Here is a 57,671-nt window from a genome sequence, read left to right on the forward strand (position 1 = left end):
GTACATAGTCGCCAATCGACCACTCTTCATCGACATGAGCTTCAATAAAACGCTCGTCAATGCCTTCATAGCGGCCGGCAATCAGGATCAATGCATCCGAATTCGCCAACTCGCGTACCGCCGACTGAGTCAGTTGACGGCCTTGGGGGGACAGGTAAATCACCTTCGCCGCCTCCCCGGCTGCTGCCTTGGCCTGAACCAGAGCATCTTCCAGGGGCTTGATCTTCATCACCATGCCCGGACCACCGCCAAATGGGCGATCATCCACAGTGTGATGTCGATCCGTCGTGTAGTCTCGCGGATTCCAACAGGTGAGCTGCAAGAGCCCCTGTTTCACCGCACGACTGGTGATGCCGTACTCGCTGATGGCGGAGAACATCTCGGGAAACAAACTGATCACTTCTACGCGCAAATTAGCCACGTTTAGAAGTCCGCATCCCATTCCACCTTCATCTCGCCTGCGGCAAGGTCGACGGCCAACACGCATTGCTCCGTATAGGGCAACAGGCGTTCGCGATCATCCAGGCTGCCAGCGCAAGGCTTGACCACCATGACATCATTGGCGCCGGTTTCCAGAAGATGATCGATTTTCCCGAGCAATTGCCCGAGTTGATCTATGACCTTCAGACCTTCCAGCTGGTACCAGTAGTACTCGCCGTCGGTCAATTCAGGGAACAGGTTGCGTGGCACGCAGATCTCATAACCGGCCAGAAGACGAGCTTCTTCACGATCATCGAGACCCTTGAGCTTCGCGACCAGGAACTTGTCGTTCCCGCGTCCGCTGACCAGCTCAACCTGCTTTACGCTGCCTTCGCGCTTGAGCGTCCAGGTTTTGTATTGCAAGAGGTTTTCAGTCGGATCCGTAAAGGAATACACCTTCACTTCGCCGCGAACGCCATGAACAGAATAAATTTTGCCGATAACGATCAAATCATCAGCAACAGCTGGCGTCGCGTTCATATTGCTCAGGCCGCAGCCTTAGCAGATTCCTTCAACAACTGAGCAACACGCTCAGAAGGTTGTGCACCAACGCTCAGCCAGTAGGCTACGCGCTCTTGGTTCACGGACAGACGAACTTCTTGACCACGAGCAACAGGGTTGAAGAAACCAACCTGTTCCTTGTGCGAACCGTCGCGCGGGTTGCGGCTGTCGGTTACGGTCAAGTGGTAAACGGGCGCTTTTTGGAGCCGCCAAGGGCAAGACGGATTGTTAGCATGTGAACATCGTTCCTGTAGTCGGTGCTGCAAATCTAAAGGCACAGCGGGCATAGGTGCCCGAAAGGCCGCATATTCTAAGGAATATCCGGACTTTTGCAAATGTCTTTTTCCGGCGGTCTTTCGGCCGCCATCAAGATTTGCTATAGAGCCGTCGTTGAAAACGGCCAGTCAGCTCCCGCCAAGTGCGGGTTTGCTGGAGATCCCACTTCCGTGTGGGGCTGCGTCGACATCGCTGCCGACGCGGATTCTTTACATTTTCGGCATGCCGCCGCCGGGCAACATACCGCCCATGCCGCGCATCATTTTGGCCATTCCGCCTTTTGCGGAGAATTTCTTCATCATCTTCTGCATCTGCTTGTGTTGCTTGATCAAGCGACCGATGTCCTGCACCTGAGTGCCCGAACCCATGGCGATCCGGCGTTTGCGCGAACCGCTGATCATCTCAGGGTCGCGGCGCTCGGCCGGGGTCATGGAATTGATGATGGCTTCCATCTGCTTGAATTGCTTCTCTGCCGCGTTCTGGGCATTGCCCATCTGCGCCAGGTTCACGCCGCCCATGTTGGGCAGTTTGTCCATGAGGCCGCCGAGGCCGCCCATGTTCTTCATTTGTTGCAGCTGATCGCGGAAGTCTTCGAGGTCGAAGCCCTTGCCTTTCTTCAGCTTCTTGGCCAGTTTGTCGGCCTTGTCCTTGTCGAGGGTCTGTTCGGCCTGCTCGATCAGGCTGAGCACGTCGCCCATGCCGAGGATGCGCGAAGCAATACGCTCAGGGTGGAACGGCTCGAGCGCTTCGCTCTTCTCGCCCATACCGATGAACTTGATGGGCTTGCCAGTGATGGCGCGCACCGACAGCGCGGCACCGCCACGGGCGTCACCGTCGACCTTGGTCAGGATCACACCGGTCAGCGGCAGCGCATCGCCAAAGGCCTTGGCCGTGTTGGCGGCGTCCTGGCCGGTCATGGCGTCGACCACGAACAGCGTTTCGACCGGGTTGATCGCGGCGTGCAGGGCCTTGATCTCGCCCATCATCTCTTCATCGATGTGCAGGCGACCGGCGGTATCGACGATCACCACGTCGATGAATTTGAGTTTTGCTTCTTTAATAGCCGCTTGCGCGATCTCGACCGGCTTCTGGCTCAGGTCGGACGGGAAGAAGGTCACGCCGACTTCGCCGGCGAGCATTTCCAGCTGCTTGATCGCCGCCGGACGGTAAACGTCCGCGGACACGACCATGACCGACTTCTTCTTGCGCTCTTTAAGGAAGCGCGCAAGTTTACCGGCGGTGGTGGTTTTACCAGCCCCCTGCAAACCGGCCATCAGCACGACGGCTGGCGGAACGGCGCTCAGGTTCAGGTCTTCGTTGGCCGCGCCCATCAGGCTTTCGAGTTCGGCCTGGACGATCTTCACGAAGGCCTGGCCCGGCGTCAGGCTGCGCGACACCTCGGTGCCGACGGCGCGTTCCTTGACCGAATTGACGAAGTCCTTGACCACCGGCAGGGCGACGTCGGCTTCGAGCAACGCCATGCGCACTTCACGCAGGGTGTCTTTGATGTTGTCCTCGGTCAGCTTGGCCTTGCCGGTGACATGGCGCAGCGTCTGCGAGAGACGGTCGGTTAAGTTTTCAAACATGCGCGATCCTTTCAGGCCCTATGTAGACCGAGGTAATGGCGGCCCAGACCGTAATAAACATGTGCTCGGCGAGCCTGCGGCGTGGGCAGGTCGCGGATTATAGCGAAGACTGCGCCCGGCGGACACCTCGCCGTCAGGTTGCATGGTCTTTCGTGCGATGTGGGTTCTATGCCAAACTCAGCGCCTTTCGGGCTTGCCTAACAGGATTTATGCTCCCCTTGTCACCCAGCTTGCTTACTACCCTCGCCGCCGCCTGCTTATATGCCGCTGCGACTCTCTATCAGGGCACTCGCCTGGCCACTTGCGCCAAGGCGAACAAACGCCTGCTGGTCACGCTCGGCGTACTGGCCGTGCTGGCTCACAGCGCCAGCCTGTTTACCCATCTGCTGACGCCAATTGGCCTGGGCCTGGATTTTTTCAGCGCAGCCAGCCTGATCGCCGCCGCGGTCATCGCCTTGACCTTGCTGGCCTGCTCGCGGATCCCGGTGGAAAACCTGCTGGTCTTGCTGTTCCCGCTGGGACTCGCGACCGTGTTGCTCGCACAGTTCGCCCCTGCCGGCACCGTGCAGGTCATCGACGAAGAACCGGGCATTCTCGCCCACATCCTGTTGTCGATCCTCGCCTATGGCATGTTCACCATTGCGGTGTTCCAGGCCTTGCTGCTGCTGGTGCAAGACCACCAACTCAAGCACAAACACCCGTCCGGGCTGATCAAGAACTTCCCGCCGCTGCAAACCATGGAAAGCCTGCTGTTCGGCTTTCTCTGGGCCGGCTGGACCCTGCTGTCGCTGTCGCTGATCTCCGGCTGGCTGTTCGTCGACAACCTGTTTGCCCAGCACCTGGTGCACAAGACCTTGCTGGCGTGCCTGGCCTGGATCGTCTTCAGCGTGCTGCTCTGGGGGCGTAACCGCCTCGGCTGGCGCGGACACAAGGCGATTCGTTGGACCCTTGCCGGTTTCTGCCTGCTGATGCTTGCGTATTTCGGCAGCAAACTGGTTCGCGAATACATCCTGCACATCTGACGGGCGGCATTAATGGACGACTTGCCCATAGGGCCGATGTTCGCAGTCATGGCCCTGCTGATTTTATGGTCGGGGCTGTTTACCGCGATCGAAGCGGCGCAGCAGCATTTGCTGGCCAAACGCACCGCTTCGCGTTCAAGCGACAAACCCGTGGCGAAGCTGAGCTTTGCGCTCAATAGCCTGATCCTCTGCAACACGCTGTGCCGCGCACTGGTGGTGGTCATCAGCACCTTGCTGGCGATTTTTACCTGGGCCGAAAACGGTCCCTGGATCGCTTGCATCGGGGCTGGCGCCATTCTGCTGGTGTTTGCCGACTACCTGCCGCGCACCCTGGCCGTGCGCTATCCGGATGCGATCCTGGCCCTGGGCAACACCTTGCTCCGCGTGCCGCTGAAAATCCTCTACCCCGCCGCCTGGCTGCTCAACGGCATCAGTCAGTTGCTGATGCGACCGTTCGCCCGTAAACCCAGAGTGGTGCAGCAGAGCGAAGACGAAGCACCGACAGATCGACACGACGATCACGAGCCAGCCATCCGCCGCCCTCACCCGTTGTCGGGCATCCACGCGCTGGACAACATCACGGTCAACGACATTCTGGTGCCGCGCAGTGACGTCGACGGGATCAACCTCGACGACTCCCTCCCGGAGATCATCGAACAACTGCGCCACAACAAACGCACGCGCCTGCCGGTGTTCCACAGCGACATCAACCAGGTTGAAGCGGTACTCAATACCCGGCAGATCCGCCACTTGCTGGCCGATGCGAGCCTGACCCTCGAAGCCCTGCTGGCCGCCAGTCACGAACCTTACTTCGTGCCGGAAAGCACGCCTCTGCAGCTGCAACTGCTGAACTTCCACAAACAGCAGCGGCGCCTGGGCATGGTGGTCGACGAGTACGGCGAAGTGCTCGGCATCGTGACCCTGGAAGACATTCTCGAAGAAATCGTCGGCGAATTCGAAAGCCAGCACAGCATGGATAATCCGCATATCCATCCGCAGGCCGACGGGCGATTGGTGATCGAGGGCGCCGCGTCCATCCGCGACCTGAACAAGAGCCTCGGCTGGCACCTGCCCAGCGACGGCCCGAAAACCCTCAACGGCCTGGTGACCGAGGCGCTGGAAACCATTCCGGAAAGCGCGGTGTGCCTGAAGATCGGGCGTTATCGACTGGAGATCCTGGAGACCGAAGACAATCGGGTCACCCGGGTGTTGATCTGGCATAACAGCACCGTCCCGGCCACCCGCTAATACACCGCTCTTGTAGCAGCTGGCGAAGCCTGCGTTCGGCTGCGTTCGGCTGCGAAGCAGTCGTAAATTCTGAATGCAAGGTTTACCTGAATGACCGCGTTGCCTGATTTCACGACGGCTTCGCCGCCGAACGCAGGCTTCGCCAGCTGCTACAGGTTCGGCGTAAAGACGAAAATATTGCCTCTTGTTCGATCGATAGCCGCCTTCCTATAATCGGGTCGCTTACCCAAGCCCCGCCGGACCACGTGCTTACCCCGCACGCAACAGGTTCCGGCCAGACCATCGGACGTATCCGCATCACACCGACGACTGTTCCTACCTTGAACAGCGACCGCGCCTCAACCCACATCCCTGGGTATTCGACCATAATAAATCGCTCAAACGGGCACATGACTGTCAGGGATAACTGCATGACGACCAGCACGATCTATACCGAAACCACGCCTGCGCAACCGACGAACTCCGCCACGCGCGTGGCCACCGCGAGTTTCATCGGCACCGCCATCGAGTTTTACGACTTCTACGTCTACGCCACTGCGGCAGCGCTGGTGATTGGTCCGGTGTTCTTTCCGCAGACCTCCGGCACGGCACAGATGCTGTCGGCGTTCCTCACCTTCGGCATCGCCTTCCTTGCCCGCCCGCTGGGTTCGGCGCTGTTCGGCCACTTCGGTGACCGGATTGGCCGCAAGTCGACCCTGGTCGCTTCTCTATTGCTGATGGGCGTGTGCACCACGCTGATCGGCGTGCTGCCGGGTTACGACAGCATCGGGGCCTGGGCGCCGATCCTGTTGTGTGTACTGCGCTTCGGCCAAGGCCTTGGATTGGGCGGTGAATGGGGCGGCGCGGCGCTACTGGCGACAGAGAACGCACCCAAGGGTAAACGCGCCTGGTTCGGCATGTTTCCACAGCTTGGCCCTTCGATCGGCTTTCTCGCGGCCAACGGCTTGTTCCTGACCCTGGCGATGACACTGGACGACGAGCAGTTCCGTTCGTGGGGCTGGCGGATTCCGTTCCTGCTCAGTGCCGCGCTGGTGATGGTGGGCTTGTACGTACGCCTCAAGCTCCATGAAACCCCGGTGTTCGCCAACGCCATGGCCCGTCAGGAACGGGTGAAAATCCCGCTGGTCGAGCTGTTCAGCCAATACTGGGCGCCGATGCTGCTGGGTGCGGGTTCGATGGTGGTGTGCTACGCGCTGTTCTACATCTCGACCGTGTTTTCGCTGAGCTATGGCGTTTCGACCCTCGGCTACACCCGCGAGACTTTCCTCGCACTGCTGTGCTTCGCCGTACTGTTCATGGCCGCCGCTACGCCGCTGTCGGCCTGGGCCAGTGACCGTTATGGGCGCAAACCGGTGCTGATTATCGGTGGCGTGCTGGCGATTCTGTCCGGGTTCCTGATGGAACCGCTGCTGACCCAAGGTTCGACCTGGGGCGTGGCGCTGTTCCTGTGCATCGAACTGTTTCTGATGGGCGTCACGTTTGCGCCAATGGGTGCGCTGCTGCCGGAGTTGTTTCCGACCCACGTTCGATATACCGGCGCCTCGGCGGCCTACAACCTGGGCGGTATTGTCGGGGCCTCGGCGGCGCCGTTCTTCGCGCAGAAACTGGTGGCGATGGGTGGTTTGAGTTATGTCGGCGGGTATGTGTCGGGGGCGGCGGTGCTGAGTTTGATCGCGGTGCTGTGTTTGAAGGAAACGCGTCATAACGATTTGAATCGGGTGGCCTGATAGATTGCCTTCGCGGGCAAGCCTCGCTCCTACAGGAGCGAGGCTTGCCCGCGAAGGCGTCCTTACAGACAAAAATCGCCCTGCAACCGAACACACATTTCGCGCACCCGTTGTCACCTCGCTCTACGCGCATCGGAACATCCCCGCTATACTTGCCGGCTTTTCCTGAATAAATGCCAATAGGGTCCCGCCGCGCATGGATAAGACCTACCAGCCGCACGCCATTGAAACTTCCTGGTACAACACCTGGGAGTCAGAGAATTACTTCGCCCCGCAAGGCGCGGGCGAGTCCTACACCATCATGATCCCGCCGCCGAACGTCACCGGCAGCCTGCACATGGGTCACGGCTTCAACAACGCGATCATGGACGCCCTGATCCGTTTCCGCCGCATGCAGGGTCGCAACACCCTGTGGCAGCCGGGCACCGACCACGCCGGTATCGCCACGCAAATGCTGGTGGAACGCCAACTCGAAGCCCAGGGCCAGAGTCGTCATGACCTGGGCCGTGAGAAATTCCTCGAGAAAGTCTGGGAATGGAAGGATCAGTCCGGCGGCAACATCAGCCGTCAGATCCGCCGCCTCGGCTCGTCCGTCGACTGGAGCCGCGAGCGCTTCACCATGGACGACGGTCTCTCGGAAGCCGTTAAAGAAGCGTTCGTGCGCCTGCACGAAGACGGTCTGATCTATCGCGGCAAGCGCCTGGTCAACTGGGACACCAAGTTGCACACGGCGATTTCCGACCTCGAAGTGGAAAACCACGACGAAAAAGGTTTCCTGTGGAACCTCAAGTACCCGCTGGCTGACGGCGTGAAGACCGCTGAAGGCAACGATTTCCTGATCGTCGCGACCACTCGCCCGGAAACCATGCTCGGCGACGCCGCCGTTGCGGTAAACCCGAACGATGAACGCTACAAAGCCCTGATCGGCAAGTTTGTCGAGCTGCCGCTGGTCGGCCGCCGTATCCCGATCATCGCCGACGATTACTGCGACCCTGAATTCGGCACCGGCTGCGTGAAAATTACCCCGGCCCACGATTTCAACGACTACGAAGTCGGCAAGCGCCACAACCTGCCGCTGCTGAACATCTTCGACAAGAACGCCGCCGTACTGCCGGCTTGCCAGGTGTTCAACCTCGACGGCACGTTGAACGAAAGCATCGACGGTAAGATCCCGGCCGAATACGCCGGCCTGGACCGCTTCGAAGCGCGCAAGCAGATCGTCGCGGCATTCGATGCTGCCGGCCTGTTGGTCAGCGTCAACGATCACGCCCTGAAAGTGCCGAAAGGCGACCGCTCCGGGACCATCATCGAGCCGTGGCTGACCGACCAGTGGTACGTGTCGACCAAGCCGTTGGCCGAGCCTGCCATCGCTGCCGTTGAAGACGGTCGCATCGCGTTCGTGCCGAAACAGTACGAAAACATGTACTTCTCGTGGATGCGCGACATCCAGGACTGGTGCATCAGCCGTCAATTGTGGTGGGGCCACCGGATTCCGGCCTGGTACGACGAGTCGGGCAAAGTCTACGTCGGTCGCGACGAAGCCGAAGTACGTGCCAAGCACAACCTCGGCCCGGATATCGCGCTGCAACAGGACAACGATGTTCTCGACACCTGGTTCAGTTCGGGCCTGTGGACCTTCTCCACGCTGGGCTGGCCAGAGCAGACCGAATTTCTGAAGAAATTCCACTCCACCGACGTGCTGGTGACCGGTTTCGACATCATTTTCTTCTGGGTTGCCCGGATGATCATGCTCACCATGCACTTGGTGAAGAACGAGGACGGCACGCCGCAGGTTCCGTTCAAGACCGTGTATGTGCACGGTCTGGTGCGGGATGGCCAGGGCCAGAAGATGTCCAAGTCCAAGGGCAACGTCCTGGACCCGCTGGACATCATCGACGGTATCGAGCTCGAAGAGCTGGTGCAGAAACGCACCTCCGGCATGATGCAGCCGAAACTGGCGAAGAAGATCGAGAAGCAGACCCGCGACGAGTTCGCCGAGGGCATCGCCAGCTACGGCACCGACGCCTTGCGCTTCACCTTCTGCTCGCTGGCGTCCACCGGTCGCGACATCAAGTTCGACATGGGCCGCGTCGAAGGCTATCGCAACTTCTGCAACAAGATCTGGAACGCGGCGCGCTACGTGCTGGACAAGGGCGAAGACTGCGGCCAGAACGGCGAAGCCTACGAGCTGTCCCTGGCCGATCGCTGGATCATCTCGCAGCTGCAACGCACCGAAACCGAAGTGACCCGTCAACTCGACCAGTTCCGTTTCGACCTGGCCGCACAAGCCTTGTACGAGTTCATCTGGAACCAGTATTGCGACTGGTACCTGGAACTCTCCAAGCCTGTGTTGTGGGACGAAAATGCACCGGTCGAACGTCAGCGCGGCACTCGCCGTACGCTGGTTCGGGTGCTGGAAGTCGCGCTGCGCCTGGCGCACCCGTTCATGCCGTTCATCACCGAAGAAATCTGGCAGCGCATCGCACCGCTGGCCGGTATCGAAGGCAAGACGATCATGCTGCAACCTTGGCCAGTGGCCAATGAAGAGCGCATCGACCAAGGCGCCGAAGACGATATCGAGTGGCTGAAAACACTGATGCTCGGCACGCGTAACATTCGCGCCGAGATGAACATCGGTCCGGGCAAGCCGCTGAACCTGTTCCTGAAAAACGTCAGCGCCGAAGATCAGCGTCGTCTCACCGAGAACGAAGCGCTGCTCAAGAAGCTGGCTCGCCTGGAATCGATCACTGTGTTGGCTGCTGGCGAAGAAGCACCGCTGTCCGCTACCGCACTGGTCGGCGAGATGGAAGTGCTGGTGCCGATGGCCGGCCTGATCGACAAAGACGCCGAGCTGGCTCGCCTGGACAAGGAAATCCTGCGTTTGCAGGGCGAAGTTCAGCGCGTGGGCGGCAAGCTGTCCAACGCCGGTTTCGTCGACAAGGCCCCTAGCGACGTCATCGAGAAGGAACGCGCCAAACTGGCTGAAGCTGAACAGGCTTTGGGCAAGCTGGCCGAGCAACATGCGCGGATTGCCAGCCTGTAACGGCAACTCGCAATGAAAAAGGGAGGCCCATGTGGCCTCCTTTTTTTTTTGCGCTTCTGTAGGAGCGAGGCTTGCCCGCGAACAACGATGACACGTTTTGCCTGATAGATCGCGTCGCGGCCTTCGCGGGCAAGCCTCGCTCCTACAGGATCCCCACGCGGCCATCGACTGTGTGACAATACCCGCCACTTTTAGCCATACCCGAATCGACCACGCCCATGAACGCCCCCCGCACACCCCGCCCTGCGCGCAAGAAGCCTGACTCCGCCACCCCGGCCAAAGCCGTGGAACCGCGCGAGAAGGCCAGCCTGCACCCGCGCAATCGCCATCAGGGTCGCTACGACTTCCCGGCGCTGATCAAAACCACGCCGGAACTGGCGAAGTTCGTGATCATCAACCCGTACGGCAAGGAAAGCATCGACTTCGCCAGCCCGGACGCGGTGCGCGTGTTCAACCGGGCGCTGCTCAAATCGTTCTACGGCATCGCCCATTGGGACATTCCCGCCGACTACCTGTGCCCACCGGTTCCGGGCCGAGCCGATTACGTGCACTTCCTGGCCGACCTGCTGGCCAGCGTCAACGACGGCGAAATCCCGCGCGGTGCGCCGGTCAAGGTGCTGGATATCGGCATGGGCGCCAACTGCGTCTATCCGTTGATCGGCTACAGCGACTATCGCTGGCACTTCCTCGGTTCGGAAATCGACCCGACGGCCGTCGCCGCCGCGAAAGCCATCGTACAGTCCAACGGGTTGAACAAAGCCATCCAGTTGCGCCAGCAAAGCAATCCCAAGCACATTCTGCTGGGCCTGCTCGAACCCGGCGAACGCTTTGACCTGACCATGTGCAACCCGCCGTTCCATGCCTCGATGGACGAAGCGACCAAGGGCAGCGAGCGTAAATGGCGCGCCCTGGGCCGTGCCGATCCGAAACGCAAACTGCCGGTGCTGAACTTTGGCGGTCAATCGGCGGAGCTGTGGTGCGAAGGTGGCGAAGCACGCTTTGTGACGCAACTGATCGCCGAGAGCGCGCACTTCCAGCACAAAGTGCTGTGGTTCAGCACCCTGGTCTCGAAAGCCTCAAACCTGCCAGCAATCCAGACGGCACTGAAAAAGGCCGGCGTACTGGAAAGCCAGGTGGTGGAAATGTCCCAAGGGCAGAAACAGAGCCGTTTCGTCGCCTGGACCTTCCAGACCAAATCCGAGCAACAGCTGTGGCGCGAGCGCTGGGTAAAGAAAAGCTGAGTCACTGACCGACATCGTTCAAATGTGGGAGCGGGCTTGCTCGCGAAGGCGGTGTGTCAGTCGACTTCAATGTGACTGACACACCGCATTCGCGAGCAAGCCCGCTCCCACATGGGTTTAGCGGTGTTCGTTGTAAATCGCAGACACAAAAAAACCGTGCCCGGATTGCTCCGGAGCACGGTTTTTTTTAACAAGTCTTACTTGTTAACAGCGTCGGTCAGGCCTTTGGCCACAACCAGCTTGATAACTTTCTTGGCAGCGATTTCGATGGCAGCGCCAGTCGAAGGGTTACGGCCGGTACGGGCAGGACGCTCAGTCACTTTCAGCTTGCCGATACCTGGCAGAGTGATTTCGCCGCCGTTTTCCAGCTGATCGGCAACGATTTGGCCCAGTTGGTCCAGAGCGTTACGCGCGGTGGTTTTAGGCGCGTCGATAGCTTCAGCGATGTCGGCGATCAGTTGGTCTTTAGTAAGAGCCATGTAGTGTTCCTTCCCTATCAAATTCATATGGATTGCAGAGTGCAGTGTCAGCCATCGAGCCCGATCTTCTGGATCTGGCACCCTCGGCCAATAACCACGGGATCGGGGTTATAGATACCGAAATCAGGGTTTGGTTCGACCTGACAAATGCTGAATGCACGCTTAACGCAGTGACTTCGCGTAAGACGGGGCAAAACTAGCACAGAGACGGGGAAATATCCGCCTCTAGCTACCCATTTGGTCAGCTTTATTGCTCTAAATCGGTAAAAAACTGCATAAGCACCGGCGGTCGGCTGCGAATTGCCCTTCGCGCAGCGCCAAAACCAGTGGTTGCGGTACACTGGGCGCTTTTTCGGGGAGCACGCCCTCCTCTCTTCAATCAGCCGAGAAGCCCATGCCGATCCGTCATTGCATCGTCCACCTGATCGACAAAAAACCCGACGGCACACCTGCAGTTCTCCATGCCCGCGACTCTGAACTTGCCGAGTCCAGCGCCATCGAGAACATGCTTGCCGACCTCAACGAAAGCTACAACGCCAAACAAGGCAAGGCCTGGGGTTTCTTCCATGCCGAGTCCGGGGCGCACCCGTTCAGCGGCTGGCTGAAGGAGTACTTCGAGGGCGGCAAGGATTTCACCGCGTTCAGCCGCGTGGCGGTCGAACACCTGCAAAAGCTGATGGAAGAGTCGAACCTCTCTGTGGGCGGCCACGTGCTGTTTGCGCATTATCAGCAGGGCATGACGGATTACCTGGCCATCGCCCTCCTGCACCACAGTGAAGGCGTTGCAGTGACCGAACAGCTGGACGTGACCCCGTCCCGGCACCTGGACCTGGGCCAGTTGCACCTGGCGGCGCGGATCAACGTCTCCGAGTGGCAGAACAACAAGCAGTCCAAGCAGTACATTTCGTTCATCAAAGGCAAGAACGGCAAAAAGGTTTCGGAGTATTTCCGCGACTTCATCGGTTGCCAGGAAGGCGTCGACGGCCCGGGCGAAACCCGCACCTTGCTCAAGGCCTTCAGCGACTTCGTTGAAAGCGAAGATTTGCCGGAAGAATCCGCCCGCGAGAAAACCAAGACCCTGGTCGATTACGCCAGCAGCCAGGCCAAACTGGGCGAACCCATGGGCCTGGAAGAACTCTCGGAACTGATCGACGAAGAACGCCCGAAAGCCTTCTACGATCACATCCGCAACAAGGATTACGGCCTGTCGCCAGAAATCCCGGCGGATAAACGCACCCTGAACCAGTTCCGCCGTTTTACCGGTCGCGCCGAGGGCTTGTCCATCAGCTTCGAAGCGCACCTGCTGGGTTCGAAGATCGAGTACGACGAAGAAGCCGGCACGCTGATCATCAAAGGCCTGCCGACGCAGTTGACCGACCAGCTCAAGCGACGCAACTGATGCTGGGCGGCGTGCTGAAGAAATGCCTGCTGATCCTGCTGGTGGTCGTGGTCTATCAGAATTGGGGCAAGATCGAGCGAGTGATCAACCCGTCGCAGGTGGTGTCCGAGCAGACCCAGGCCAAGGCCAATGTGGTGCTCTACGCCACCGAATGGTGTGGTTACTGCAAGCTGACCCGGCGCTTTCTCGACCAGAAAGGCATTCCGTACCAGGAATTCGATATCGAGAAGGATGCCGAGGCGCGCAAGGCCTATGAGGCGCTGGGTGGCGGCGGGATCCCGATCATCGATGTGAACGGGACGCTGATCCGCGGGTATGACCCGGACGCGATACTCGCCGCCCTGAAATGACAAACCTGTAGGAGCGAGCGGTGCGGCGATCCGACTTGCCCGCGAAGAACGATGACGCGGTCCAACAATGACACCGCATTATCGTTCTTCGCGGGCAAGCCTCGCTCCTACAGTTCAGCTTTTTTCGATACGGTAGCCAAAGCGCGGGAAGTGCACATGCACCACACCACCGCGCTCGTCTTCACGGCGCAGAATCAATTCTTCGCTGCCGGCAAACAGCAACTCTCCTGCCACCGGATCGACGCCATAGTCGGTTGCCGCGATCACCACCTGCTGGCCTGCCTCGAACCCGTTTGGCTCATCGAACTGCTCATCCGGCAATGCCGCCGGCGTGGCATTGCGCGCAATCTCCAGCGCCTCCTCTGACGTCATCTCGCTGAATGCGCCATGACCGAAGCCCATCACGCGCCCAAACCACGCTGACACTGCCGGATACGCATCAACCAGCGGTGAAGTCACTGGCGTCGCTTTAAGGAACCACAACGAATGGGCCAACGCGAAGTCGGCAATCGACGGCTCGCCGAACAGGAAGTCGCCCTGCTCGCGCTGAAGTTGTTGTTCCAGTCGCGCCATGATCGTCGGCCATTGGTGCCTGGCCTGCTCGGCTGACAACCGTGTGGCGCCGCCACCGCTGAACAACTTGGCGCGATCGGCGATGAACGCCTTGATCGCTTCCGGCGATAAATGGCCGAAGCGCACGGCGACCGATTCCGGCTGGAACACCAGGCTGACCGCATGCTGGAACACCACCGAATCGGCCCAGGCAGCGAAAGTCGCGGCAATCATTTCCTGACCTTCCGGGAAGAACGCCGGCAAGGCTTTTTCCTGTTCCAGACGACGGGCAATCAGCGAAGTGTCGCAATAGATATCCGCGCCTACCTGCAACACCGGGGTCCTGCGGTAGCCGCCCGTCAGCGCCGTCAGATCGGGCTTTGGCATCACCGGCGAAATCTTCACCGAGCGCCAGGACAAGCCCTTGAACCCCAGCAGCAAGCGGGCCTTTTCGGCAAAAGGGGACGTCGGGTAATGATGAAGAATCAACTCGGACATGCTCGGCTCCGCCGCACGGATTAGGTACCCGCAGCTTACCGCGCAATGTGTAAGCAGCCTACAGATCTGCCTGATGGGTACTGATCAATCAGAGTGATGACCTGTAGGCGCCGGCTTGCCAGCGATGGACCCAAGAACGCCGCGTCAACCCAGTATAAACGCGTCATCGTTAACGTCATTCGCAGGCAAGCCAGCTTCTACACAGGCATTCCTTGGCGCTTTTCCTGAGTTTTTTGATCAGCCGCTCTTGCCGCAGCGCTTCGCTTTTGTCACGGCAGACTTCGGTGTAGACCAGTGCCACAGCCGGACTGGAAAGAAAGAAGCGCGCACCTTTGCCACTCTGGTGAGTGGCGAAGCGCCGTACGGGATCGTCGCTGATCCCGCAGTAGAGTGAGCCATTGGCCGCGCGAACCAGATAGACGAACCAGGGTTTGCTCACGGGTACGTCGGCGTCGACAGATTTTTCGCTGAGGGTGGTCACGTAACGATCAAGGCTTGAAAGGAAACAAGCCGCGATCTTATCAGCGACTGGCCTGAAATGCCTTCAGGCCCTTCAAGGCTTGAGCGCGAACGGCGTTTCTCACCAGTGGCGTCCAGCCCAGCAGCAGCCCTTTAAAACCCAGCGCCTGTCGGGACCAGGTCCACAAATCGAAGCTGTCGTGATGCTCGCAAATCTTGCCGTCGCGAAACACGAAGCGTGCCTGAATGTCGTTGATCACGGTGTTGCCGGTCTGGCTGAACAGGTACGTCGCCACCCAATGAGCGCCACCGGTGCGTTCATCGCTGCGCACATTGTCGAACGTCAGGGAAAAATCCTTGGCCCGGGTGGTGAGCATGCGCCACATGTCGCCGGCATCACGGCCGCGCAGTTCGCCGAATGCCGGATCACTGAACACCACGTCCTCGGTGTAGCAAGCGCTCATGGCTTCGGCATCGAGGCGCTGGAAGGCTTGGTAGAAAGCGGTGATCACGGCGTTGTGGGCTTCACTCATGGGCAGACTCCCTGTTGTGCGAAATAGCTGCAAAAGATGGCCTGCACGATAGTCTGCAATGGCCAGGAAAACTATCAGCATTCATGGCGGGAATACCGGCAAGACTCAACCAGCCTTTCAGTATGAGATTCCACTGTCGCGGGCGTAGGAAAAAAGATCCACATCGGTTGAGATGCCCAACCGGTGCATGGCCATGGTTTTCTGTTTACTGATGGTCGAAACGCTGCGCTTGAAATGACAGGCGATTTCACTGACGGTCATGCCGCTGGCGAGCATCCGTACCACTTCATGTTCTTTGGCCGACAGAGAGGACACCGGCGTCTGATTACCAGCGCCAGTGCGGTGCAACGCCGTGCGCAATGACTCACTGATGTAGCGCCGCCCTTCACCCACGGCCTTGACCGCCTTGGCCAACTCGCCCGACGCAGCCCCTTTCGCGACGATCGCCATCACCCCTTGAGCCAGTGCTGCTCTTAACGTCGCGACATTGGCGAACATCGTCACCAGGATGACCGGCATCGCGGGGTAAAGGCGCCGCACTGTGCTCAACAGCTTCAGACCGTCTGCCTGCTGCCCGCCCGGCATGGAAAAATCAGTAATCAGAAGATCACAGGGCGTGGTTGAAAGAAGGCTCATCAGGCTGTCCGTACCCTCAGCTTCCCCGACGATCACACACCGTCCGCCGGAATCGATGAGCATCTGCAATCCGAGACGGACTACAGAATGATCGTCTGCAATTACGACACGCATTGTGGGATGACTCCTAATTGAGGCTGGAAAAGCGCGGAAAATAACGTCGTTCCGTCTCCCCCCGCAACGCCCCATCACAACCTTGCAGTGCACTGCCCCAACGTATTCAGGGGCTTGGTTTTTTGCGCCATCAACAATAGGACAATCCCTACAGACTTCTGAAGAAAATGACTACACAGAAGGACTCCCCATCAAACGCGCCGCTGAGAACCAACGTCGTATAAGTCGCAACACCTTTTCATACACCGAGCAGTCTCTTTTCGTATTTGTTGCATTTCAGCCGCCGCTCCGCTCGCATAAATTTCGCTTCAATCGGTAAGCCTGAAGCGACCGAAACAACCGGCGATTACCCTCTACGGCGGCATCACCACAGCACAGTTGCTGCGCTACGCGGATGCCAAGAAGGGCTGTTGCTGACACATAAAAAATCTGCCTGAAGTAGACCTGAACATGAAAAAATCCTTAAGCATTCTCTTCACTGCGCTGCTCCTCTCCGGAGCATCGTCCGCCTTCGCCTCCAGTACTGACCTGACCGTTACTGGCCTTATCACGCCAGCGGCCTGCAAACCGAATTTGTCGGGCGGTGGCATTGTGGATTTTGGAAAGATTTCTGCACAAGACCTGAAGAAGGACGTCCAGACCCGACTCCCGGACAGGACAGTTCAACTGACCGTGAACTGCGATGCAGAAATCAGATTTGCGATCCAGCCCATCGACAATCGAGCCGGTTCGTCGACTGCTGGCGCTGCCTTCGGCCTCGGCCTGATAAACGGAACCGAAAAGCTCGGACGATATTTTCTTGAGATCGGTAACCCCGTTGCCGACATCCCGTCGACCGTTCTGTACTCGGCAAATGATGGCACCAGTTGGTACCCTCTCGATGATACCGCCGCTACGACGCGCTACCTGATTGGTTTCGGCAGCAGGGACAGCGGTGCATGGGATCTGCATCCTTTGAAGGATGTGGCCGTGGATATTTTCCTCAACACCGCCATCGCCCCCACCAAAAACCTGACCCTGACCGACGACGTGCTGATCGACGGCTCGGCGACCCTGCAAATCAACTACCTCTAATTCAACACTGATGCCCGGGCAACGGGACTTCCCGCTGCCCGCCCTCGCCCCCGAAAGCCAGTAGTTGTAACCGTCCTGGGCGTTTTTTCGATATTTTCAGCGAGTCTCTCCATGACCCATTTTTTCAACAGCGCCCGCCAGCGATTCAACACCGGCATCGGCGCTCTCGCACTATTGCTGAGCATTCAGGCCCAGGCGGATGGCATGGTCCCGAACACTTCGGTGGTGATCGTAAACGAGGCCGATGGCGAGTCCTCCGTGACGGTGACCAACACGGATGCGAGCCTGGCGCTGCTGCACATCACCATTGAAAACATTGCGGAAGACAGCGAATCCCTGGTGTTCGTGACGCCGCCGTTGTCACGCGTCGAGGCGTCCAAAACCCAGCTGGTGCGTTTCATTCTGCAATCGGAGAAGCCGCTGCTCACCCAGCGTTTGAAGCGCGTGATCTTCGAAGGCATCCCACAAGGAAAATCGGCCACGGAAGCCGGGCATGCGCGTGTCGGCGTGACCGTGAGGCAGAACCTGCCGTTGATCATGCACCCCAAGGGTCTGGCGCCCAACCGCACGCCCTGGACTGATCTGCAGTGGTCGTTGCAGGGCGATCAGCTGACCGTGAGCAACGACACGCCGTATGTCGTGCGCATGGCTCAAGAGCTGCATTTGTTGCCAGCGGCCACCGCCGCGATGTTGCCCAAAACTTACGTGCTGCCCGGTGAGCGCATCAGCGTTGCAGTGCCCAAAGGCGAGGTCACCCAGGTGCGCTTTCAACCCGCCACCGTCTACGGGTTTGCGGTGCCGCATTACGAGGCCCCCGTCAAATCCTAGCGCAAACACCAGTCAACGCCGCCAAGGGAATAGCGAGCGTCGATGCACAGAGGCGATGAGTACTGACCATCGCCACGAGCGTGCCTGAGCCACAGTGGAAACGGCCAGCGCGCAGGCATAACCCAAGTGAACCCCATGAACACAGTATCGATTTACCGTCGCGGCGAAGCCGTGCCCGCTATTCGGATCAGACCTTGGGCCAAAGTGGCGCTTGGGATGGCCAATGCGTTGATTCTGACCGATGCCTGTGCCGAAGCCATCGCCGAAAAAACATCGTTGACGTCGTTCGATAAAAAAACACTGCAACAACGAAGCATCGACCCGGCGCTGGCAACCCTGCTGCTGCAAGCTCCGCGCTTCACCACCGGCAGGCACCCGGTCACCCTTACAGTCAACGGGCAGCGTCGCGGGCGAGTGGACGTGATGTTCAACCGTGAGGGCGAAGTGTGCTTCGATCGCGCCTTGCTCGATGTGGCCAACCTGAATGAACCGCCTCCGCTGCCGGTCACCGACGGCCGCTGCTTCGATGTGCTCGGCACCTGGCCGCAAACGCTGATCGAACCGGATCCTGCGAGTCTTGGCCTGTCGTTGATCGTTCCCAGCGACGCGATCCGCCAGGCAACCCGGGACTTTTCCGGCTATCAAACCGGAGGCTTTGCCGGTCTGCTCAACTACGACCTCAACAGCCTGTACAGCCTCAACGGCGACCAGTCGAGCCGCTACCTGTCGGCCAACACCGAGGTCGGTTTTAACGCCGGCGACTGGATCGTGCGCAGTCGCCAGGTGCAGACCTGGCAGGACGACGTGTCCCGCACCAGTCACCTTGCGGCCTATGCACAGCGCACCTTCGCCCGTCAGGAAGCGGTGCTGCAGGCGGGGCAAATCAACCTCTATAACCCTGTGCTCGCGGGTGCCCAGATCACTGGAGTTCAAGTGATGACCGAGCAGGCGCTGCAGGTCGAAGGCCGGAACACGGTCATCGAAGGGATCGCCCACAGCCAGGCGCAAGTCGAGATTCGGCAGAACGGGGCACTGATTCACTCGACGGTGGTGCCTGCCGGGCCGTTTTCCCTGAGCGACGTGCGGCGGCTGAACAATCGCTCCGACGTCGAGGTCACCGTCAAAGAAGAGGACGGCAGCGAACGACGCTTCACCGTGCCCGCCGCCATGCTCGGTATCGGCCTGCCCGCCCCCGGCTATTCGCTGGCGGCCGGTCAGGTGCGCAGCACCGGTGATGCGCAGGAAAGTAAGCCGTGGGTGATCAGCGGCGGCTGGAGCGGCGCGCTGAATCCACGGTTGCTGATCAGCGCAGGCCTGACAGGCGCCGCCGACTATCGTGCGGCGGGCGCCAGCCTGGGTTTTCTGCCGACGACAGAGACCCGGATTCAGACCTCGCTACTCAGCACGCAGGCCAGCGGCAGCCATCCGGCAAAGGGCCTTCAGGCTGATCTGACACTCTCCCATCGTTTCAACGATCAGTGGTCGCTCAACGGCGGTAGTTCCTACCGGACCTTTGGTTTTCGCGAGCTTGAAGAAGCGGTGTTCGACACGACGTCCTACAGCAGCAAGTCCCGCTACCGTGACCAGCAAAGTGCCGCGCTTGCCTGGTCACACCCGGGCCTCGGCGCCTTCAGCGGCGGCATCAGCCGCTCCAGTTCATTCGACGGTGAAAGCAGCAACCGCGCACTGGCCTCGTGGGGCACCAGTATTGGCGGCGTGTCGGTTTCGACCACCGCCGAATGGCAGGTCAGCGGTGCAAGCCGTCGCGATGACAGCGTTTACCTGAACTTGAGCATTCCCTTGGGCGACAGCCGCCGCGCTCGCACCTGGGTGCGCCATTCCGCTGACGAGTACCGCGGTGGCGTGGGCTTGAACGAGCGGGTCAACGATCAATTCGGCTACCGCGTCGGCGTCGAACACGACACCCGCGACAAGCCAGTGCAGTCATCCGCCGGCGTTTCGCTGTTGCCGCGCTACAGCCAGATGGACCTGAGTTACACCCGCTCCGATGGCGAACGTTCCAGCTATCAGGCCGGAGCACGCGGAGCTGCCGTGCTGCACGGTGAAGGTTTCACGCTGTCGCCGTATCCGGTGCATGACACGTTCGCGTTACTGTCGGTGGGTGACATGGGCTCGATCAAAGTCAGTACCCCAAGCGGGCCAGTCTGGACGGATTGGCAAGGTCAGGCCGTGGTCGCGCAGGTCGCTGCCTATGGGCGCAGCACGGTGCAAATCGATACCCGTTCGCTGCCGCGCAACGTCGATATCCACAACGGCGTGGCGGTGATTTCCGCCGGGCGCGGTGCTGTCGACAATGTCGGGTTCAAAGTCACGCTGACCCGCCGCGCCTTGCTCAAGGCCACTTCTGCTGACGGCGCACCGCTGCCCCGTGGCGCCATGGTCAATACCGCCGATGGCGAGTTCATCACGCTGGTTCAGGACGGCGGCCTGGTGTTCCTGCCCAACGTCCTCGATGCCGGTGCGCTGTGGATAACTGCGCCTGGCCTGGATCGCTGCCGACTCGATTTCGAACTGCCGGCCAAGGCCGACATCCAGGCGTATTACGAGACCGCCGCCGCCCAATGCCGAGCCCTTTGAGGATGACTTCATGAATTTGTCCCGTTACTTATTACTGGCCTTCACGCCCTTGACGCTCAGCAGCTTCACAGCGCTGGCCTGGGCGTCGCCGGATGACTGTCAGCTCAATGTGAGCCAGCCCGTGCTCGACTTCGGCCTGATGAACCGGGCCACACGCTTCGATACCGCCCCGGTGCGCAGCCTGGGCGAACGGCGCTTGAACCTGAGCCTGAGTTGTTCTCGAGCGACCGATATGAGCGTGTTTTATCGAGCCATGGCCGCGACGGCCGAGCGTTATCACTTCGCCGAACGTGGCAGTTATCAAATACGGGTGAGCGAGGGTGTACTCGATGGCCGTCCGGTCGACCTTGGGCTGATTGCCGCCGCCGGGCAACCCCCGGTTCACAGCGCTTCCAGTGTGATCTGGCGCCCGGAGCACGGGATCGTACCGGTCAGCACCGGGCTGGCGGTGCAGGGTCGCAGCTTCTCTGCGCAGCTTGAAGTGACGGCCTCGGTTCAGGAACAAGCAATACAGGTCCGCGACGCGATGACTTGGGAAACCGTCGGCGTGTTCGATGCCGTTACTGCCGGGCGCTCCCGGGAAACCACCCTGCGCGCCAGCTTCGCGCCCGGTGCCTGCACGCCCGAGCTATCCAATGGGGGGCTGGTTGATTTCGGCGCCTTGTCCAGCAGCAACCTGAACCCCGACAAAGGCACGCGCCTGCCGCCCAAATCCTTGTCGCTGCGGATCGGCTGCGATGCACCGACCCATTTCGCTCTGGTGATGCACGACAACCGCGCGGGTTCGGCCACGGTCAATCGCGAGATTTACTACGGCCTGGGTTTCGATAATCGCCACAACAAAATCGGTTTGTACTCGCTGAATGTCGACCCGGCCAACGTTACCGCTGACCACTTCACTCGGCTGTATCGCACCGACTCCACCACCGCGGGCGCGGCCTGGAGCCCGGCCAACTCGGCCCCGATACCGATTGGCCAAAAAAGCTACCTGGCCTTTACCGACAGCGCTGGCAGCACTGCGGGGTCGATCGCGATCCAGAACCTCAAAACATCCTTGATGGTCGAGGCCGTCATCGCCCCCACCGCAAGCCTGGACCTGAGCACGGCAATCCACCTCGATGGTTCGGGGACGATCGACATTATTTACTTGTAACACCCAACCAACCTTGCCGAACCCGGGGCGCGCTCAAGCATCCTGGGGGCAATCAAGGACAACAACTGAAAAGGAAGATCCATCAATGAAAAAGTACTTAGCAGCACTTTCGACTACCGCTCTGTTCAGCATCGCGCCTTATGCCCTTGCGTCGTCGGTTGACCTGACTGTCACCGGTGTCATCACCCCTGCTGCGTGCAAGCCGAGCCTGTCCGGTGGCGGTATTGTCGACAACGGCAAGATCTCCGCAAAAGACCTCAACCGAACCACGCACACCCTGGTAGGCACACATCCGCTGCAATTGACCGTGACCTGTGATGCACCGACGCAGTTCGCATTGAATCCGACCGACAACCAGGCCGGTACGGAATCAAGCAGGTCCTGGTTCGGCCTGGGAATGACTGATGCAGGTGAAAAACTGGGCTACGTGAGAGTTGACGTGAAAAACACCCAGGCAGATGGCGTGCCGGCACAGGCGATCGACTCCGAGGACGACGGTACATCCTGGTCGAAAACCTTCGTCACCAGCCCGGGGTACATCTTGTCGGTAGGCTCTGCCGCCGATCACAGCACCCCGCTTTACGTGCAGCACCTCACCATGGACTTCGAGGTCAGCACCCAAATTGCCCCAGCCAACAGCCTGACCTTGACTGGCGAGGTCAACATGAATGGCTCCGTGACGTTCGACATGATGTACCTGTAAGCGCAGACGCTGAACCACTCGCAGCGTCAGGGCGAGTGGTTCAGCACCGACTTCCGCTCCCGGAGTCCCTTGGTGCCAGGTCCGGTGCCGTTGAGATTCAGAACCTGAGCAGCCGGGCCACTGTCGAAACGCTCATCGCGCCTACCTCGATGCTGGATTTGAGCGGCGATGTGACACTCGATGGTTCGGCGACCCTGGAGGTGCTCTATTGTAGACGCCGGTCACGCTTAAATTTTCTCGCTGACCACCTGCACATACAGCGAACGCCCGGCGCCGAGGCCAGCGATGATTGCGCCCAGACCGATCACGCCGAAGATCCAGCCCAATGCGCTCCAGCCGCCGGTCCAGTCATGCACGATGCCGACCGCGAACGGCCCCATGGACGCCAGCGTGTAACCGAAGCCCTGGGCCATGCTCGACAGGTTCGCCGCCACATGCGCGTCCCGCGAGCGCAACACGATCAACGTCAGCGCCAGGCTGAACGTGCCGCCCTGCCCCAGACCGAGCAGGATCGCCCAGCCCCACAATCCGTCGATCGGCGCATAGAGGCAACCGAACAAACCACCGAGGGTCAGGGCCATGACGATGACGATCGCCAGGCGCTGATCCTTGCCGCGCGTCGCCAACCATGGCGCCGCCAGTGAACTGGCCAGCTGCACGATCACTGAGCCCGACAGCACGAGACCGGCCTGGGTCGGCGTCAGACCACGGCCGATCAGGATCGATGGCAACCAGCCGAACACGATGTACGCCAGGGACGATTGCAGGCCCATGTAAAGCGTCACTTGCCAGGCCAGCGGATCACGCAGCAAACCGCGTACCCGGTAGGCGACATTGTGCGAGGCATGTTGCTGACCGACTTGCGGCAACCAGAACATCGCCGCGATCAATGCCGGAACCACCCAAAAGCCGAGGCCCAGTGCCCAGCTCTTGTCGAAATGCTCGCTCAACGGCACGGTCGCGCCGGCCGCCATCGCCGCGCCCAGACACAGGGCCATGGTGTAGACCCCGGTCATGGTCCCGGCGTGTTTGGCAAAGTCGCGTTTGACGATGCCCGGCAGCAAAACACCGATGACACCGATGCTGGCGCCGGCCAGCACGCTACCGGCAAACAGACCGATGGTGCCGAACGAGCTGCGCAAAATGATCCCGCCGGCCAGGGTCAGAAGAATCCCCAACACCACGCGCTCGGCACCAAAACGACGCGCCAGCACCGGCGCCAACGGTGCAAACAAGCCCAGGCAAAGTACCGGCAACGTCGTCAGCAAACCGGCTTGGGCCGCCGACAAGCCGAGGGTCTTTGAGACCTCGCTGAGCATCGGCGCCATGCTCGACAGCGCCGGACGCAGGTTCAGCGCCACCAGAATCAGGCCCAGCAACAACAGCCACGGCCGCCGCAAAATCGGGTGGCTTCGCTGGACCTCTTCGTCATCGGCCTCGGCGTCGATCAGCAACTCTTCGAGCTCTGCCGTGCGCTTGGCGGGTGTCACGTTGCTGTTGTGGCTGGACATGGGGTTCTCGGTTTCAAGGTTCATTGATCAACTGCCTCGACAGGGCTTTGGCCCGTTCCGGGTCGCGTTGTTCGACGGCATCGAGCAGGTCGATATGCAGGTCGAACACCTCTTGGCGTCGGGGCGTGATGTTCAGGGTTTCGCGCAAATGCGCACCGACGACGCTGGAGAAATAGCCGTACAACTCGCTGAGCGTCGGGTTGTGCGCGGCGTCCACCAGACGGCGATGGAACACCAGGTCGCAAGCGATGTAGCTGTCGAGATCACCGTGGTAGTGACTACCGCTGACACCCAGCGCTTCGCGCAATGCCACCAGGTCTTCATCGGTGCGGCGCAACGCGGCCAGGCCAATGGCCTCGACTTCGAGGATGTGTCGCGTCTCCCGCGCCTGCTCATGAGAGCAACGGGACAACGCTTTCATGGTGTCCAGCGGGTCGATGACCGCCCGCAGATAACTACCGTCGCCCTGACGAATTTCGATCAACCCGGAAAAGGCCAGAACGCGCATGGCCTCACGCACGGTGTTGCGGCTGATGCCCAGCTCAGCGGACAGTTCCGGTTCGGTGGGCAAGCGCTGGCCGACCGTCCAGACACCTTCCGTGATGCGCAGGCGCAACTGTTCGAGGGCCTGATCGACCAAGGAACGTTTAACTAATGGAGAAATGTCTGACATAGGAATCGCCCTTTCATCCAATCATAGGATGATTTTTCTGACATGTTAGTCAGCTTCATGTAGGACGGCAACCGCCTACGGTCAGAGAGAGGGAAATGGAGCGGAATTTTCGATTAGTCAAAATTACCCTTTAAGGGTAATTTCAGGGACAGGGTTCACGGATTCTTATGGAGAAGAACACACCCCATTACAACCTCGCGGTGATCAAGGAGGATGTCAGGCGGCTCGGAAGAAAGGCCTTCACCAAGACTGCGGAAAAAACCGGTCTGGATCTGGGCTTTAACGTCAGAGAGATGCAAGAGATCGTTTTCGAGTTGCAGAACAGGATGTTGTACAAATCGATGACCACCTATGACGATCATCAAGTCTGGCAGGACGTGTATCACATCAATTCACAAGATCTGGAGATCTACATCAAGGTGACATACCGCCCTGCCGGCGGCCCACCGGTAATCTCCTTCAAGGAGAAAAACCCATGAAAACCCAGCAATGTTTCAGCTGCGGTGCACGTGAGGGAATGAGACATTTCGAGGGACGCGGCGAAACCCTGAGTGTCAAAGGCATGGAGCGCCGAGTAGATGATCTTTCTGGCTGGGAGTGCCAGAAATGCGGTGAAGTCGAATGGGACGCCGATACCGATAGTGCGGAACGTTATGGGGAAGCAGGTGATGCGTTGGTTATTGCTGCCAGGCGAATGATCGGTGCCGAGATGAAGCGTATCCGTCGCAAATTGCACCTTACGCAGAAAGAAACGGTGCAACTGCTGTCAGGCGGCGGGCACAACGCGTTTTCACGGTATGAACGCGGTGAAGTACTTCCGCCGAAAGCGTTAATGCTGCTCATGCGCCTGCTGGATCGTTACCCGCATTTACTCGCCGATGCGCAGGTCCTGGCTGAAGGAGCGGATTTGAGAGGAGCGTTCAAATTTACTGAGCACAAAGGACACAAAACGCTCACCGTGTCCTGACTCCAAAAAACAAACCCGGCGCGAGGCCGGGTTTGTTTTACCAGTCAGCCTGCCATCAATGCAAAATCTGGCTCAGGAACAACTTCGTCCGCTCATTCTGCGGATTATCAAAGAAGTCGTTCGGCGCAGCCTGCTCAACGATTTCGCCCTTGTCCATGAAGATCACGCGGTTGGCCACGGTACGGGCGAAACCCATTTCGTGGGTCACGCAGAGCATGGTCATGCCGTCTTCGGCCAGGCCGATCATGGTGTCGAGCACCTCCTTCACCATCTCGGGGTCGAGTGCCGAAGTCGGTTCGTCGAACAGCATGATTTTCGGTTTCATGCACAGCGCACGGGCAATCGCCACGCGCTGTTGCTGACCGCCGGACAGTTGCCCCGGGAATTTATGCGCCTGCTCTGGAATGCGTACGCGCTCCAGGTAATGCATGGCGATTTCCTCGGCCTTGCGCTTGGGCATCTTGCGTACCCACATCGGCGCCAGGGTGCAGTTCTGCAGGATGGTCAGGTGCGGGAACAGGTTGAAGTGCTGGAACACCATGCCGACTTCACGGCGAACCGATTCGATCTGCTTGAGGTCGTTGGTCAGCTCCACACCGTCGACCACGATGCGGCCCTGCTGGTGTTCTTCCAGGCGGTTGAGGCAACGAATGGTGGTCGATTTACCAGAACCCGACGGGCCGCACAGGACGATACGCTCGCCCTGTTTAACGTTCAGGTTGATGTCTTTCAGCACGTGGAACTGGCCGTACCACTTGTTCACGCCCTGCATCTGAATAATGCCTTCAGGGCTCACAGGCTTTTTGATTGCTTCGCTCATTACAGAACTCCTAACGCTTGTGGCCAGTGTCGAGCTTGCGTTCCAGATGCATGGAATAGCGCGACATACCAAAACAGAAAATCCAGAACACCAGGGCCGCGAACACATAGCCTTCGGTGGCCATGCCCAACCATTTCGGGTCGGCGGCGGCTTGTTTGACGCTGTTGAGCAAGTCGAACAGGCCGATGATGATCACCAGGCTCGTGTCCTTGAACAGCGCGATGAAGGTGTTGACGATGCCCGGGATGACCAGTTTCAGGGCTTGCGGCAGAATCACCAGGCCCATGCTGCGCCAGTAACCGAGGCCCATCGCCGCAGCCGCTTCGTACTGACCTTTGGGAATCGCTTGCAGACCGCCCCGCACCACTTCAGCCACATAGGCCGACTGGAACAGGATCACGCCGATCAGTGCCCGCAGCAGTTTGTCGAAGTTCATGCCTTCCGGCAGGAACAACGGCAGCATCACCGAAGACATGAACAGCACCGTGATCAACGGCACGCCACGCCAGAACTCGATGAAGGTCACGCAGACCACTCGAATCGCCGGCATGTTCGAACGACGGCCCAGCGCCAGGACAATCCCCAGCGGCAGCGCACCGGCAATACCGACGGTCGCGATCACCAGGGTCAGCATCAGGCCGCCCCATTGGCTGGTCGCCACGGTGGTCAGGCCGAAGAGGCCGCCATGCAGCAGGAAGTAGGCAATGATCGGGTACAGCACCAGGAAACTCAGGCCATACACCGCTTTACGGTGAAAGCGCGAGATGAACAACGGTGCCACGCCGATGACCGCCAGCCACACGGTCAGGTCCACACGCCAGCGCAAGTCTGTCGGGTAGTAGCCGTACATGAACTGGCCGAAGCGCTGTTGGATGAACACCCAGCAGGCGCCCTCCTTCGTGCAGTCGGCGCGCGTGGTGCCGACCCAGTTGGCATCGAGAATCGCCCAACTCAGGATCGGTGGCACCACCAGGTAGATCAGGTAGAACGCGAACAGGGTCAGCAGAGTGTTGAGCCAGCTGGAGAACATGTTCGCGCGCATCCACGCCACGACACCGATGCTGCGGTTCGGGGGTGGCATGTCAGGTTTGAAAGTATGAGTACTCATGCGCTTTTCCTTACCGCTCGATCAGCGCAATGCGCTTGTTGTACCAGTTCATCAGCAGGGAAATGCTGATACTGATCGCCAGGTACACGCTCATGGTGATCGCAATCACCTCGATCGCCTGCCCGGTCTGGTTCAGCACCGTACCGGCAAACAACGAGACCATTTCCGGATAACCGATACCGGCCGCCAGCGAGGAGTTTTTCGCCAGGTTCAGGTATTGGCTGGTCAGCGGCGGAATGATCACGCGCAGGGCTTGCGGGATGATCACCTTGCGCAGGGTCGGGCCGTTACGCAGCCCCAACGAGTGCGCCGCTTCGGTCTGGCCGTGGCTGACCGACTTGATACCCGAACGCACGATCTCGGCGATAAACGCCGCGGTGTACACCGTCAGGGCCAGGGTCAGCGCCAGCAGTTCCGGGATCAACACCCAGCCACCGACGAAGTTGAAGCCTTGCAGCTTGGGCATTTCCCAGTGCACGGGCGCACCGAAGATCAACGCGCACAGCGCCGGGATCACCAGGAACAGCGCCAGGCCGACCCAGAATTTGTGGAAGGGAACACCGGTCTCTTCGAAGCGTTTGGTGGCCCAGCGGCTCATCAGTACGATGGCGACGATGGCCACGACGATGCTGACCACAAACGGCCAGAATCCGTCCGCCGTCAACGCGGCCGGCATGTTCAGGCCACGGCTGCTGACGAAGAAGGTGTCGCCGAAGTTATGGCTGTTACGCGGTCCCGGCATGGTCAGGAACACCGCGAAGTACCAGAACAGGATTTGCAGCAGCGGCGGAATGTTACGGAAAACCTCGACATACACCGTCGCCAGCTTGGCAATGATCCAGTTCTTCGACAGTCGTGACACACCGACGATGAACCCGAGGATCGTCGCCAGGATCACGCCGATGAAGGTCACCAGCAGCGTATTGAGCAGGCCGATGACAAACACCCGGGCATAGCTGTCCGATTCGGTGTAGTCGATCAGGTGTTGAGCGATGCCGAAACCGGCACTGCGCTCCAGAAAGCTGAAGCCGGAGGTAATGCCCCGGTGTTGAAGGTTGGTCTGCGTATTATCGAACAGATACCAGCCCATCGAGACCACCGCCACAATGGTGATGATCTGAAACAGCCACGCACGCACTTTTGGATCGCTGAGGCTGAGCCTCTGCTTTGGTGCGCCGATTGAATTTTGCATGAAGTGCCCCGGAAATAATGGAACAGAACATCACCCGGCGGTTGGCCCACCGGGTGATAGAACCATCAGCGCACTGGTGGTGCGTATTGAATGCCGCCGTTGTTCCACAGAGCGTTCAGCCCGCGGTCAATGGCCAGTGGAGTGCTCTTGCCGAGGTTTTTCTCGAACACTTCACCGTAGTTACCCACTTGCTTGACGATCTGCACGACCCAGTCTTTCTTCACTTTCAGGTCTTTGCCGTATTCACCGTCAGCGCCCAGCAGACGAGCAACGTCCGGGTTCTTGGTGGATTTGGCTTCAGCTTCAACGTTTTTCTGGGTGATACCCATTTCTTCAGCGTTGAGCATGGCGAACAGGGTCCACTTGACGATGCTGAACCACTCTTCGTCGCCTTTACGCACGACCGGGCCCAGTGGCTCCTTGGAGATGGTTTCCGGCAGAACGACGTAGTCGGTCGGAGTCGCCAGCTTGCTGCGTTGTGCGTAGAGCTGGGATTTGTCGGAGGTCAGCACGTCGCAACGACCGGATTCCAGCGACTTGGCGCTTTCATCGGAGGTGTCGAAAGTGATCGGGGTGTACTTCAGACCGTTGCCGCGGAAGTAGTCGGAAACGTTCAGCTCGGTGGTGGTACCGGCTTGAATGCAGATGGTGGCGCCGTCGAGCTCTTTAGCGCTTTTTACGCCCAGCTTGTTGTTCACCAGGAAGCCGATGCCGTCGTAGTAAGTCACGCCGGCAAACACCAGGCCCATGCCCGAATCGCGGGAGCTGGTCCAGGTGGTGTTACGCGACAGCACGTCGATTTCGCCGGACTGCAGCGCGGTGAAGCGCTCTTTGGCGTTCAACTGGCTGAACTTGACCTTGGTCGCATCGCCGAAAACGGCAGCGGCCACAGCGCGGCAGACGTCGGCATCGATACCGATGATCTTGCCGGTAGAGTCCGGAACCGAGAAGCCCGGCAGACCGTCACTGACGCCGCACTGTACGAAACCTTTCTTCTGCACTGCATCCAGGGTTGCACCCGCCTGAGCGAACCCACTGACACCGAGTACTGCGGCTGCAGTCACGATAGCCAGGGTGGATTTCAACATCTTCATTCAAACCTCCAGTTTTGCTCTTGTTGTGTCGGAGCTTGAGTCCTGTCTGCACCCTTATGAGGCGTAGTCGACCCGTGTTGGCTTTTTTTAGGGTCAACCGACGTTAGGACCTGCGCTATGAGTCTAGTAGGAGAAAATCCACATCATGGACAACTCACTTCTCACCAATCGGCCGAACGGGCTGTAGCCCTTTCACGTTCGCGAAGCCCGTAGCGGCCACTGGCGAACATCCATCACCGGATTCTTTGCTATCCCGCCACCAGCAGTACACTGATAGTGTTACCGCAAGGCGTGAGATGGGTTGCACCGTTTCCCCATAGCAAAGCCCGTACCAGACCGCTCGCTTAAGCGGTTAAGCGACAGGTCAATAGCAAAACTTGTAGCCTTGCGACATCTTCTTAACTGATCAACCAGACGCGCACTCACCTCTCGCACTTAATGAGAGCGCACGCACAAAATTGGAGCAGCCATGACCGAGCCCTTGATTCTTCAACCCGTCAAGCCCGCAGACGCCTGCGTTATCTGGCTGCACGGCCTGGGCGCCGACCGCTACGACTTCCTGCCGGTGGCCGAAGCGTTGCAGGAAACCCTGCTGACCACCCGCTTCGTTCTGCCGCAGGCACCGACCTGCGCCGTGACCATCAATGGTGGTTACGAGATGCCGAGCTGGTACGACATATTGGCCATGAGCCCCGCGCGCGCGATCAACCGCGAACAGCTGGAAGAGTCGGCGCAGAGGATCGTCAATTTGATCGAAGTGGAGCGCGCCATCGGAATAGACGCCTCGCGGATATTCCTGGCAGGTTTTTCCCAAGGTGGTGCGGTGGCGTTACACACCGCGTTTGTGAAATGGCAGGGAGCGCTGGGTGGCGTACTTGCCCTCTCGACCTATGCACCGACCTTCAGCGATCAACTGGAGCTTTCCGCCAGCCAGCAGCGCATTCCCGTGCTGTCTTTGCACGGCCAGTACGATGACGTCGTGCAAAACTCCATGGGCCGGGCCGCCTACGAGCATTTAAAGCAGCGTGGTGTCACCGTGACATGGCAGGAATACCCAATGGGCCACGAAGTGTTACCCGAGGAAATTCGCGACATCGGCGTCTGGCTCAGCGAACGCCTGCGATAGCTTTTGCGTTAAAAAGCGCCCATTGATCATCCCACTACGCCGCGCCCGATTCTTGCATTACACTGGCCGGCGTATATTCCTTAATCAATTGATGAGATGACCGTGCTCAAAGCACTCAAGAAAATGTTCGGTAAAAGCGAGACTGAGCAGCTCGCGCCAGTCTCCAGCGCTCCGTCTCACATCCCCAGCCACCGCACCGACGGTCATCAGCCTGGCCGGTCCGCCCCCGCAGCGGCACCGAAGCACGAGCCCGTGACCACTCCGGTCGCCCAACCTGTCGAGATTTTCGCCGCCGAACCACCGCGCAGCGAAACGCCGAAACCTGCAAAACTGCGTCGCGAACCGAAGCCAAAAGCGCCGGTCATTCCCTGGAAACTCGAAGACTTCGCCGTCGAACCCCAGGAAGGCAAAACCCGTTTCCACGATTTCAAACTCGCCCCCGAACTGATGCACGCCATCCAAGACCTGGGCTTCCCGTATTGCACGCCGATCCAGGCGCAAGTGCTTGGCTTTACCCTCGCGGGCAAAGACGCCATCGGTCGCGCCCAGACCGGCACCGGCAAAACCGCTGCGTTCCTGATCTCGATCATCACCCAACTGCTGGAAACCCCGCCGCCCAAAGAACGCTACATGGGCGAGCCACGGGCGCTGATCATCGCGCCGACCCGTGAACTGGTGGTGCAGATCGCCAAGGACGCGGCCGACCTGACCAAGTACACCGGCCTGAATGTCATGACGTTCGTGGGCGGTATGGACTTCGACAAGCAACTCAAAAACCTCGAAGCCCGTCACTGCGACATCCTCGTGGCCACACCGGGCCGCCTGCTGGACTTCAACCAGCGCGGCGACGTTCACCTGGACATGGTCGAAGTCATGGTCCTGGACGAAGCCGACCGGATGCTCGACATGGGTTTCATCCCACAAGTGCGTCAGATCATTCGCCAGACGCCGCCGAAGAACGAGCGTCAGACGCTGCTGTTCTCCGCGACCTTCACCGAAGACGTGATGAACCTCGCCAAGCAATGGACCACCGACCCATCGATCGTCGAGATCGAGTCGCAGAACGTGGCCAGCGAAAATGTCGAGCAACACATCTACGCCGTGGCCGGTGCCGACAAATACAAACTGCTCTACAACCTGGTCAACGACAACGGTTGGGAGCGGGTGATGGTCTTCGCCAATCGCAAGGATGAAGTGCGGCGCATCGAAGAACGCCTGGTGCGCGATGGCGTCAACGCCGCGCAGCTGTCCGGCGACGTGCCGCAGCACAAGCGGATCAAGACCCTGGAAGGTTTCCGCGAAGGCAAGATCCGCGTGCTGGTCGCCACCGATGTGGCGGGTCGCGGTATTCACATCGACGGCATCAGCCATGTGATCAACTTCACCTTGCCGGAAGTCCCGGACGACTATGTGCACCGGATCGGTCGTACCGGTCGTGCCGGCGCCGATGGTGTGTCCATCAGCTTTGCCGGTGAAGACGACTCCTACCAGCTACCGTCCATCGAGGCGCTGCTGGGTCGCAAGATCAGCTGTGAAACACCACCGACGCATCTACTGCGGGCGGTTGAGCGCAAGCGGCCATAACGCGGGCGCATTGATCAAGAGGCGCAGCCGGAAACGGACTGCGCTTTTTTTTCGTCCGGACATTGCCCAAGACAACTAAAAGTCCATAATAGACAAATTAGTTTACTTCCAGTCCCGGAGCCGACCATGTCCAGTACGCCTTACGTGATCAATCAATCCCAGGCCCGCGAGTTGCTGGCGCAGGTCGACGTGCCGCAGATCCTGCGCAAACTGTTCCGTGACCTGGCCGCCGGGCAAGCGGTGCAACCGGCGCAACAACTGGTGGAGTTTCCACAGGGGGCTGGCGACTTCATCAACTACCTGGGCGTGCTGGCCGAAGACGGTGTTTACGGGGTCAAGACCTCGCCCTACATCGTCCGCGAGCAAGGCCCGTTGGTGACGGCCTGGACGCTGTTGATGTCGATGCAGTCCGGCCAACCGCTGCTGCTTTGCGATGCCGGCGAACTGACCACCGCGCGCACTGCCGCAACCACGGCGGTGGCAGTCGATGCCCTCGCCCCGATTAACGCACGGCGCCTGGCGATCATCGGCAGCGGCAAAGTCGCTCAGGCGCACCTGCATTATGTGAAGGGCCTGCGTGACTGGCAGAGCATCAGCCTGTACTCGCCGGGCTTGAGCGAAAGCAACCCCGAGGAACTGGCCCGGCTCAGAAGCCTCGATCCGCGCCTGACCATCGCCGACACTCGCGAAGTCGCGATTCAGGACGCCGATGTGATCATGTTGTGCACCTCGTCCGCAGGTCCGGTGATCGACCCGGCCACCTTGAGCAAACCGGCGCTGATCACCTCCATCAGCACTAATGCCCCGCGCGCCCACGAGGTACCGCCGCAGAGCCTCAATGACATGCAGGTGTACTGTGACTATCGTCTGACCACCCCGGGCTCGGCGGGCGAGATGCTGATTGCGGGCGAGCAACATGGCTGGGACAAAAGCGCCATCGTCGGCGACCTGCCCGATTTGCTCAGCGAGAAGGTAAAACGCCCTGACTATGACCGTCATGTGTTCTTCCGCTCGATCGGCCTGGGCCTGGAAGACATCGCACTGGCGAATGCCATCTACCTTCTACAGCCCTGACACCACAACCCTATACCCCTGAACACAGCCCCCCCTGTAGGAGCTGTCGAGTGAAACGAGGCTGCGATCTTTTGACCCTGTTTTTTCAAGATCAAGATCAAGATCAAAAGATCGCAGCCTCGTTTCACTCGACAGCTCCTACAGTTCCAGTGTTCCAAGGTGCCAGCCCCGCCGTCCAACAGGGGGGCTCTACAATTTTGGCATTTTCGCCCCATCAGGAGACGTTCATGAGCCAGGCAGATTTCATCATCATCGGCGGCGGGATTGCCGGCGCTTCCACCGGTTTCTGGCTGTCGCAGCACGCCCGGGTGATCGTGCTCGAACGCGAATCCCATCCGGCCTATCACTCCACCGGACGTTCGGCCGCGCTGTTTACCGCCGCCTATGGCACACCGCAGGTTCGGGCGCTGACCCTGGCCAGTCGGGATTTCTTCGACGCCCCGCCAGCCGGTTTCTGCGAGCACCCGCTGCTGACCCCGCGCGGCGAAATGACCGTCGACTTCACCGGCGACCCGGCCGAACTGAACAACCAATACCTCAGCGCCAAAGCCACCGTGACCGAGATGCAACTGCTCAGCGCCGATGAAGCCTGCGCACGCCTGCCGATCCTGCGCCGGGAGAAAGTCCACGGCGCGATCTACGACCCGACCGCCAGCGACATCGACACCGACGCCTTGCACCAGGGTTATCTGCGCGGTATCCGCCGCAATAAAGGTGAAGTTCACACCGACAGCGAAGTCCTGAGCCTGAGCCATGACGCCGAAGGCCTGTGGCATGTGCAAACCAATGGCCAGACCTTCAGCGCCCCGGTGATCATCAATGCTGCCGGTGCCTGGGCTGACAAGATCGGTGAACTGGCGGGCGCCAAGCCACTGGGCCTGCAACCCAAGCGCCGTGCCGCGTTCATCTTCGCCGGCCCGGAAGGCGTGGACATTCACCATTGGCCGATGCTGGTCAGCCTCGACGAATCGTTCTACATGAAACCCGATGCCGGCATGTTCCTCGGCTCGCCGGCCAACGCCGACCCGGTGGAACCGCACGACGTGCAGCCCGAAGAGCTGGACATCGCGATGGGCATCTACCAGATCGAAGAAGCCACCACGCTGACCATCCGCCGTCCGACTCGAACCTGGGCCGGTTTGCGCAGTTTCGTCAGCGACGGCGATTTGCTGTCCGGGTTCGATCCGCAAGTGCCGGGGTTGTTCTGGGTCGCGGCACAAGGCGGCTACGGCATCCAGACCTCGCCCGCCATGGGCCAGGCCAGCGCCGCACTGGTGCGCGGCGAAGCGTTGCCCGAGCCACTCACGCGTTTCGGCCTCGACGCCGGGATGCTCTCCCCCGCTCGCCTGGGCTGATGTTCGCCCTCAGGTGACGTGTCGACACGATTACGGCAAACTTCCAGCGCCCTTTTTTGATGGGGCGCTGATGCTGCCTGGAGCTCCACCTTATGAATGCACCTGAAAAAGACCCGGCCCTGGATAATTACCGGGCAATCGCCGACGCGATCGCCACGTTGTTTTTCCCCCACGCCGAGGTGGTGCTGCACGATCTGCGTACGCAAAAGGTCGACTACATCGCCAACAACCTGTCGAAACGGGAAATCGGCGATGACTCGGCACTGGAGGACATGCTCAGCGATGACATCAGCGAACGAAACATCGGGCCGTACGAAAAGCTCAATTGGGACGGTCAGAAGATTCGCAGCCTGAGCAGCGTGCTGCGTGACAGCGACGGTCATCCGCTGGCCGTGCTGTGCATCAATCTGAATATTTCACTGTTCGAGAATGCCAAGGCGGCGCTGGACCTGTTCCTGTCACCGACCAAGTTGATCCCGCAGCCGGATTCACTATTTCGCGATGACTGGCAGGAGCGGATCAACACCTTCCTTCACGCCTGGTTGCGCGAGCGGCAGTTGAGCCTGGGTGTGCTGACCCGCGACCACAAACGCGAACTGGTGCTGGCGCTGCACGCCGAAGGCGCCTTCAAGGGCAAAAGCGCTTCGAACTACGTGGCCAATGTGCTGAACATGGGGCGGGCGACGGTTTACAAGCATTTGAAGGAATTGAAGGGTTAGGCCTGGAGAACGGTGTTGTTTGATCGGGCCCCTTCGCGAGCAAGCCCGCTCCCACATTTGATCTACGTCGTATGGAGATCAAATGTGGGAGCGGGCTTGCTCGCGAAGGCAATTGATCAGTCGCCGTAGATATCAGACTTGAAGTACTTCTCGGAGATCTTCTGGTATTCGCCATTCGCGCGAATACCGTCGATGGCCGTGTTCAACTCGGAAACCAACTCGGCATTACCCTTGCGCACCGCAATCCCCGCGCCCTCGCCCACGTATTTCGGGTCCTTCAATTCCGGCCCGACAAACGCATAGCCTTTGCCGCGCGGCATCGACAGGAAGTCATTCAACGGAATGGTATCGGCAAAAATCGCATCGAGGCGACCGGCTGCCAAGTCCATGTAGATTTCTTCGTTGTTGCCGTAGCGCTTGACGTTGATGCCTTTCGGCTCGAACACCTCGGTGGCGTAACGGTCGGTGGTGGTTGCACGCTGCACGCCGACAGTTTTGCCCTTGAGGCTGGCGTACTGGTCATCCACGACGGCGCCGTCCTTCATCACCAGGCGCGATGAGGTGAAGTAGTACTTGTGGGTGAAGTCCACCGACTTCTTGCGGTCTTCGTTGATGGTCATGGACGACAGCGCCATGTCGATTTTCTTCACTTTCAGGGAAGGAATCAGACCGTCGAATTCGCCTTCGACCCACACACACTTGACCTTCATCTGCGCGCACAGGGCATTGCCGATGTCGTAGTCGAAACCGACGATTTCGCCTTTGTCGGTTTTGGAAGCGAACGGTGGGTAAGCGGCTTCAATGCCAATACGCAGGGTCTTATCGGCGGCGAACAAAGAGCTGCACGCCAATAGACTCAGGGCCAGACCGGTGATGAGGGGGAATTTCTTCATGTTCGTTCTCTCGCGGGTTGTTGTTGGTTTGGCAAGACAGAAGAAAGAGCAGAAACGGGGGAACACCTTTTTTGTACTTATAATTCCATACTGGACTTCTACGTACAATTCGTCAATCGCGTGCGCGCGGCTCTGCTGCGCCGGCGGTCGGAGTGATTCAATGGGAAGTTGGGTGGTGCGGATGTCCTCTTCGCGGGCAAGCCTCGCTCCTACAGGTTTTGTGTCGTTCACCCATTGCGTGAATAACATCGAACTGTAGGAGCGAGGCTTGCCCGCGAAGACTGACTCAAGAACACGGCAGGAATTACTGCTTCCAGCGATCCGCCGCCGCATGATCGCTGTCACGCCCTTCAACCCAACGCGCGCCATCACTGGTGTTTTCTTTCTTCCAGAACGGCGCACGGGTTTTCAGGTAGTCCATGACAAACGCGCAGGCGTCGAACGCGGCCTGGCGGTGGGCGCTGGCGGCGCCGACGAAGACGATCGGCTCGCCCGGTTCCAGGGCACCGATGCGGTGCAGCACTTCGAGCTTGAGCAACGGCCAGCGCTGCTCGGCCTCGGTGGCGATTTTACCGAGGGCTTTTTCGGTCATGCCCGGGTAGTGCTCAAGGAACATCCTGGCGACGTCGAGCCCGTCATTGAAGTCGCGCACGTAACCGACAAAACTCACCACCGCCCCGACGCCGACATTGGCAGCGTGCATGGCGTTGACTTCAGCACCCGGATCGAACGCCGTGGCTTGCACGCGAATGGCCATGGCTCAGCCTCCGGTCACGGTCGGGAAAAACGCCACTTCATCGCCGTCGCTCACCGGCTCGTCGAGTTGGCAGAGGTCTTCGTTGCGGGCGCACATCAGGTTCTGCTCGCTCAGCACCTCCGCACCTTCACGCCGGACCAGCAGCGCACGCACATCGTCGACAGTGGCGAAGTCGCCTTCAACCTTCACCGAATCCACGCCCAGCGCTTCACGGTAACGGGCAAAAAACTTCACGGTGACGTTCATGGCTGATCCGCCTGGAAATGGCCGCTCTTGCCGCCGAGTTTTTCCAGCAGCCGCACACTTTCGATGGTCATGCCACGGTCCACGGCCTTGCACATGTCGTAGATGGTCAGCGCCGCGACGCTGGCCGCGGTCAGGGCTTCCATCTCGACGCCAGTCTGCCCGGACAACTTGCAGCGTGCGACGATGCGCACGGTGTCGTCGCCTTCGGCACTGAGCTCGACTTTGACGCCGGTGAGCATTAGCGGATGGCACAGAGGGATCAGATCACTGGTTTTCTTTGCCGCCTGAATGCCGGCGATACGCGCCACGGCGAACACATCACCCTTGGGGTGACCGCCGCTGACGATCATCTGCAGGGTTTCGGGCAGCATGCGCACCAGCGCTTGGGCCGTCGCTTCACGGAACGTCACGGCTTTTTCGGTGACGTCGACCATATTGGCGCGACCTTGGGAATCGAGATGAGTCAGCACGGAGTTACTCCTGATCAGGAGCCCCGATTGTAAACCTGTGGGTCAAATTTCCGCACGTTTGATTATCGGATCCCCTCACCCCCTGTAGGAGCTGTCGAGTAAAACGAGGCTGCGATCTTTTGATCTTGCGCTCACAAACAAAGATCAAAAGATCGCAGCCTCGTTTTACTCGACAGCTCCTACAGGGGATTGTGTTGGGCATGCGTTTTTGTTGGGGATAAAAAACCGGGCGGCTTTGGGGCCGCCCGGTTCGGGTGAAGCGGTTACAGATGCGATTCGGCGTATTCGGCCAGAATCGAACGTGGCACCCCTTGCAGGGTGATGTGCACACCGTTGGGGAAGTCTTTGAAACGTTCTGTCAGGTACGTCAGCCCGGAACTGGTCGCGGACAAGTAAGGGGTGTCGATCTGTGCCAGGTTGCCCAGGCACACCACTTTGGAACCGGCGCCCGCACGGGTGATGATGGTTTTCATCTGGTGCGGCGTGAGGTTCTGGCATTCATCGATCAAAATCAGACTCTGCTGGAAGCTGCGACCCCGAATGTAGTTGAGGGATTTGAACTGCAACGGCACTTTGCTGAGGATGTAATCGACGCTGCCATGGGTGTTTTCGTCATCCATGTGCAAGGCTTCGAGGTTGTCGGTGATGGCGCCCAGCCAAGGCTCCATTTTTTCCGCTTCGGTGCCGGGCAGGAAACCGATTTCCTGGTCCAGGCCCTGCACGCTGCGCGTGGCGATGATTCGACGGTAGCGTTTGCTGACCATGGTCTGCTCGATCGCCGCCGCCAGGGCCAGGATGGTTTTACCCGAGCCGGCGGCCCCGGTCAGGTTGACCAGGTGAATGTCTGGATCGAGCAAGGCGTACAGCGCCAGGCTCTGGTAAATATCACGCGGTTTCAGGCCCCAGGCTTCCTGGTGCAACAGGGGTTCCTGATGCAGGTCGAGAATCAGCAGCCGGTCTTCCTCGATCTCCTTGATCCAGCCGACAAACCCCTGTTCGTCGATGATGAACTCATTGATATGCACAGCCGGCAGGTTGTCGATCAGCTGCACCTGGTGCCAGGTGCGACCGTGGTCCTGACGGGTTTCGACATTCTTCACCCGGTCCCAGAACGAGCCGTCCATGTTGTGGTAACCATTGGGCAGCAGCGAGACGTCGTCTACCAGTTGGTCGGTGCTGTAGTCCTCGGCCGCGATCCCGCACGCCCGGGCCTTGAGGCGCATGTTGATGTCTTTGGTGACCAGCACCACGGGCAGCTTGGGTTCGCGCGCGTGCAGGTCGATCAACTGGTTGATGATGATGTTGTCGTTCAGGTGCTCGGGCAGAATGATGTTCGGTTCAGCACGTTTGCTCATCAGAATTGACAGCAAACCCTTGGGCCCACTTTTGCCGCGCTGGATCGGTACGCCAAGCTCAACGTCTTCGGGGCTGGCATCGCCCAGGGTCTTGTCGATCAGGCGAATCGCCTGACGGCATTCGGCCGCAACGCTGTGATGCCCGCTCTTGAGCTTGTCCAGCTCTTCAAGCACGGTCATCGGGATCGCGACGTGGTGTTCTTCGAAATTAAGCAGGGCGTTTGGATCGTGAATCAATACGTTGGTATCGAGTACATAAAGGATTGGCTGGTTGGAGGAAGAACTACGTCCGTGATCATCCATACTCGGTCACCTTTGTGGGAGCCAGTCGACGCAATACCGTGACAGTGCTGCGCCTCGAAGTGGCCACCGATTTCACCTGCGAGAATTCAAGTGAACTGCGAACAAGTAGGGTCTTGGAAGACGCCACCTGTGTTGCAGGTTTCGGCGGTCTGTCTTCGTAATACTCCAAAACCTGTGACAGAAAAAAGCACTTTGACGTTTTTTTGAAGTTTATTTTTCAGAGTGACGAATAGCCCTTGGCGTGCAGGCAATGTGCCGTTAAAGTCGGAAGTCCGCCTGCATCGAATTCCCTCTCAAAATCGCCCCCTGCCCAATGTTTACGGGCTTTCGTCGTTTTCAGCGAAACGCGTCCTGACAGTCTTCCCAGCCGATCCCGCTTGGCGCCGTTTGCGCGACGAGCCAGGGCAACGCCGTCTTCACTGCCTCCTGTTTTACGTTGAAATTGATCACCCCGTGTCGCCACAGCAGCATCAGGGTCAACACCCGTTGCGCGCTCTGATTGCCCTTGAGCTTGCCCGCGCCGTCCTGGGCATCGATGTCCCACAACGCCACTTGCAAGCCCTGGGCTCTGAAGAACGCTTCAGCGTCCGACCGGCGCTGACCGTCCGGTGGACGAAACAGCGGCACGTAGTTCTCCGGCAGTTTGTTTTTCACCAGATCGACGCTGCGCCGTACCGAGTCTTGCCAATCCTGCCAGTGGCTGTGGGAGCGGAACTCCCAACCTTGCACGCCGATGCACTGCTGTGAGTAAGTCGCTTGCAGGCTGGCCACCGAACTGTCTGTCAGGCGGGCCTGGATGTCCTTGCCGAGAACGAAGAAGGTCCCGCTAATGTTCCACTTGCGCAGGTAGTCCGACACCCAGGCGGTATTGTCCGGCGTGGCGTTGGCGGCGCTGTCGAATGTCAGCAGAAACAGCCGGTCATGCATCTCGTCGCCGTTGCGCTCATAGTCGCCAAAACGATCGACTTCGCTGCTGGTCTGCGGAAACAGCGCAGCCTTGCGCAATAGCTCGTCCAGGTACTGGGCATGAAACAGCCGGCTCGGCTCGGCCCACTTTATGTAGTAGCTGTCATCACTGACCTGAAACTTGGCCGCTTGCTGGCGCAGGGTGTCCATGTCCTCGACCAGAAAACAGAAGGAAGCATCCTGGTCGCAGCTCTGCTGGGCGAAGTTGTAGTTGGCCAGCAAGCGTTGCCACAGGCGCCCGCGCACGCGGTTGATCGCATCCAGATTGATCGTGCGCAAGCCCAGGCGCCGGGTCAGGCCCGCCTCATCGATAGATTCGCTGGCCAGCAGGACGCGGGCGAACATCAGGATCTCGGCCCGCGACGCGACGTCGAACAGGGTCGGGTTGCCGAGCTGTTCCGGCCAAGTGCTGCGATCAAGCGTCGCCACATCGCCCGGCGCCGCCATGGCACCAAAGCTCAACAGCCACGCGATGAATAGAAAAACGATACGCAATGGGATGTCTCCATAACAAAACCCGCGCGGCACTATATCTCGGGACGATCAAAAGATCGCAGCCTCGCTTCGCTCGACAGCTCCTACAGGGATCATCGCGTCCGGGTTATCCCAATTTCACGTCAACTCGGGCCCGTAGGAGCTGTCGAGTGAAGCGAGGCTGCGATCTTTCCCCATGACACCACCGATCACCTATGACACCCATAGCTGGAGTCAACACCGACAACCCCCTAGAATCGCCCCACGATTAAAGGAGACGACTTCATGCTGATGGTGATTTCCCCCGCCAAGACCCTCGATTACGAAACGCCGCCGGCGACCCAGCGCTTCACCCAGCCGCAATACCTCGACCATTCCCAGGAGTTGATCCTGCAACTGCGTGACCTGGCACCGGCGCAGATCAGTGAGTTGATGCACGTCTCCGACAAGATTGGCGGGCTCAACGCCGCGCGTTTCGGCAGCTGGACCCCGGCGTTCACCCCGGCCAACGCCAAACAGGCGCTGCTGGCCTTCAAGGGCGACGTTTATACCGGGCTGAATGCGCAAACCTTCAGCGAAGCCGATTTCGATTACGCCCAGCAGCACTTACGCATGCTCTCCGGCCTGTACGGTCTGCTGCGCCCGCTGGACCTGATGATGCCGTATCGATTGGAGATGGGCACCAAACTGGCGAATGCCCGTGGCAAGGACCTGTATGCCTTCTGGGGCACGCGGATCAGCGAATGGCTGAACGAAGCCCTGGCCGACCAGGGCGATGACGTGCTGCTGAACCTGGCGTCCAACGAGTACTTCTCGGCGGTCAAGCGCAACGCCCTTAACGCGCGGATCATTAACACCGAGTTCAAGGACTTCAAGAACGGCCAATACAAGATCATCAGCTTCTATGCGAAAAAAGCTCGCGGAATGATGAGTCGTTTTGTCATTGAAGAGCGCGTCAACGATCCGGCAGCGCTTAAACAGTTCGATGCACAAGGCTATCGCTACAGCGCCGAGCAGTCTAAACCGGACACGCTGGTTTTCCTCCGCGATCACGCGCCAGAGTAAGCAAACAGTCGGCGCACGACCTCTCTGATTCGTCGTGCGCCAGCCCCTGATCGTCCAACAATTTCCCGCCCGATTCGCCATATTCATGGCGCCAAAATACAAGCACTCAATTTCCTAACTTTAGTTTCACTCGACTTTGATGTTTTTTTTCAGTAGTGGCACTGAAATTTTTTATCAGTAGTGGCAATTACCTATTAACACCGCTCATCACCCTATATATCAAGGGTGAAACAGGTGTTGCTAGCAATATGAAAGCAGTGCCATCTTTCTCAATATTTCAAGAAATTTCAAGATTCGCGATGGGCGGGCCGGAACTATGTCCAAATGCGCCGCTCATACCACCGGTAACGATTCTCACCGTGCTTGTACGAGATAACTTACGCAGAGAAGAGATTCACGTAGCGAAGTTGTCACATGAACTTCTGCTTAATAATCCCTGATTTGGGCAACACATGAAGGACAGGAGATACGCATCATCAATATCCCCTATACGGCCAAGGCTGCGCCCCTATAAACGTGCTCACCTGAGCACCCAACCGCTTGATTTACGGGCTTATGGCCTGGCATTGAGCGCGCAAGACCTTTGCACAAATGTCTTCTGACTAGAAGATCAGCTGCATAACAGGGCCAGCAATAACAATAAAAGCCTAGTTGCGCACACTTTGAGTGAACTTATTTAGACACTCGGAACTTTGTATGCCTGCACGCGGCACTGTGGCGCCTGTATGCCGCACTTCCGAGTGCACTAACCGCTGAACACCATTAACTCCGGCCATGTAATGGCTTGATAATCACAGAGGTAAATGCGATGCGCATCAGCATATTTGGTTTGGGTTACGTCGGTGCAGTATGTGCCGGTTGCCTGTCTGCACGGGGCCATGACGTCGTTGGCGTCGATATCTCCAAAGACAAGATCGATATGATCAACTCCGGCAAGTCGCCGATTGTTGAACCGGGTCTGGGCGAGCTGTTGGCGAAGGGTATCGAGACGGGCAAATTGCGCGGCACGACCAACTTCGCCGAGGCGATTCGCGACACCGACCTGTCGATGATTTGCGTCGGTACGCCGAGCAAGAAGAACGGCGACCTGGAACTGAACTACATCGAAGCCGTGTGCCGCGAGATCGGTTTTGTCCTGCGTGACAAGACTTCCCGCCACACCATCGTGGTTCGCAGCACCGTGTTGCCAGGCACCGTGGCCAACGTAGTGATCCCGATCCTCGAAGACTGCTCCGGCAAGAAAGCCGGTGTTGATTTCGGCGTTGCCGTGAACCCTGAGTTCCTGCGTGAAAGCACCGCGATCGCCGACTACGATCTGCCACCGATGACCGTCATCGGCGAATTCGACAAGGCCTCGGGTGACGTTCTGCAAGCGCTGTACGAAGAGCTCGACGCACCGATCATCCGCAAGGACATCGCCGTTGCCGAGATGATCAAGTACACCTGCAACGTGTGGCACGCCACCAAGGTGACCTTCGCCAACGAAATCGGCAACATCGCCAAGGCCGTCGGCGTCGATGGTCGCGAAGTGATGGAAGTGGTCTGCCAGGACAAGACGCTGAACCTGTCCCAGTACTACATGCGCCCTGGTTTCGCCTTCGGCGGCTCCTGCCTGCCGAAAGACGTTCGCGCCCTGACCTTCCGCGCCGGTTCCCTGGACGTGGAAGCACCGCTGCTCAACTCGCTGATGCGCAGCAACGTGTCGCAAGTGCAGAACGCGTTCGACATCGTCTCCAGCCATGACAAACGCAAAGTCGCCCTGCTGGGCCTGAGCTTCAAGGCCGGCACCGACGACCTGCGCGAAAGCCCGCTGGTTGACCTGGCAGAAATGCTGATCGGCAAGGGTTTCGACCTGAGCATCTACGACAGCAACGTCGAATACGCCCGTGTTCACGGCGCCAACCGCGATTACATCGAGTCGAAGATCCCGCACGTTTCGTCCCTGCTCAACTCGGACTTCGACGACGTGATCAAAAACTCCGACGTGATCATCCTCGGCAACCGTGACGAGAAATTCCGCGCCCTGGCGGAACAGGCTCCACACGGCAAGCAAGTGATCGACCTGGTCGGCTTCATGTCCCAAGCCACCAGCGTCAGCGATCGCACCGAAGGCATCTGCTGGTAACGCGCAGCTCCCTGTAGGAGCCAGGCTTGCCGGCGAACCGGACGACCTGATGTGTCAGGTACGCCGCCTTCGCGGGCAAGCTTTGCTCCTACAGCTTTTTCGCCTGCCTTAACCCCATCGGGCCACCCCACAGGCTCGCCCGAGATAGAGACGGATGCAGATTATGCACAGGCTAAAGCACGGCCTACTTCAGGCCGCCGGTTGGCTGTTTTACCTAAGTATTTTGATGGGCATCGCCATGGCGTTGCCTGTGTCCACGTTCGACTCCGAGTCGAAGGACTTTATTTTCCTGATTGGTTTCATCGGAATCTGGCGCTACTCGATGGGTGCCACGCACTTTCTGCGCGGCATGCTGTTCCTGTACGTGGTCTACCCGCACCTGCGGCGCAAAGTGCGCAAGCTGGGCAAATCGGCAGACCCCTCGCATGTGTTCCTGATGGTCACCAGTTTCCGTATCGACGCCCTGACCACTGCTCAGGTCTATGCCTCGGTGATTCGCGAAGCGATCGATTGCGGCCTGCCGACCACCATGGTCTGCTCCATCGTGGAAATGTCCGATGAGAAGCTGGTGAAAAGCCTGTGGTCGCGGATGAATCCACCGGCCCGCGTCAAGCTCGACTTCGTGCGCATTCCCGGCACCGGCAAGCGTGACGGCCTGGCCTACGGTTTCCGCGCCATCTCCCGCCACCTGCCGGACGACCGTGCGGTGGTTGCAGTGATCGATGGCGACACCGTGCTGGCCGAGGGCGTCGTGCTCAAGACCGTGCCGTGGTTCCAGCTGTTCGGCAATGTCGGCGGCCTGACCACCAACGAATTCTGCGAAGTGCGCGGCGGCTACATCATGAGCGAGTGGCACAAACTGCGCTTCGCCCAGCGCCACATCAACATGTGCTCCATGGCCCTGTCCAAGCGCGTGCTGACCATGACCGGCCGAATGTCGGTATTCCGCGCCACCGTGGTCACCAACCCGGACTTCATCGCCGACGTGGAAAGCGACTCGCTGCAACACTGGCGCCTGGGCCGCTTCAAGTTCCTGACCGGTGACGACAAGTCGAGCTGGTTCAGCCTGATGCGCCTGGGCTACGACACGTTCTACGTGCCGGACGCCGCGATCCACACCGTGGAACACCCGCCGGAAAAAAGCTTCATCAAGGCCAGTCGCAAACTGATGTTCCGCTGGTACGGCAACAACCTGCGCCAGAACGCCCGCGCACTCGGCCTTGGGGTTAAACGCCTCGGCCTGTTCACCTCGGTGGTGCTGTTCGATCAGCGCGTGTCGATGTGGACCTCGCTGCTGGGCTTGACCGTCGCGCTGATCGCCAGCTTCAAGTACGGCACCGCATTCATCCTGGTGTACCTGCTGTGGATCGGCATTACCCGCCTGATCCTGACCGTGCTGCTGTCGTTGTCCGGTCACCGGATCGGCCCGGCCTACCCGGCGATTCTCTATTACAACCAGATCGTCGGCGCGATGGTGAAGATCTACGTGTTCTTCCGCCTCGACCGACAGTCCTGGAGTCGCCAGCCCACTTCCCTGACCCGTGATCTCGCCAGCTTTCAAGGTTGGTTCAACACTTGGTCGTCTCGGACCATGACCTTCTCCGCCGGCAGCATTTTTGTTGCCGTGCTGCTGATGATGGTCTGACCGAACTCGCCTGAATTAACTAGGAAATCGCCCATATGAATACCGCCGTCAACGCCAACGTAGTGCATGAGTCAGAAGCCCAGCGCCAACACGCCCGAGTGAAAATTCCGGCCAAGCTGCGTTTCTTCGGTCCTGACCGGACCCCGGTTGAAGCTCGAGTCCTCGACCTCTCCGCTGGCGGCCTGGCCTTCAACGCCGGTCAGCTGCCACTGAAAATCGGTGACGTGTACAAGGCTCGCCTGCAGTTCGTCATCGATAACCTCGGCCTGGCCATGGACGTGGAGCTGCAAGTGCGCTCCTTCGATCGCCAGACCGGTCGTGTCGGTTGCCAGTTCCAGAACCTGGAACCACAAGACATCTCGACCCTGCGCCACCTGATCACGTCGCACCTGGCCGGCGACATCGTCAGCATGGGTGAAGTGCTGGCCACCCTGCAGCGCGATAACTTCACCAAAGCGCGCAAGATGAAGGACGGCGACCACGGCATGACCGCGATCGGTCGTCTGCGCGCCGTGACGTTCAGCCTGGCGATTTTCATCGTCGGCCTGGCGGCGTTCGGTTTCATCTTCAAGTCGGTGTACGGCATGTACTTCGTCAGCCACGCCCAGGCCGGTCTGGTCAGCGTTGCCGGCATGAACATCACCATGCCGCGCGACGGCACCGTGCAGAGTCTGATCAAAGCCGATGGCGTTGCCGCCAAAGGCGCACCGCTGGCGACCTTCAGCACCAGCATGCTCGATGTGCTCAAGGGCCACCTTGACGACAATCAACTGCAACCGGCCAAGGTTGAAGAGCTGTTCGGCAAGCAAATGACCGGCACCCTGACGTCGCCGTGCGATTGCACCGTGGCCCAGCAATTGGTCGCCGACGGTCAGTACGCCAGCAAGGGCGACGTGATCTTCCAACTGGTGCCGCGCAACACCGAAGCCAATGTCGAAGCGCGCTTCTCCTATCGCCAGTTCGGCGACGTACTGCCAGGCGCCACGGTCAGCTTCCAGATCGCCGGCGAAGACAAAACCCGCAGCGGCACGATCGTCAGCAGCACCAGCCTGAAAAGCGCCGACCTGTCTTCCGACATCCGCGTACTGATCAAGCCTGACGAACCGCTGGACAGCAAGTACGCCGGCCGCCCGGTGGAAGTGAACAGCACCCGTGGTCCGAACATGAACTGGCTGATCGACAAAGCCATGGCCGCCGGTCTTTAAACAGAGGACATGCCCGTGACCATCACAAAAATCTCGAATACGCCGCAGTCCATGTGGGAGCGAGCCTGCTCGCGATGGGATCGCCGCGGTTTGTCTGATGTACCGAGCCGCTTGAATCGCCAGCAGGCTGGCTCCCACATGGGTACGTTGTGTGCTTTGGCCCTGGCAGTCAGCCTGGCCGGTTGCGCCGGCCTGCCCGACCAGCGTCTGGCCAATGAAGCCCTCAAGCGCGGCGACACCGCGCTCGCTCAGCAGAACTACAAGCAACTGGCCGACCTGGGCTACAGCGAAGCCCAAGTGGGCCTGGCCGATATCCAGGTCGACAGCCGCGACCCGGCGCAGGTCAAGCAGGCCGAGGCGACTTACCGCGCCGCGGCCGATGTGTCGCCGCGGGCCCAGGCTCGCCTGGGTCGCCTGCTGGTGGCCAAACCCGGCTCTACCGAAGCCGAACAGCACGAAGCCGAAGGCCTGTTGAAAAAAGCCTCGGCCAATGGCGAAGGCAACACCCTGATTCCGCTGGCGATGCTGTACCTGCAATACCCCCACAGTTTCCCCAACGTCAACGCCCAGCAGCAGATCAGCCAATGGCGCGCCGAAGGCAAGCCGGAAGCGGGCCTCGCCCAAGTGCTGCTCTATCGCACCCAAGGCACTTACGACCAGCACCTGGACGAAGTCGCCACCATCTGCAAAGCCGCGTTGAACACCACCGACATCTGCTACGTCGAGCTGGCCACGGTCTACCAGAAGCAAGGTAAACCGGAACAGCAAGCCGAGCTGATCAAGCAGATGCAAGCCGCTCACGCTCGCGGCACGGTGTCCGCCCAGCGCATGGACAGCGTCGCCCGCGTACTCGGCGATGCCAGCCTGGGCAAGACCGACGAGAAAACCGCGCAGACGCTGCTTGAAAGCATTGCCCCCGGCTACCCCGCTTCCTGGGTCAGCCTCGCGCAATTGCTCTACGACTTCCCTGAACTGGGCGACGTCGACACGATGATGAAGTACCTGGACAACGGCCGCGCCGCGGATCAACCCCGCGCCGAACTGTTGCTGGGCAAGCTCTACTACGAAGGCAAAATGGTCCCGGCCGACGCCAAGGTCGCCGAAGAACACTTCCAGAAAGCCGTCGACCGAGAAGTCGCCGCCGATTACTACCTCGGCCAGATCTATCGTCGTGGTTACCTGGGCAAGGTTTATCCGCAGAAGGCCCTGGACCACCTGCTCAAGGCAGCGCGCAACGGCCAGAACAGTGCCGACTTCGCCATCGCCCAATTGTTCTCCCAAGGCAAGGGCACCAAGCCCGACCCGCTTAACGCTTACGTCTTCAGCCAATTGGCCAAGGCCCAGAACACCCCGCAAGCCACCGAGCTTGCGCAAACACTCGAAGCCCAACTGCCGCCTGCCCAGCTCGCCGAGGCCCAACGCCTGTTGAAACAAGAACAGGCCGTTCGTGGTGCCTTGAGCCAGAACACGCTGGAACTGCATGCCCTGGAAGAAGAAGACGGCGAGGAATCCCTATGAAGTTGAATCCATTCGTTAAGGCCGGTATCGGCCTGTCATTCGCTCTGTTGTGGTCGTGCCCGACCCTCGCGGCCCTGACCGAAAGCAAGAACTACGGCCTTGACGTGAAAGTCACTGCCCAATCCGAAGACGACACTGACCTCGGCACGCAGAGCGGCGGCGACGTCAACGGCGTCGGCCTCGACCTGCGTCCATGGATCTATGGCGAGAGCGGCGCGTGGAGCGGTTACGCCATGGGTCAGGCGGTCACGTCCACCGACATCATCGAGACCGACACCCTGCAGCAGTCCGACAGCGACGGCACCCAGGCCACCGACAGCGGTGATCGCAAGAGCAAGAAAAACTACCTGGCGATGCGCGAGTTCTGGGTCGGCTACAGCGGCCTCACGCCGTACCCTGGCGAGATACTGAAACTCGGTCGCCAACGCCTGCGTAACGACGACGGCCAATGGCGCGACACCAACATCGAAGCCCTGAACTGGACCTTCGACACCACCCTGTTGCGCGCCAACGCCGGTGTTGCCGAACGCTTCAGCGAATACCGCACCGACCTTACCGAGCTCGCGCCGAAGGACAAGGATCGCCTGCACGCTTACGCCGATGCGGCGTATCAGTGGACGCCGGGCAATTGGGTCGGCATTCGCGGTCATCACACCCACGATGACGGCAAGCTGGATTACGCCGAGCCGGGTGTGCCTGCCGATACGCTGGACAAGAAACAGAATGGCGACATCAGCTGGATCGGCCTCACCGCCGACAGCGATGCCTACAACTGGCGCAACACCAACACCGTCAACTACTGGGGCAGCGTCACCGGCATGAGCGGCGACCGCGACAAGGTCAACCCGCTGAACGCCGACGGCACCGCACCGGCCCAAGCCAAGACCAGTGGCAACGTCGATGGTTGGGCCACTGATTTGGGCGTGCGTCTGCGCCTCGATCCGCAATGGCAAGTCGGTGCAGCCTATGCCCGCGCCAGCGCCGATTACGAACAGAACGGCCTGGAAAGTAACCGCTCGAACTACACCGGTACTCGCTCGCGGGTTCACCGTTTCGGCGAAGCCTTCCGTGGCGAAATGAACAACATGCAGACCGCCACCCTGTTCGGTTCGTGGATGCTCAACGACGAATACGACGCCAGTGTGATCTACCACAAATTCTGGCGCGTCGACGGCAACAAGCCGGTCGGCAGCAACGGCATCAACGCTGTGCAGAACGACACTGATGACGTGACCGGCGCCGTGCTCTCGAGCACTTCGCTGCCGCTGGAAGATGGCAACAAAGACCTCGGCCAGGAAATGGACGTGGTCGTCACCAAGTACTTCAAGCAAGGCCTGCTGCCGGCTTCCTTGAGCCAATCGATCGATGAGCCTTCGGCCCTGGTGCGTTTGCGTGGCGGTGTGTTCAAGCCGGGCGATGCCTACGGCAAAGGCGTCGACTCGTACATGCACCGCGCGTTTATCGACGTGATCTGGCGCTTCTGATGCGAACAGCGAAGGGAGTTCCTGACATGAACAGTCCGAAGAGAGGCTCGATTACCTTACTGGCCGGCGCGATGCTGCTGGCCAGTTCGGCGGCCTTCGCCACGGTGGAGCCGGCCGCGCCCGTGCCAAAAGGGCAGCCGGCGACCATTGCCAAGGGCTTGCAACAGGCCAAGACCTACACCGTCAGCAGCGCACCGACCGCGCCGCTGGAGCTGGCCAAACCGAAACTGCCGGACACTTCCGGCTACACCGCCGAAGCCATTGCCGCGAAAATCGTGCGCACCAAGGCCGGCAAAATCAGCGTGCGTCGAATGATGCAGGAAGACGCGCTGAAGGACTTCATCGGCGGCGATAACAAGATGGCCGAGTGGGTCGTGCGTCAGCACGGCATCCCGCAGGCGATCTTCATCGAAGACGGCTACATGAACCTCAAGGACCTGGTCAAGAAGCTGCCCAAGCAGTACTTCAGCGAAACCTCGCCGGGCGTGTACCTGGCGAAGTTGCCGATCGTGGTCGGTAAAAACGGCATCCTCGAAATCGACCAGCAGACCCAGGAATTGCGCCTGTCCCAGGAGGCCGGTTCGTTCCTGGTCAACGACGGTCAGCTGTTTGTGCGTGATACCAAAATCACCGGCTGGCGCGAAAAGACCAACGGTCCGGCGACGTTCAACTCGCCGAAAGAATTCCGTCCGTTCCTGCTGTCCTGGGGCGGCACCGAGACCTACATCGCGAACAGCAAGATCGCCAGTTTCGGCTATGCCAACAGTAAGTCGTACGGCGTGAGTATTTCCCAGTACACGCCGAACATGGCCAAGGTGCTCAAGCGCCCTGAACCGACTGGCTGGATCGTCGGCTCCGAGTTCTCGGACATGTGGTACGGCTTCTACTGCTACGAAACCCGCGACTTCGTGGTCAAGGGCAACACCTACAAAGACAACATCGTCTACGGCATCGACCCGCATGACCGTTCCCACGGTCTGATCATTGCCGACAACACGGTGTACGGGACCAAGAAGAAGCACGGGATCATTATTTCCCGTGAGGTCAACGACAGCTTCATCTTCAACAACCGCAGCTACGACAACAAGTTGTCGGGCCTGGTGATCGACCGTAACAGCGTGAACAACCTGATCGCCTACAACGAGATCTACAAGAACCACACCGACGGCATCACCCTCTACGAGAGTGCCGACAACCTGTTGTACGCCAATAAGGTGATCAGCAACCGTCGCCACGGCATCCGTATTCGTAACAGCGTGAACATCCGCCTCTACGAAAACCTGTCGATGGCCAACGGCCTGACCGGCGTCTACGGGCACATCAAGGACCTGAGCGACACCGACCGCGACATCAAGCTCGACCCGTTCGACGCCCAGGTGTCGCTGATCGTGGTCGGCGGTGAACTGGCCGGCAACGGCAGCGGGCCGCTGTCGATCGACTCGCCGCTGAGCGTCGAGTTGTATCGCGTGTCCATGCTTGCCCCGACCAAATCCAGCGGCATCAGCTTCTCGGGGATTCTCGGCGAGCGCCAGGATGAAATTCTCGACCTGCTGGTACGCCAGCAGAAAGCCGTGCTGATCGACCCTGTCGAACGCCAGACCGAAATGCGGGACTGAGGATAATTTTATGCACCCACACTTGATCAAATTACTCAGCCTGTCGGCCCTGGCCGCCGGCATTTTCGCGGCCAGCGCCGGCGCGCGTGCCGATGAAGCTGCCGGCAACATAAAGCCACCGAGCTTCAGCGCCGAACCGTGCTGCAACCTGTGCCCCGAAGCCCACGACGCGAAGAACTACACCACGCGCTATCAGCAGAACTTCACCACGTTGGTGCAGGCTCAGGGTGACTGGTTGTTCCGTACGCAAGAAGACTTGCGCACCGAGTTCGACACCACGCCCGCCGGCTACAAACGCATGAAAGAACTGCACGATGCGTTCAAGAGCAAAGGCATTGAACTGGTCGTGGTTTACCAGCCGACCCGTGGCTTGGTGAATCGCAACAAGCTCAATCCGGAAGAAAAGGCCAAGTTCGATTTCGACAAGGCCCTGAAGAATTACAAGACCATGCTCGGCCGTTTCGCCGCCATGGGTTACACCGTGCCGGACCTGTCGCCGCTGACCAATGAGTCGCTGCCCGACACCCTGCCGGCCCACGATTTCTACTTCCGCGGCGACCAACACTGGACGCCCTACGGCGCCCAGCGCACGGCGAAAATCGTCGGCGAGCAAATCAAGAAAATGCCGGCCTTTGCCGACGTACCGAAGCGCGAATTCGAGAGCCATAAGTCGGGTCGCATGGGTAAGACCGGAACGTTACACAACATGGCCGGTCAACTCTGTGGCACCAGCTACGCGATCCAGTACATGGATCAGTTCACGACCGAACCGAAAGGCGAAGCAGCTGATGGCGATCTGTTCGGCGATTCCGGAAATCCGGAAATCACCCTGGTCGGCACCAGCCACAGTGGCAAGAACTACAACTTCGCCGGTTTCCTCGAAGAGGCCATCGGCGCCGACATCCTCAACGTGGCGTTCCCCGGCGGTGGCCTGGAAGGTTCGATGCTGCAGTACCTGGGCAGCGAAGAGTTCCAGACCAAGCCGCCGAAGATTCTGATCTGGGAATTCTCGCCGCTCTATCGCCTCGACCAGGAAACCATCTACCGCCAGATGATGGCGCTGCTGGACAACGGTTGCGAAGGAAAGGATGCACAGATGACCGGCAGCACCACCTTGAAACCGGGCAAGAACGAATTGATGGTCAACAGCAAGAACCTGAACCTGCAAAACAGCAGCCACCAGGTTGACATCCGCTTCGCCGATCCGTCGGTGAAAACGCTGCAAGCCACCCTCTGGTACATGAACGGTCGCCACGAGGACATCAAGATCGAAAAGCCGGAAACCTCCGACACCGACGGGCGTTTCGCCTTTGAGTTGCGCACGGACGAAGACTGGGCCTCGCAGAATCTGCTGGCCGTCGAAATCCAGGGCCCTGAAGCAGGTGCCGCGCCGCAGAAAGTCGAAGCGAAAATCTGCAAACGCAACGTGTTCCCTGGCACTGGGCAGCGTACCGCTCAGGCCGGGCAATGAGGCAACTATGCAAACCCGAACTTTGAAAAGATTGATCGCACCGTCCCTGTTGAGCCTGGCCATGTTTGCCGGTGCAACTCAGGCCGCCGCGCCCCTGCGTCCACCCCAGGGTTATTTCGCGCCGATTGAAAAAGTCAAAACCGGCGACAAGGCCGACGGCTGCGACGCCATGCCGACGCCGTACACCGGCTCGCTGCAATTTCGCAGCAAGTACGAAGGCTCCGACAAGGCCCGTTCGACCCTGAACGAGGTCTCGGAAAAAGCTTTCCGCGACACCACCGCCGACATCACCAAGATGGAGCGCGGCACCAGCAAGCGCGTGATGCAGTTCATGCGTGACGGGCGCCCGGAACAGCTGGAATGCACCCTGAATTGGTTGACCGCCTGGGCCAAGTCCGATGCGTTGATGTCCAAGGATTTCAACCACACCGGCAAGTCCATGCGCAAATGGGCGTTGGGCAGCATGGCGTCGTCGTACATTCGCCTGAAGTTCTCCGACTCCCATCCGTTGGCGAACCATCAGCAAGAGTCGCAACTGATTGAGGCCTGGTTCAGCAAAATGGCCGATCAGGTCGTCAGCGATTGGGACAACCTGCCGCTCGACAAGACCAACAACCACTCGTACTGGGCTGCCTGGTCGGTGATGGCCACGTCGGTCGCCACCAATCGCCGCGATCTGTTCGATTGGGCCGTGAAGGAATACAAGGTCGGCGCCAATCAAATCGACGCCCAAGGCTTCCTGCCCAACGAACTCAAGCGTCAGCAACGCGCCCTCGCCTACCACAACTATGCCCTGCCGCCGCTGGCGATGATCGCCAGTTTCGCCCAGGTCAACGGTGTGGACTTGCGTCAGGAAAACAACGGCGCGCTGAAACGCCTGGGTGATCGAGTGCTGGCCGGGGTTAAAGACCCGGACGAATTCGAGAACAAGAACGGTAAAGAACAGGACATGACCGACCTGAAAATCGACTCGAAATTCGCCTGGCTCGAACCGTTCTGCACGCTCTACACCTGCTCGCCGGACGTGCTCGAGAAAAAGCACGAGATGCAGCCGTTCAAGACCTTCCGCCTCGGTGGGGATCTGACCAAGGTCTACGACCCGGCCAACGAAAAAGGCAAAGGTTCCTAGGACCAACGCAAAACCCCTGTAGGAGCGAGGCTTGCCCGCGAATCCGGTCTGACATTCACAAATGATGTCGACCGACACGCCGCCTTCGCGGGCAAGCCTCGCTCCTACAGGTCAGTGCAAGGTTTGAGTTGAGTGTTATTCCCCCGTTTTTTGGGTGGGGGGTTTGGGGGGGCTGCGGCCCTCGACTGTTGGTTAAACACGGAGAGATCGGGATGGTATTTTCGTCCAATGTGTTCCTGTTTTTGTTCTTGCCGATCTTTCTCGGCATGTACTACTTGAGCGGAATACGCTATCGCAACCTGCTGCTGCTGATCGCCAGCTATGTGTTCTATGCCTGGTGGCGCGTGGACTTCCTCGCACTGTTCGCCGCCGTCACGCTGTGGAACTACTGGATCGGCCTCAAAGTCGGTGCCGCCGGCGTCAGGACCAAACCCGCGCAGCGCTGGTTGCTCCTGGGCGTGGTCGTCGACTTGTGCATTCTCGGCTACTTCAAATACGCCAACTTCGGCGTCGACAGCATCAACGCGATGATGACGTCGGTCGGCCTGTCGCCGTTCATCCTGACTCACGTGCTGTTGCCGATCGGGATCTCGTTCTACATCTTCGAGTCCATCAGCTACATCATCGACGTCTATCGGGGTGACACGCCGGCGACTCGCAACCTTATCGACTTCGCGGCATTCGTGGCGATCTTCCCGCACTTGATCGCCGGCCCGGTGTTGCGTTTTCGCGACCTCGCCGACCAGTTCAACAACCGCACCCACACCCTCGACAAGTTCTCCGAGGGCTGCACGCGGTTCATGCAGGGCTTCATCAAGAAGGTCTTCATCGCCGACACCCTCGCGGTGGTGGCCGACCATTGTTTCGCCTTGCAGAACCCGACCACGGGCGACGCCTGGCTCGGCGCCCTGGCCTACACCGCGCAACTGTATTTCGACTTCTCCGGCTACAGCGACATGGCCATCGGCCTGGGCTTGATGATGGGTTTCCGCTTCATGGAAAACTTCAAGCAGCCTTACATCAGCCAATCGATCACCGAGTTCTGGCGTCGCTGGCACATCAGCCTGTCCACCTGGCTGCGTGACTACCTGTACATCACGCTGGGCGGTAACCGTAAAGGCACGCTGATGACCTATCGCAACCTGTTCCTGACCATGCTGCTCGGTGGTCTGTGGCACGGCGCGAACATCACCTACATCGTCTGGGGTGCGTGGCACGGCATGTGGCTGGCGATTGAAAAAGCGCTGGGCCTGAACACTTCGCCGCGCAGCATCAACCCGATCCGCTGGGCGCTGACGTTCCTGCTCGTGGTCATGGGATGGGTGATCTTCCGCGCGGAAAACCTGCACGTCGCCGGCCGTATGTACGGCGCGATGTTCAGCTTCGGCGAATGGTCGCTGTCGGAACTCAACCAGGCCAGCCTCACCGGCCTGCAAGTGGCGACCCTGGTGGTGGCTTACATGACCCTGGCGTTCTTCGGCATTCGTGATTTCTACAGCAACCTGCCGCCTGAAAAGACCAAGCCTGCCGTGAACGTCGAGGCCGATGGCCCGGCCACCGCAACGCCTGGAATGATCAAGGCCGTACCGGGCGACAACCCGGGCAGCATCCACCAGCCTGGCTACACCGTCGGCGTTGAAGCGACGGTGCAACCGGCCTACTGGACCGCTGACTGGTCGCGTTACGTGATGCGCACGCTGGTACTGGTGCTGTTCATCGCCTCGATTTTCAAACTCTCGGCGCAAAGCTTCTCGCCGTTCCTTTACTTCCAGTTCTGAGGGATCTGACCATGACCCGCTCATTACGCATCCTCTACATCGCGCTGTTCCTGCTGACCCTGCTGGTGCTGGGTGTGTGGTCCACGCGCAGTTTCTTCGGCTTCAATACGTCGGCCGAAACCACGGTGCTCAACGGCCGCTGGAGCAAAGCCGTTGAAACACATTACGACGACGAGTTCCCGATCAAGCGCCTGGGCACCAACCTTTGGGCCGCGCTGGATTTCAAACTGTTCAACGAAGGTCGTCCGGGCGTTGTGCTCGGTCGCGACCAGTGGTTGTACAGCGATGAGGAATTCAACCCGATCGTCAACGAAGAGCTGAACCTGCAAGGCAACTACGCGCTGGTCGAAGGCGTGCGCCAGACCTTGAAAGAGAAAGGCGTGAAACTGGTGATGGCGATCGTGCCGGCCAAGACTCGCCTGTACCCGGAACACCTGGGTGAGGTGAAGCCTTCGAGCATCCACGCCAACCTCTATGAGGACTTCCACGCTCGTGTGGCGGCCACCAAGATTCTCGCTCCCGACCTGTACGGCCCGATGCTGAAGGCCAAGCTGGACGGTCAGCAAGTGTTCCTGCGCACCGACACCCACTGGACCCCGGAAGGCGCGCAAATCGCCGCCGAGACCCTGGCTAAAACCATTGCCGAGAAAACCCCGCTCAGCGGCGAACCGCAAGACTTCGTCACTGAACCGGCGGAGAAGGTGACGCACAAGGGCGACCTGCGCCTGTTCCTGCCGCTGGACCCGCTGTTCGAAAACCTGATGCCGGCGCAAGAACCTTTGCAGAAGCGCAACACCGTCGCTGCCCAAGGCCAGCCGGCCGGTGACGACGCACTGTTCGCCAACACTGAAGTGCCGGTGGCCCTGATCGGCACCAGCTACAGCGCCAACCCCAACTGGAACTTCGTCGGTGCGCTGAAAGAAGCGCTGCACAGCGACGTGGTCAATTACGCCGAAGACGGCCATGGCCCGATTCTGCCGATGCTCAGCTACCTGAAAAGCGATGCCTTCAAGAACAGCCCGCCACAAGTGCTGATCTGGGAGTTTCCTGAACGTTATCTGCCTGTGAACAACGAAATCGGTGACGCCGACCCGCAGTGGGTCGCAGAGCTTAAACAAGCCGGCGCCCGCCAACAAAACGTAGCCGCAAACACTAAATCCGAGACGCCCGACCGGGCGCAAAACTGAAAGAGAGAGGTACTACCATGACTTTCACTACTACTCCTCGCCGTCTCGCCAAGACCTTCGCCCTCGTTGCAGGCATGAGCGTGTTGTCGATGTCCGCCTTCGCTGGCGATGCAGCGCTCTACGGTCCGACCGCTCCGAAGGGTTCGAGCTTTGTGCGTATCTACAACGCCGGTAACGCTGAAGTCAGCGCCACCGTCGGCAGCACTAACCTGAGCGATGTCGCGCCGCTGTCCAGCAGCGACTTCAGCTTCATGCCGGGCG

Annotated in this window: 50 protein-coding genes and 2 pseudogenes (1 of these 52 running past the window's edge); 31 read left to right on the plus strand and 21 right to left on the minus strand. The window is 59.5% G+C overall.

What is annotated here, in order from left to right; translation table 11 throughout:
• From ACIPL2_RS27275 to ffh, 4 genes and pseudogenes are all read right to left on the minus strand, one after another.
• Positions 1 to 442, minus strand: a pseudogene (locus tag ACIPL2_RS27275) (tRNA (guanosine(37)-N1)-methyltransferase TrmD); the annotation flags it as partial.
• Complete coding sequence (gene rimM / locus ACIPL2_RS27280; RefSeq protein WP_010565276.1) at positions 424 to 960, minus strand: ribosome maturation factor RimM; 537 nt, start codon at positions 958 to 960, stop codon at positions 424 to 426. The pseudogene ACIPL2_RS27275 and the gene rimM, both read right to left, overlap by 19 nt.
• Positions 961 to 965: 5 nt before the next feature.
• A pseudogene (gene rpsP / locus ACIPL2_RS27285) lies at positions 966 to 1,216 on the minus strand (30S ribosomal protein S16).
• Between the two features lie 250 nt (positions 1,217 to 1,466).
• Positions 1,467 to 2,843 carry a signal recognition particle protein gene (gene ffh / locus ACIPL2_RS27290; protein ID WP_401361641.1) on the minus strand — a complete coding sequence of 459 codons (1,377 nt, stop codon included), beginning with the start codon at positions 2,841 to 2,843 and terminating at the stop codon, positions 1,467 to 1,469.
• A gap of 209 nt (positions 2,844 to 3,052) precedes the next feature.
• Between ffh and ACIPL2_RS27295 the strand changes: the two genes are divergently transcribed.
• From ACIPL2_RS27295 to rlmF, 5 genes are all read left to right on the plus strand, one after another.
• Entirely contained in the window at positions 3,053 to 3,865 is an 813-nt protein-coding gene (locus tag ACIPL2_RS27295) for an inner membrane protein YpjD (protein WP_401361644.1), read from the plus strand.
• 12 nt (positions 3,866 to 3,877) lie between these two features.
• Positions 3,878 to 5,113, plus strand: a complete 1,236-nt coding sequence (locus ACIPL2_RS27300) for an HlyC/CorC family transporter (RefSeq protein ID WP_401361647.1) — start codon at positions 3,878 to 3,880, stop codon at positions 5,111 to 5,113.
• 410 nt (positions 5,114 to 5,523) lie between these two features.
• Positions 5,524 to 6,840, plus strand: a complete 1,317-nt coding sequence (locus ACIPL2_RS27305) for an MFS transporter (protein ID WP_401361650.1) — start codon at positions 5,524 to 5,526, stop codon at positions 6,838 to 6,840.
• A gap of 196 nt (positions 6,841 to 7,036) precedes the next feature.
• Positions 7,037 to 9,883 carry a valine--tRNA ligase gene (locus ACIPL2_RS27310; RefSeq protein ID WP_401361653.1) on the plus strand — a complete coding sequence of 949 codons (2,847 nt, stop codon included), beginning with the start codon at positions 7,037 to 7,039 and terminating at the stop codon, positions 9,881 to 9,883.
• 218 nt (positions 9,884 to 10,101) lie between these two features.
• Positions 10,102 to 11,124 carry a 23S rRNA (adenine(1618)-N(6))-methyltransferase RlmF gene (gene rlmF / locus ACIPL2_RS27315; RefSeq protein WP_401361655.1) on the plus strand — a complete coding sequence of 341 codons (1,023 nt, stop codon included), beginning with the start codon at positions 10,102 to 10,104 and terminating at the stop codon, positions 11,122 to 11,124.
• Positions 11,125 to 11,321: 197 nt separating this feature from the next.
• Here rlmF and ACIPL2_RS27320 read toward each other — a convergent pair whose 3' ends face one another.
• Positions 11,322 to 11,603, minus strand: coding sequence for an HU family DNA-binding protein (locus ACIPL2_RS27320; protein WP_007905514.1), 282 nt, complete (start codon positions 11,601 to 11,603; stop codon positions 11,322 to 11,324).
• 394 nt (positions 11,604 to 11,997) lie between these two features.
• Between ACIPL2_RS27320 and yejK the strand changes: the two genes are divergently transcribed.
• Entirely contained in the window at positions 11,998 to 13,002 is a 1,005-nt protein-coding gene (gene yejK / locus ACIPL2_RS27325) for a nucleoid-associated protein YejK (RefSeq protein WP_059406265.1), read from the plus strand.
• Entirely contained in the window at positions 13,002 to 13,352 is a 351-nt protein-coding gene (locus ACIPL2_RS27330) for a glutaredoxin family protein (protein WP_401361659.1), read from the plus strand. Before yejK ends, ACIPL2_RS27330 begins: the two co-directional genes overlap by 1 nt.
• Before the next feature lie 114 nt (positions 13,353 to 13,466).
• Here ACIPL2_RS27330 and ACIPL2_RS27335 read toward each other — a convergent pair whose 3' ends face one another.
• The 4 genes from ACIPL2_RS27335 to ACIPL2_RS27350 all read right to left on the minus strand — a co-directional run bounded on the left by ACIPL2_RS27335 (position 13,467) and on the right by ACIPL2_RS27350 (position 16,144).
• Positions 13,467 to 14,402 (minus strand): glutathione S-transferase family protein, encoded by a 936-nt coding sequence (locus tag ACIPL2_RS27335; RefSeq protein WP_401361662.1) that lies wholly within the window; start codon positions 14,400 to 14,402, stop codon positions 13,467 to 13,469.
• Between the two features lie 175 nt (positions 14,403 to 14,577).
• The gene (locus ACIPL2_RS27340; protein ID WP_401361665.1) at positions 14,578 to 14,883 is read right to left on the minus strand and encodes a GIY-YIG nuclease family protein; all 306 of its coding nucleotides are present in this window, start codon (positions 14,881 to 14,883) and stop codon (positions 14,578 to 14,580) included.
• A gap of 40 nt (positions 14,884 to 14,923) precedes the next feature.
• On the minus strand, positions 14,924 to 15,394 hold the full coding sequence (locus tag ACIPL2_RS27345; protein ID WP_401361668.1) for a nuclear transport factor 2 family protein: 471 nt from the start codon (positions 15,392 to 15,394) through the stop codon (positions 14,924 to 14,926).
• Between the two features lie 117 nt (positions 15,395 to 15,511).
• Positions 15,512 to 16,144 (minus strand): response regulator, encoded by a 633-nt coding sequence (locus ACIPL2_RS27350; protein ID WP_401361670.1) that lies wholly within the window; start codon positions 16,142 to 16,144, stop codon positions 15,512 to 15,514.
• Positions 16,145 to 16,594: 450 nt separating this feature from the next.
• On the opposite strand from ACIPL2_RS27350, the gene ACIPL2_RS27355 reads away from it, so the two are divergent.
• From ACIPL2_RS27355 to ACIPL2_RS27375, 5 genes are all read left to right on the plus strand, one after another.
• Positions 16,595 to 17,218 carry a DUF1120 domain-containing protein gene (locus ACIPL2_RS27355; RefSeq protein ID WP_401361673.1) on the plus strand — a complete coding sequence of 208 codons (624 nt, stop codon included), beginning with the start codon at positions 16,595 to 16,597 and terminating at the stop codon, positions 17,216 to 17,218.
• Between the two features lie 111 nt (positions 17,219 to 17,329).
• Positions 17,330 to 18,046, plus strand: coding sequence for a fimbria/pilus chaperone family protein (locus ACIPL2_RS27360; protein ID WP_401361676.1), 717 nt, complete (start codon positions 17,330 to 17,332; stop codon positions 18,044 to 18,046).
• Positions 18,047 to 18,181: 135 nt separating this feature from the next.
• Positions 18,182 to 20,644, plus strand: a complete 2,463-nt coding sequence (locus ACIPL2_RS27365; protein ID WP_401361678.1) for a fimbria/pilus outer membrane usher protein — start codon at positions 18,182 to 18,184, stop codon at positions 20,642 to 20,644.
• A gap of 10 nt (positions 20,645 to 20,654) precedes the next feature.
• Positions 20,655 to 21,797: a DUF1120 domain-containing protein gene (locus ACIPL2_RS27370; RefSeq protein ID WP_401361681.1), complete on the plus strand. Its 1,143-nt coding sequence runs from the start codon at positions 20,655 to 20,657 to the stop codon at positions 21,795 to 21,797.
• A gap of 85 nt (positions 21,798 to 21,882) precedes the next feature.
• A complete protein-coding gene (locus ACIPL2_RS27375) occupies positions 21,883 to 22,500 on the plus strand; it encodes a DUF1120 domain-containing protein (protein ID WP_401361684.1) in 618 nt (205 codons plus the stop codon).
• Positions 22,501 to 22,727: 227 nt separating this feature from the next.
• On the opposite strand, the gene ACIPL2_RS27380 is transcribed toward ACIPL2_RS27375, so the two are convergent.
• On the minus strand, positions 22,728 to 24,035 hold the full coding sequence (locus tag ACIPL2_RS27380; protein WP_401361687.1) for a CynX/NimT family MFS transporter: 1,308 nt from the start codon (positions 24,033 to 24,035) through the stop codon (positions 22,728 to 22,730).
• Positions 24,025 to 24,684: a FadR/GntR family transcriptional regulator gene (locus ACIPL2_RS27385; protein ID WP_401361690.1), complete on the minus strand. Its 660-nt coding sequence runs from the start codon at positions 24,682 to 24,684 to the stop codon at positions 24,025 to 24,027. The genes ACIPL2_RS27380 and ACIPL2_RS27385 overlap by 11 nt, the downstream gene beginning before the upstream one ends.
• 167 nt (positions 24,685 to 24,851) lie before the next feature.
• Between ACIPL2_RS27385 and ACIPL2_RS27390 the strand changes: the two genes are divergently transcribed.
• Complete coding sequence (locus ACIPL2_RS27390; protein ID WP_401361693.1) at positions 24,852 to 25,163, plus strand: type II toxin-antitoxin system MqsR family toxin; 312 nt, start codon at positions 24,852 to 24,854, stop codon at positions 25,161 to 25,163.
• Positions 25,160 to 25,651 carry a type II toxin-antitoxin system MqsA family antitoxin gene (locus tag ACIPL2_RS27395; RefSeq protein WP_401361695.1) on the plus strand — a complete coding sequence of 164 codons (492 nt, stop codon included), beginning with the start codon at positions 25,160 to 25,162 and terminating at the stop codon, positions 25,649 to 25,651. The genes ACIPL2_RS27390 and ACIPL2_RS27395 overlap by 4 nt, the downstream gene beginning before the upstream one ends.
• A 55-nt stretch (positions 25,652 to 25,706) precedes the next feature.
• On the opposite strand, the gene ACIPL2_RS27400 is transcribed toward ACIPL2_RS27395, so the two are convergent.
• The 4 genes from ACIPL2_RS27400 to ACIPL2_RS27415 form a co-directional block, all read right to left on the minus strand.
• On the minus strand, positions 25,707 to 26,471 hold the full coding sequence (locus ACIPL2_RS27400) for an amino acid ABC transporter ATP-binding protein (RefSeq protein ID WP_008147575.1): 765 nt from the start codon (positions 26,469 to 26,471) through the stop codon (positions 25,707 to 25,709).
• 10 nt (positions 26,472 to 26,481) lie between these two features.
• Positions 26,482 to 27,579: an amino acid ABC transporter permease gene (locus tag ACIPL2_RS27405; protein ID WP_401361697.1), complete on the minus strand. Its 1,098-nt coding sequence runs from the start codon at positions 27,577 to 27,579 to the stop codon at positions 26,482 to 26,484.
• 10 nt (positions 27,580 to 27,589) lie between these two features.
• A complete protein-coding gene (locus tag ACIPL2_RS27410) occupies positions 27,590 to 28,771 on the minus strand; it encodes an amino acid ABC transporter permease (RefSeq protein WP_401361700.1) in 1,182 nt (393 codons plus the stop codon).
• Between the two features lie 65 nt (positions 28,772 to 28,836).
• Positions 28,837 to 29,865, minus strand: coding sequence for an amino acid ABC transporter substrate-binding protein (locus ACIPL2_RS27415; protein WP_059406254.1), 1,029 nt, complete (start codon positions 29,863 to 29,865; stop codon positions 28,837 to 28,839).
• 469 nt (positions 29,866 to 30,334) lie between these two features.
• Here ACIPL2_RS27415 and ACIPL2_RS27420 point away from each other — a divergent pair, with 469 nt between their 5' ends.
• The 5 genes from ACIPL2_RS27420 (at position 30,335) to ACIPL2_RS27440 (ending at position 35,723) form a co-directional block, all read left to right on the plus strand.
• The gene (locus tag ACIPL2_RS27420; protein WP_401361703.1) at positions 30,335 to 30,991 is read left to right on the plus strand and encodes an alpha/beta hydrolase; all 657 of its coding nucleotides are present in this window, start codon (positions 30,335 to 30,337) and stop codon (positions 30,989 to 30,991) included.
• A gap of 96 nt (positions 30,992 to 31,087) precedes the next feature.
• Positions 31,088 to 32,575 carry an ATP-dependent RNA helicase RhlB gene (gene rhlB, locus ACIPL2_RS27425; protein ID WP_401361705.1) on the plus strand — a complete coding sequence of 496 codons (1,488 nt, stop codon included), beginning with the start codon at positions 31,088 to 31,090 and terminating at the stop codon, positions 32,573 to 32,575.
• A gap of 126 nt (positions 32,576 to 32,701) precedes the next feature.
• Positions 32,702 to 33,649, plus strand: coding sequence for an ornithine cyclodeaminase family protein (locus ACIPL2_RS27430; RefSeq protein WP_401361708.1), 948 nt, complete (start codon positions 32,702 to 32,704; stop codon positions 33,647 to 33,649).
• Between the two features lie 227 nt (positions 33,650 to 33,876).
• Complete coding sequence (locus ACIPL2_RS27435; RefSeq protein WP_401361710.1) at positions 33,877 to 35,004, plus strand: NAD(P)/FAD-dependent oxidoreductase; 1,128 nt, start codon at positions 33,877 to 33,879, stop codon at positions 35,002 to 35,004.
• A 92-nt stretch (positions 35,005 to 35,096) separates the two neighbouring features.
• Positions 35,097 to 35,723: a transcriptional regulator gene (locus tag ACIPL2_RS27440; protein ID WP_401361713.1), complete on the plus strand. Its 627-nt coding sequence runs from the start codon at positions 35,097 to 35,099 to the stop codon at positions 35,721 to 35,723.
• Between the two features lie 116 nt (positions 35,724 to 35,839).
• Here the strand turns inward: ACIPL2_RS27440 and ACIPL2_RS27445 are convergent, their stop codons facing one another.
• From ACIPL2_RS27445 to ACIPL2_RS27470, 6 genes are all read right to left on the minus strand, one after another.
• On the minus strand, positions 35,840 to 36,616 hold the full coding sequence (locus ACIPL2_RS27445; RefSeq protein WP_401361716.1) for an ABC transporter substrate-binding protein: 777 nt from the start codon (positions 36,614 to 36,616) through the stop codon (positions 35,840 to 35,842).
• Between the two features lie 304 nt (positions 36,617 to 36,920).
• The gene (moaE, locus tag ACIPL2_RS27450; protein WP_401361720.1) at positions 36,921 to 37,373 is read right to left on the minus strand and encodes a molybdopterin synthase catalytic subunit MoaE; all 453 of its coding nucleotides are present in this window, start codon (positions 37,371 to 37,373) and stop codon (positions 36,921 to 36,923) included.
• Between the two features lie 3 nt (positions 37,374 to 37,376).
• Entirely contained in the window at positions 37,377 to 37,619 is a 243-nt protein-coding gene (locus tag ACIPL2_RS27455) for a MoaD family protein (protein ID WP_401361723.1), read from the minus strand.
• Positions 37,616 to 38,089, minus strand: coding sequence for a cyclic pyranopterin monophosphate synthase MoaC (gene moaC, locus ACIPL2_RS27460; RefSeq protein WP_059406245.1), 474 nt, complete (start codon positions 38,087 to 38,089; stop codon positions 37,616 to 37,618). The genes ACIPL2_RS27455 and moaC overlap by 4 nt, the downstream gene beginning before the upstream one ends.
• A 263-nt stretch (positions 38,090 to 38,352) precedes the next feature.
• Positions 38,353 to 39,747 carry a PhoH family protein gene (locus tag ACIPL2_RS27465; protein ID WP_109628080.1) on the minus strand — a complete coding sequence of 465 codons (1,395 nt, stop codon included), beginning with the start codon at positions 39,745 to 39,747 and terminating at the stop codon, positions 38,353 to 38,355.
• Positions 39,748 to 40,083: 336 nt separating this feature from the next.
• A complete protein-coding gene (locus ACIPL2_RS27470) occupies positions 40,084 to 41,208 on the minus strand; it encodes a polysaccharide deacetylase family protein (protein ID WP_401361727.1) in 1,125 nt (374 codons plus the stop codon).
• A 264-nt stretch (positions 41,209 to 41,472) separates the two neighbouring features.
• Between ACIPL2_RS27470 and yaaA the strand changes: the two genes are divergently transcribed.
• The 12 genes from yaaA to ACIPL2_RS27530 form a co-directional block, all read left to right on the plus strand.
• Positions 41,473 to 42,252, plus strand: coding sequence for a peroxide stress protein YaaA (gene yaaA / locus ACIPL2_RS27475; RefSeq protein WP_401361729.1), 780 nt, complete (start codon positions 41,473 to 41,475; stop codon positions 42,250 to 42,252).
• A gap of 808 nt (positions 42,253 to 43,060) precedes the next feature.
• Entirely contained in the window at positions 43,061 to 44,377 is a 1,317-nt protein-coding gene (locus ACIPL2_RS27480; protein WP_401361732.1) for a nucleotide sugar dehydrogenase, read from the plus strand.
• 163 nt (positions 44,378 to 44,540) lie between these two features.
• A complete protein-coding gene (alg8, locus tag ACIPL2_RS27485) occupies positions 44,541 to 46,022 on the plus strand; it encodes a mannuronan synthase (protein WP_401361734.1) in 1,482 nt (493 codons plus the stop codon).
• A 35-nt stretch (positions 46,023 to 46,057) separates the two neighbouring features.
• Positions 46,058 to 47,227, plus strand: a complete 1,170-nt coding sequence (locus ACIPL2_RS27490; protein WP_401361737.1) for a PilZ domain-containing protein — start codon at positions 46,058 to 46,060, stop codon at positions 47,225 to 47,227.
• A 9-nt stretch (positions 47,228 to 47,236) separates the two neighbouring features.
• Entirely contained in the window at positions 47,237 to 48,745 is a 1,509-nt protein-coding gene (gene algK, locus ACIPL2_RS27495) for an alginate biosynthesis TPR repeat lipoprotein AlgK (RefSeq protein WP_401361740.1), read from the plus strand.
• Entirely contained in the window at positions 48,742 to 50,229 is a 1,488-nt protein-coding gene (locus tag ACIPL2_RS27500; RefSeq protein ID WP_401361743.1) for an alginate export family protein, read from the plus strand. The genes algK and ACIPL2_RS27500 overlap by 4 nt, the downstream gene beginning before the upstream one ends.
• A gap of 26 nt (positions 50,230 to 50,255) precedes the next feature.
• Entirely contained in the window at positions 50,256 to 51,845 is a 1,590-nt protein-coding gene (gene algG / locus ACIPL2_RS27505; RefSeq protein ID WP_401361746.1) for a mannuronan 5-epimerase AlgG, read from the plus strand.
• Positions 51,846 to 51,855: 10 nt separating this feature from the next.
• Positions 51,856 to 53,316 carry an alginate O-acetyltransferase gene (locus ACIPL2_RS27510; protein ID WP_401361749.1) on the plus strand — a complete coding sequence of 487 codons (1,461 nt, stop codon included), beginning with the start codon at positions 51,856 to 51,858 and terminating at the stop codon, positions 53,314 to 53,316.
• Positions 53,317 to 53,323: 7 nt separating this feature from the next.
• On the plus strand, positions 53,324 to 54,445 hold the full coding sequence (locus ACIPL2_RS27515) for a mannuronate-specific alginate lyase (protein ID WP_401361752.1): 1,122 nt from the start codon (positions 53,324 to 53,326) through the stop codon (positions 54,443 to 54,445).
• Positions 54,446 to 54,657: 212 nt separating this feature from the next.
• Positions 54,658 to 56,223 (plus strand): MBOAT family O-acyltransferase, encoded by a 1,566-nt coding sequence (locus tag ACIPL2_RS27520; RefSeq protein ID WP_401361755.1) that lies wholly within the window; start codon positions 54,658 to 54,660, stop codon positions 56,221 to 56,223.
• A gap of 11 nt (positions 56,224 to 56,234) precedes the next feature.
• A complete protein-coding gene (locus ACIPL2_RS27525; protein WP_401361758.1) occupies positions 56,235 to 57,410 on the plus strand; it encodes an alginate O-acetyltransferase in 1,176 nt (391 codons plus the stop codon).
• Between the two features lie 17 nt (positions 57,411 to 57,427).
• Positions 57,428 to 57,671, plus strand: the start of a protein-coding gene (locus tag ACIPL2_RS27530) for an alginate O-acetyltransferase AlgF (protein ID WP_401361760.1). Its footprint extends 410 nt past the window's final position; only the first 244 of its 654 coding nucleotides appear in the window; it begins with the start codon at positions 57,428 to 57,430; the stop codon falls past the right edge of the window.

The sequence above is a fragment of the Pseudomonas sp. NPDC086251 genome (assembly GCF_044746405.1).
GTDB lineage: Bacteria > Pseudomonadota > Gammaproteobacteria > Pseudomonadales > Pseudomonadaceae > Aquipseudomonas.

What these genes read in the sequence shown, in the direction of transcription:
- rimM (WP_010565276.1), bottom strand. Translation starts at nt 960, where the DNA reads ATGAACGCGACGCCAGCTGTTGCTGATGATTTGATCGTTATCGGCAAA.
- ffh (WP_401361641.1), bottom strand. Translation starts at nt 2,843, where the DNA reads ATGTTTGAAAACTTAACCGACCGTCTCTCGCAGACGCTGCGCCATGTC.
- ACIPL2_RS27295 (WP_401361644.1), top strand. Translation starts at nt 3,053, where the DNA reads ATGCTCCCCTTGTCACCCAGCTTGCTTACTACCCTCGCCGCCGCCTGC.
- ACIPL2_RS27300 (WP_401361647.1), top strand. Translation starts at nt 3,878, where the DNA reads ATGGACGACTTGCCCATAGGGCCGATGTTCGCAGTCATGGCCCTGCTG.
- ACIPL2_RS27305 (WP_401361650.1), top strand. Translation starts at nt 5,524, where the DNA reads ATGACGACCAGCACGATCTATACCGAAACCACGCCTGCGCAACCGACG.
- ACIPL2_RS27310 (WP_401361653.1), top strand. Translation starts at nt 7,037, where the DNA reads ATGGATAAGACCTACCAGCCGCACGCCATTGAAACTTCCTGGTACAAC.
- rlmF (WP_401361655.1), top strand. Translation starts at nt 10,102, where the DNA reads ATGAACGCCCCCCGCACACCCCGCCCTGCGCGCAAGAAGCCTGACTCC.
- ACIPL2_RS27320 (WP_007905514.1), bottom strand. Translation starts at nt 11,603, where the DNA reads ATGGCTCTTACTAAAGACCAACTGATCGCCGACATCGCTGAAGCTATC.
- yejK (WP_059406265.1), top strand. Translation starts at nt 11,998, where the DNA reads ATGCCGATCCGTCATTGCATCGTCCACCTGATCGACAAAAAACCCGAC.
- ACIPL2_RS27330 (WP_401361659.1), top strand. Translation starts at nt 13,002, where the DNA reads ATGCTGGGCGGCGTGCTGAAGAAATGCCTGCTGATCCTGCTGGTGGTC.
- ACIPL2_RS27335 (WP_401361662.1), bottom strand. Translation starts at nt 14,402, where the DNA reads ATGTCCGAGTTGATTCTTCATCATTACCCGACGTCCCCTTTTGCCGAA.
- ACIPL2_RS27345 (WP_401361668.1), bottom strand. Translation starts at nt 15,394, where the DNA reads ATGAGTGAAGCCCACAACGCCGTGATCACCGCTTTCTACCAAGCCTTC.
- ACIPL2_RS27350 (WP_401361670.1), bottom strand. Translation starts at nt 16,144, where the DNA reads ATGCGTGTCGTAATTGCAGACGATCATTCTGTAGTCCGTCTCGGATTG.
- ACIPL2_RS27355 (WP_401361673.1), top strand. Translation starts at nt 16,595, where the DNA reads ATGAAAAAATCCTTAAGCATTCTCTTCACTGCGCTGCTCCTCTCCGGA.
- ACIPL2_RS27360 (WP_401361676.1), top strand. Translation starts at nt 17,330, where the DNA reads ATGACCCATTTTTTCAACAGCGCCCGCCAGCGATTCAACACCGGCATC.
- ACIPL2_RS27365 (WP_401361678.1), top strand. Translation starts at nt 18,182, where the DNA reads ATGAACACAGTATCGATTTACCGTCGCGGCGAAGCCGTGCCCGCTATT.
- ACIPL2_RS27370 (WP_401361681.1), top strand. Translation starts at nt 20,655, where the DNA reads ATGAATTTGTCCCGTTACTTATTACTGGCCTTCACGCCCTTGACGCTC.
- ACIPL2_RS27375 (WP_401361684.1), top strand. Translation starts at nt 21,883, where the DNA reads ATGAAAAAGTACTTAGCAGCACTTTCGACTACCGCTCTGTTCAGCATC.
- ACIPL2_RS27380 (WP_401361687.1), bottom strand. Translation starts at nt 24,035, where the DNA reads ATGAACCTTGAAACCGAGAACCCCATGTCCAGCCACAACAGCAACGTG.
- ACIPL2_RS27385 (WP_401361690.1), bottom strand. Translation starts at nt 24,684, where the DNA reads ATGTCAGACATTTCTCCATTAGTTAAACGTTCCTTGGTCGATCAGGCC.
- ACIPL2_RS27390 (WP_401361693.1), top strand. Translation starts at nt 24,852, where the DNA reads ATGGAGAAGAACACACCCCATTACAACCTCGCGGTGATCAAGGAGGAT.
- ACIPL2_RS27395 (WP_401361695.1), top strand. Translation starts at nt 25,160, where the DNA reads ATGAAAACCCAGCAATGTTTCAGCTGCGGTGCACGTGAGGGAATGAGA.
- ACIPL2_RS27400 (WP_008147575.1), bottom strand. Translation starts at nt 26,471, where the DNA reads ATGAGCGAAGCAATCAAAAAGCCTGTGAGCCCTGAAGGCATTATTCAG.
- ACIPL2_RS27405 (WP_401361697.1), bottom strand. Translation starts at nt 27,579, where the DNA reads ATGAGTACTCATACTTTCAAACCTGACATGCCACCCCCGAACCGCAGC.
- ACIPL2_RS27410 (WP_401361700.1), bottom strand. Translation starts at nt 28,771, where the DNA reads ATGCAAAATTCAATCGGCGCACCAAAGCAGAGGCTCAGCCTCAGCGAT.
- ACIPL2_RS27415 (WP_059406254.1), bottom strand. Translation starts at nt 29,865, where the DNA reads ATGAAGATGTTGAAATCCACCCTGGCTATCGTGACTGCAGCCGCAGTA.
- ACIPL2_RS27420 (WP_401361703.1), top strand. Translation starts at nt 30,335, where the DNA reads ATGACCGAGCCCTTGATTCTTCAACCCGTCAAGCCCGCAGACGCCTGC.
- rhlB (WP_401361705.1), top strand. Translation starts at nt 31,088, where the DNA reads ATGACCGTGCTCAAAGCACTCAAGAAAATGTTCGGTAAAAGCGAGACT.
- ACIPL2_RS27430 (WP_401361708.1), top strand. Translation starts at nt 32,702, where the DNA reads ATGTCCAGTACGCCTTACGTGATCAATCAATCCCAGGCCCGCGAGTTG.
- ACIPL2_RS27435 (WP_401361710.1), top strand. Translation starts at nt 33,877, where the DNA reads ATGAGCCAGGCAGATTTCATCATCATCGGCGGCGGGATTGCCGGCGCT.
- ACIPL2_RS27440 (WP_401361713.1), top strand. Translation starts at nt 35,097, where the DNA reads ATGAATGCACCTGAAAAAGACCCGGCCCTGGATAATTACCGGGCAATC.
- ACIPL2_RS27445 (WP_401361716.1), bottom strand. Translation starts at nt 36,616, where the DNA reads ATGAAGAAATTCCCCCTCATCACCGGTCTGGCCCTGAGTCTATTGGCG.
- moaE (WP_401361720.1), bottom strand. Translation starts at nt 37,373, where the DNA reads ATGGCCATTCGCGTGCAAGCCACGGCGTTCGATCCGGGTGCTGAAGTC.
- ACIPL2_RS27455 (WP_401361723.1), bottom strand. Translation starts at nt 37,619, where the DNA reads ATGAACGTCACCGTGAAGTTTTTTGCCCGTTACCGTGAAGCGCTGGGC.
- ACIPL2_RS27465 (WP_109628080.1), bottom strand. Translation starts at nt 39,747, where the DNA reads ATGGATGATCACGGACGTAGTTCTTCCTCCAACCAGCCAATCCTTTAT.
- yaaA (WP_401361729.1), top strand. Translation starts at nt 41,473, where the DNA reads ATGCTGATGGTGATTTCCCCCGCCAAGACCCTCGATTACGAAACGCCG.
- ACIPL2_RS27480 (WP_401361732.1), top strand. Translation starts at nt 43,061, where the DNA reads ATGCGCATCAGCATATTTGGTTTGGGTTACGTCGGTGCAGTATGTGCC.
- alg8 (WP_401361734.1), top strand. Translation starts at nt 44,541, where the DNA reads ATGCACAGGCTAAAGCACGGCCTACTTCAGGCCGCCGGTTGGCTGTTT.
- ACIPL2_RS27490 (WP_401361737.1), top strand. Translation starts at nt 46,058, where the DNA reads ATGAATACCGCCGTCAACGCCAACGTAGTGCATGAGTCAGAAGCCCAG.
- algK (WP_401361740.1), top strand. Translation starts at nt 47,237, where the DNA reads ATGCCCGTGACCATCACAAAAATCTCGAATACGCCGCAGTCCATGTGG.
- ACIPL2_RS27500 (WP_401361743.1), top strand. Translation starts at nt 48,742, where the DNA reads ATGAAGTTGAATCCATTCGTTAAGGCCGGTATCGGCCTGTCATTCGCT.
- algG (WP_401361746.1), top strand. Translation starts at nt 50,256, where the DNA reads ATGAACAGTCCGAAGAGAGGCTCGATTACCTTACTGGCCGGCGCGATG.
- ACIPL2_RS27510 (WP_401361749.1), top strand. Translation starts at nt 51,856, where the DNA reads ATGCACCCACACTTGATCAAATTACTCAGCCTGTCGGCCCTGGCCGCC.
- ACIPL2_RS27515 (WP_401361752.1), top strand. Translation starts at nt 53,324, where the DNA reads ATGCAAACCCGAACTTTGAAAAGATTGATCGCACCGTCCCTGTTGAGC.
- ACIPL2_RS27520 (WP_401361755.1), top strand. Translation starts at nt 54,658, where the DNA reads ATGGTATTTTCGTCCAATGTGTTCCTGTTTTTGTTCTTGCCGATCTTT.
- ACIPL2_RS27525 (WP_401361758.1), top strand. Translation starts at nt 56,235, where the DNA reads ATGACCCGCTCATTACGCATCCTCTACATCGCGCTGTTCCTGCTGACC.